Annotated in this window: 46 protein-coding genes, 2 pseudogenes and 1 riboswitch (1 of these 49 running past the window's edge); of the genes and pseudogenes, 31 read left to right on the top strand and 17 right to left on the bottom strand. The window is 63.2% G+C overall.

From position 1 onward, the window contains the following. Positions 1-200: 200 nt before the first annotated feature. Positions 201-695 carry a VOC family protein gene (locus GWE18_RS29990; protein ID WP_275189323.1) on the top strand — a complete coding sequence of 165 codons (495 nt, stop codon included), beginning with the start codon at positions 201-203 and terminating at the stop codon, positions 693-695. Between the two features lie 66 nt (positions 696-761). On the opposite strand, the gene GWE18_RS29985 is transcribed toward GWE18_RS29990, so the two are convergent. From GWE18_RS29985 to GWE18_RS29975, 3 genes are all read right to left on the bottom strand, one after another. Beyond that, the gene (locus GWE18_RS29985; RefSeq protein ID WP_275189322.1) at positions 762-2,000 is read right to left on the bottom strand and encodes an MFS transporter; all 1,239 of its coding nucleotides are present in this window, start codon (positions 1,998-2,000) and stop codon (positions 762-764) included. A 177-nt stretch (positions 2,001-2,177) separates the two neighbouring features. After that, entirely contained in the window at positions 2,178-2,540 is a 363-nt protein-coding gene (locus GWE18_RS29980) for a nuclear transport factor 2 family protein (RefSeq protein ID WP_275189321.1), read from the bottom strand. Positions 2,541-2,566: 26 nt separating this feature from the next. Continuing rightward, entirely contained in the window at positions 2,567-3,811 is a 1,245-nt protein-coding gene (locus GWE18_RS29975) for an MFS transporter (RefSeq protein WP_275189320.1), read from the bottom strand. 216 nt (positions 3,812-4,027) lie between these two features. On the opposite strand from GWE18_RS29975, the gene GWE18_RS29970 reads away from it, so the two are divergent. Next, complete coding sequence (locus GWE18_RS29970; protein ID WP_275189319.1) at positions 4,028-6,097, top strand: prolyl oligopeptidase family serine peptidase; 2,070 nt, start codon at positions 4,028-4,030, stop codon at positions 6,095-6,097. Between the two features lie 41 nt (positions 6,098-6,138). Here GWE18_RS29970 and GWE18_RS29965 read toward each other — a convergent pair whose 3' ends face one another. After that, complete coding sequence (locus tag GWE18_RS29965) at positions 6,139-6,633, bottom strand: type II toxin-antitoxin system HicB family antitoxin (protein ID WP_275189318.1); 495 nt, start codon at positions 6,631-6,633, stop codon at positions 6,139-6,141. A 95-nt stretch (positions 6,634-6,728) separates the two neighbouring features. Between GWE18_RS29965 and GWE18_RS29960 the strand changes: the two genes are divergently transcribed. After that, positions 6,729-7,598, top strand: coding sequence for a methyltransferase domain-containing protein (locus GWE18_RS29960; protein WP_275189317.1), 870 nt, complete (start codon positions 6,729-6,731; stop codon positions 7,596-7,598). 15 nt (positions 7,599-7,613) lie between these two features. On the opposite strand, the gene GWE18_RS29955 is transcribed toward GWE18_RS29960, so the two are convergent. The 3 genes from GWE18_RS29955 to GWE18_RS29945 form a co-directional block, all read right to left on the bottom strand. Further along, a complete protein-coding gene (locus tag GWE18_RS29955) occupies positions 7,614-8,300 on the bottom strand; it encodes a DUF938 domain-containing protein (protein ID WP_275189316.1) in 687 nt (228 codons plus the stop codon). Positions 8,301-8,366: 66 nt separating this feature from the next. Then, a complete protein-coding gene (locus tag GWE18_RS29950; RefSeq protein WP_275189315.1) occupies positions 8,367-8,882 on the bottom strand; it encodes a hypothetical protein in 516 nt (171 codons plus the stop codon). Continuing rightward, positions 8,882-9,247 carry a metalloregulator ArsR/SmtB family transcription factor gene (locus GWE18_RS29945; RefSeq protein ID WP_275189314.1) on the bottom strand — a complete coding sequence of 122 codons (366 nt, stop codon included), beginning with the start codon at positions 9,245-9,247 and terminating at the stop codon, positions 8,882-8,884. The genes GWE18_RS29950 and GWE18_RS29945 overlap by 1 nt, the downstream gene beginning before the upstream one ends. Before the next feature lie 245 nt (positions 9,248-9,492). Between GWE18_RS29945 and soxC the strand changes: the two genes are divergently transcribed. The 10 genes from soxC to GWE18_RS29895 all read left to right on the top strand — a co-directional run bounded on the left by soxC (position 9,493) and on the right by GWE18_RS29895 (position 17,303). Beyond that, positions 9,493-10,701, top strand: a complete 1,209-nt coding sequence (gene soxC, locus GWE18_RS29940; protein ID WP_275189332.1) for a sulfite dehydrogenase — start codon at positions 9,493-9,495, stop codon at positions 10,699-10,701. Beyond that, positions 10,685-11,359: a cytochrome c gene (locus GWE18_RS29935; RefSeq protein ID WP_275189313.1), complete on the top strand. Its 675-nt coding sequence runs from the start codon at positions 10,685-10,687 to the stop codon at positions 11,357-11,359. Before soxC ends, GWE18_RS29935 begins: the two co-directional genes overlap by 17 nt. 46 nt (positions 11,360-11,405) lie before the next feature. Continuing rightward, positions 11,406-11,747, top strand: coding sequence for a sulfur oxidation c-type cytochrome SoxX (gene soxX / locus GWE18_RS29930; protein ID WP_275189331.1), 342 nt, complete (start codon positions 11,406-11,408; stop codon positions 11,745-11,747). Between the two features lie 58 nt (positions 11,748-11,805). Further along, positions 11,806-12,300: a thiosulfate oxidation carrier protein SoxY gene (gene soxY / locus GWE18_RS29925; RefSeq protein ID WP_275189312.1), complete on the top strand. Its 495-nt coding sequence runs from the start codon at positions 11,806-11,808 to the stop codon at positions 12,298-12,300. A 20-nt stretch (positions 12,301-12,320) separates the two neighbouring features. Further along, positions 12,321-12,632 (top strand): thiosulfate oxidation carrier complex protein SoxZ, encoded by a 312-nt coding sequence (gene soxZ / locus GWE18_RS29920; RefSeq protein WP_057841279.1) that lies wholly within the window; start codon positions 12,321-12,323, stop codon positions 12,630-12,632. Next, entirely contained in the window at positions 12,629-13,495 is an 867-nt protein-coding gene (gene soxA / locus GWE18_RS29915; protein WP_275189311.1) for a sulfur oxidation c-type cytochrome SoxA, read from the top strand. Before soxZ ends, soxA begins: the two co-directional genes overlap by 4 nt. Continuing rightward, positions 13,492-13,809, top strand: a complete 318-nt coding sequence (locus tag GWE18_RS29910; protein ID WP_275189310.1) for a hypothetical protein — start codon at positions 13,492-13,494, stop codon at positions 13,807-13,809. Before soxA ends, GWE18_RS29910 begins: the two co-directional genes overlap by 4 nt. Before the next feature lie 27 nt (positions 13,810-13,836). Then, positions 13,837-15,585, top strand: a complete 1,749-nt coding sequence (gene soxB / locus GWE18_RS29905) for a thiosulfohydrolase SoxB (RefSeq protein ID WP_275189309.1) — start codon at positions 13,837-13,839, stop codon at positions 15,583-15,585. Positions 15,586-15,611: 26 nt separating this feature from the next. Further along, positions 15,612-16,043: a hypothetical protein gene (locus GWE18_RS29900; protein WP_275189330.1), complete on the top strand. Its 432-nt coding sequence runs from the start codon at positions 15,612-15,614 to the stop codon at positions 16,041-16,043. 219 nt (positions 16,044-16,262) lie between these two features. After that, positions 16,263-17,303, top strand: a complete 1,041-nt coding sequence (locus tag GWE18_RS29895; protein WP_275189308.1) for an MBL fold metallo-hydrolase — start codon at positions 16,263-16,265, stop codon at positions 17,301-17,303. Positions 17,304-17,446: 143 nt separating this feature from the next. Here GWE18_RS29895 and GWE18_RS29890 read toward each other — a convergent pair whose 3' ends face one another. From GWE18_RS29890 to GWE18_RS29880, 3 genes are read right to left on the bottom strand one after another with little or no spacing between them, the layout of a single operon-like run. Next, the gene (locus GWE18_RS29890) at positions 17,447-18,283 is read right to left on the bottom strand and encodes an ABC transporter substrate-binding protein (protein WP_275189307.1); all 837 of its coding nucleotides are present in this window, start codon (positions 18,281-18,283) and stop codon (positions 17,447-17,449) included. Further along, positions 18,283-19,065 (bottom strand): ABC transporter ATP-binding protein, encoded by a 783-nt coding sequence (locus GWE18_RS29885; RefSeq protein WP_275189306.1) that lies wholly within the window; start codon positions 19,063-19,065, stop codon positions 18,283-18,285. Before GWE18_RS29885 ends, GWE18_RS29890 begins: the two co-directional genes overlap by 1 nt. Continuing rightward, the gene (locus GWE18_RS29880; protein WP_275189305.1) at positions 19,062-20,105 is read right to left on the bottom strand and encodes an iron ABC transporter permease; all 1,044 of its coding nucleotides are present in this window, start codon (positions 20,103-20,105) and stop codon (positions 19,062-19,064) included. Before GWE18_RS29880 ends, GWE18_RS29885 begins: the two co-directional genes overlap by 4 nt. Before the next feature lie 146 nt (positions 20,106-20,251). Continuing rightward, a riboswitch (cobalamin riboswitch) is annotated at positions 20,252-20,450 on the top strand. Positions 20,451-20,561: 111 nt separating this feature from the next. On the opposite strand from GWE18_RS29880, the gene GWE18_RS29875 reads away from it, so the two are divergent. The 4 genes from GWE18_RS29875 to GWE18_RS29860 all read left to right on the top strand — a co-directional run bounded on the left by GWE18_RS29875 (position 20,562) and on the right by GWE18_RS29860 (position 24,602). After that, positions 20,562-22,817: a TonB-dependent receptor gene (locus GWE18_RS29875; protein ID WP_275189304.1), complete on the top strand. Its 2,256-nt coding sequence runs from the start codon at positions 20,562-20,564 to the stop codon at positions 22,815-22,817. A 126-nt stretch (positions 22,818-22,943) separates the two neighbouring features. After that, the gene (locus GWE18_RS29870; RefSeq protein ID WP_275189303.1) at positions 22,944-23,948 is read left to right on the top strand and encodes a hypothetical protein; all 1,005 of its coding nucleotides are present in this window, start codon (positions 22,944-22,946) and stop codon (positions 23,946-23,948) included. A gap of 114 nt (positions 23,949-24,062) precedes the next feature. Continuing rightward, positions 24,063-24,302 (top strand): hypothetical protein, encoded by a 240-nt coding sequence (locus GWE18_RS29865; RefSeq protein WP_063791793.1) that lies wholly within the window; start codon positions 24,063-24,065, stop codon positions 24,300-24,302. 6 nt (positions 24,303-24,308) lie between these two features. Further along, complete coding sequence (locus tag GWE18_RS29860) at positions 24,309-24,602, top strand: hypothetical protein (protein ID WP_275189302.1); 294 nt, start codon at positions 24,309-24,311, stop codon at positions 24,600-24,602. Positions 24,603-24,787: 185 nt separating this feature from the next. Here the strand turns inward: GWE18_RS29860 and GWE18_RS29855 are convergent, their stop codons facing one another. Next, positions 24,788-25,030 carry a hypothetical protein gene (locus GWE18_RS29855; RefSeq protein WP_057853455.1) on the bottom strand — a complete coding sequence of 81 codons (243 nt, stop codon included), beginning with the start codon at positions 25,028-25,030 and terminating at the stop codon, positions 24,788-24,790. 168 nt (positions 25,031-25,198) lie between these two features. On the opposite strand from GWE18_RS29855, the gene GWE18_RS29850 reads away from it, so the two are divergent. After that, positions 25,199-25,354, top strand: a complete 156-nt coding sequence (locus GWE18_RS29850) for a hypothetical protein (RefSeq protein WP_275189301.1) — start codon at positions 25,199-25,201, stop codon at positions 25,352-25,354. A gap of 292 nt (positions 25,355-25,646) precedes the next feature. Here the strand turns inward: GWE18_RS29850 and GWE18_RS29845 are convergent, their stop codons facing one another. Further along, positions 25,647-26,900, bottom strand: coding sequence for an ATP-grasp domain-containing protein (locus GWE18_RS29845; protein ID WP_275189300.1), 1,254 nt, complete (start codon positions 26,898-26,900; stop codon positions 25,647-25,649). A 299-nt stretch (positions 26,901-27,199) separates the two neighbouring features. On the opposite strand from GWE18_RS29845, the gene GWE18_RS29840 reads away from it, so the two are divergent. Both GWE18_RS29840 and GWE18_RS29835 read left to right on the top strand, forming a co-directional pair. Continuing rightward, entirely contained in the window at positions 27,200-28,414 is a 1,215-nt protein-coding gene (locus GWE18_RS29840; RefSeq protein ID WP_275189299.1) for an MFS transporter, read from the top strand. 99 nt (positions 28,415-28,513) lie between these two features. Beyond that, positions 28,514-30,256, top strand: coding sequence for an amidohydrolase family protein (locus GWE18_RS29835; RefSeq protein ID WP_275189298.1), 1,743 nt, complete (start codon positions 28,514-28,516; stop codon positions 30,254-30,256). A 581-nt stretch (positions 30,257-30,837) separates the two neighbouring features. Here the strand turns inward: GWE18_RS29835 and GWE18_RS29830 are convergent. After that, entirely contained in the window at positions 30,838-32,124 is a 1,287-nt protein-coding gene (locus GWE18_RS29830; RefSeq protein WP_275189297.1) for an MFS transporter, read from the bottom strand. 263 nt (positions 32,125-32,387) lie between these two features. Here GWE18_RS29830 and GWE18_RS29825 point away from each other — a divergent pair, with 263 nt between their 5' ends. The 4 genes from GWE18_RS29825 to GWE18_RS29810 are packed head-to-tail and all read left to right on the top strand — an operon-like array spanning position 32,388 to position 37,027. Next, on the top strand, positions 32,388-33,074 hold the full coding sequence (locus GWE18_RS29825) for an ABC transporter ATP-binding protein (RefSeq protein ID WP_275189329.1): 687 nt from the start codon (positions 32,388-32,390) through the stop codon (positions 33,072-33,074). Then, complete coding sequence (locus GWE18_RS29820; protein ID WP_275189296.1) at positions 33,071-35,530, top strand: FtsX-like permease family protein; 2,460 nt, start codon at positions 33,071-33,073, stop codon at positions 35,528-35,530. The genes GWE18_RS29825 and GWE18_RS29820 overlap by 4 nt, the downstream gene beginning before the upstream one ends. After that, positions 35,520-36,605, top strand: a complete 1,086-nt coding sequence (locus GWE18_RS29815; protein ID WP_275189295.1) for a lipocalin-like domain-containing protein — start codon at positions 35,520-35,522, stop codon at positions 36,603-36,605. The genes GWE18_RS29820 and GWE18_RS29815 overlap by 11 nt, the downstream gene beginning before the upstream one ends. 29 nt (positions 36,606-36,634) lie before the next feature. Then, the gene (locus GWE18_RS29810; protein WP_275189294.1) at positions 36,635-37,027 is read left to right on the top strand and encodes an MAPEG family protein; all 393 of its coding nucleotides are present in this window, start codon (positions 36,635-36,637) and stop codon (positions 37,025-37,027) included. A 215-nt stretch (positions 37,028-37,242) separates the two neighbouring features. Here the strand turns inward: GWE18_RS29810 and GWE18_RS29805 are convergent, their stop codons facing one another. The 3 genes from GWE18_RS29805 to GWE18_RS29795 form a co-directional block, all read right to left on the bottom strand. Further along, positions 37,243-38,436: an ABC transporter substrate-binding protein gene (locus GWE18_RS29805; RefSeq protein WP_275189293.1), complete on the bottom strand. Its 1,194-nt coding sequence runs from the start codon at positions 38,434-38,436 to the stop codon at positions 37,243-37,245. Positions 38,437-38,628: 192 nt separating this feature from the next. Further along, entirely contained in the window at positions 38,629-41,781 is a 3,153-nt protein-coding gene (locus GWE18_RS29800; protein ID WP_275189292.1) for a multidrug efflux RND transporter permease subunit, read from the bottom strand. Next, entirely contained in the window at positions 41,778-42,890 is a 1,113-nt protein-coding gene (locus GWE18_RS29795; protein ID WP_275189328.1) for an efflux RND transporter periplasmic adaptor subunit, read from the bottom strand. Before GWE18_RS29795 ends, GWE18_RS29800 begins: the two co-directional genes overlap by 4 nt. Before the next feature lie 817 nt (positions 42,891-43,707). Between GWE18_RS29795 and GWE18_RS42375 the strand changes: the two are divergent. The 7 genes and pseudogenes from GWE18_RS42375 to GWE18_RS29765 all read left to right on the top strand — a co-directional run. Further along, positions 43,708-43,899, top strand: a pseudogene (locus tag GWE18_RS42375) (maleylacetate reductase); the annotation flags it as partial. Positions 43,900-43,915: 16 nt separating this feature from the next. Further along, positions 43,916-45,256: pseudogene (locus tag GWE18_RS29790) on the top strand (AMP-binding protein); the annotation flags it as partial. A gap of 254 nt (positions 45,257-45,510) precedes the next feature. Next, entirely contained in the window at positions 45,511-47,106 is a 1,596-nt protein-coding gene (locus tag GWE18_RS29785; RefSeq protein WP_275189291.1) for an ABC transporter substrate-binding protein, read from the top strand. 139 nt (positions 47,107-47,245) lie between these two features. After that, complete coding sequence (locus GWE18_RS29780; protein ID WP_057853442.1) at positions 47,246-48,193, top strand: ABC transporter permease; 948 nt, start codon at positions 47,246-47,248, stop codon at positions 48,191-48,193. A gap of 4 nt (positions 48,194-48,197) precedes the next feature. Then, positions 48,198-49,091, top strand: coding sequence for an ABC transporter permease (locus tag GWE18_RS29775; protein ID WP_275189290.1), 894 nt, complete (start codon positions 48,198-48,200; stop codon positions 49,089-49,091). Continuing rightward, entirely contained in the window at positions 49,091-50,104 is a 1,014-nt protein-coding gene (locus GWE18_RS29770) for an ABC transporter ATP-binding protein (RefSeq protein WP_275189289.1), read from the top strand. The genes GWE18_RS29775 and GWE18_RS29770 overlap by 1 nt, the downstream gene beginning before the upstream one ends. Beyond that, positions 50,101-51,093, top strand: a complete 993-nt coding sequence (locus tag GWE18_RS29765) for a dipeptide ABC transporter ATP-binding protein (RefSeq protein WP_275189288.1) — start codon at positions 50,101-50,103, stop codon at positions 51,091-51,093. Before GWE18_RS29770 ends, GWE18_RS29765 begins: the two co-directional genes overlap by 4 nt. Positions 51,094-51,189: 96 nt before the next feature. Here the strand turns inward: GWE18_RS29765 and GWE18_RS29760 are convergent, their stop codons facing one another. Beyond that, positions 51,190-52,603: the 3' portion of an acetyl-CoA carboxylase biotin carboxylase subunit gene (locus GWE18_RS29760; RefSeq protein WP_275189287.1), read on the bottom strand. It continues 566 nt past the right edge of the window; only the last 1,414 of its 1,980 coding nucleotides appear in the window; the start codon falls outside the window, past its right edge; the stop codon is at positions 51,190-51,192.

Raw genomic sequence — 52,603 nt, 5'->3', positions numbered from 1 at the left:
AAGGAAAAAATGGTCGTTCGCATCGCGCTCGCCCGAAAACTCCTCGTCCGCCTCAACGCAAAAGCACGCGACGCGCGTGCCCAATACGCCAATGCAACTTGACAAACCAGATAGTCGCTCACCCGGACTTTCCGCTTCGCGTAAAGTCCGACCTCTCCCCGCAAGCGGGGCGAGGTTTAAGAATCGCAAGCGGAGAAACCATGCCCCAGAACCCACCCATCATGGCCGGCACACGCATCGGGCATGTCCATCTCAAGGTCGCCGACATCGAGCGCGCGCTGGGGTTCTACTGCGGCGTGCTCGGTTTTGAAGTGATGCAGCGGATGGGCTCCGGCGCTGCGTTCATTTCGGCGGGCGGCTATCACCATCACATCGGCCTCAATACCTGGGAAAGCAAAGGCGGTCATCCACCGCCGCCGGGCACCACCGGACTGTTTCACACTGCCATTCTCTATCCGACACGTCCGGCGCTGGCGGATGCGCTGTATCGCCTGATCCAGGCCGGCATCGAGCTTGATGGCGCCAGCGACCACGGCGTCAGCGAGGCGCTCTATTTGCGCGATCCCGACCAGAACGGCGTCGAGCTTTATCGCGACCGGCCAAAGGAAGAATGGCCGCGCGCGCCGGACGGATCGCTCGCGATGTTCACGACACGGCTGGATCTCGAGGATCTGCTGCGGCAGCGGGAAGCGTAGCTCTCTCCGTCATTCCGGGGCGATGCGCAGCATCGAACCCGGAATCTCGAGATTCCGGGTCTGGTGCTAACGCACCAGCCCGGAATGACGAGAACGCCCCCGCACCATAATCAGCACCGCCGCTATCAGCTCCACCGCGACGCAGCCGTAAAACGGCAGCGCGTAGCTCCCGGAGAGATCGCGCAACAAGCCGACCACGCCGGGACCGAACGCATAGGTGATCTGGTTGATTGCCGTGATCAGGCTGACCAGCACACCGAATGAACGCGGATCGAATTCACGCTGCACGATCAACGCCGGCAGCGTGATCAGATTGCCGACCGAAAAGCCGAACAGCGCGCAGGCCGCAATCAGTGCGTAATCATGATGCACGTTGATGACGACGAGCAGCGCGACCGCCTGGCTGACAAAGGACAGCGAGGACGCCAGCCGCTGGTTCATCCGGTCGATCACGAAAGAAAACAGCACGCGGCCGACCACCGCCATCGCCGTCAATAGCGCTACCGCGATCGCCGCCTGCTGCCGGCCGATCACCGAATCCAGGAACGAGATCAGGTGCACGATGAAGCCGACCTGCGCGAACAGCACCAGCGCGAACGCTGAAGACACCGAGAGGAAGCCGATATCGCGAAACGCCCGCGCGCGAATTTGGGTCGGCGACGGCGCTTCCGCGGCGTCGACTGCGCCCACGCTCGCAAGGACCGGCGGCTGACCCACGAACAGCAGGATCACCGGAACCATCAGCGCGACCATCACCACGGCCGACGCAATCATCGCGCCGGAAAAGCCGAAATAGCCGATCGCGATGATCAGCAAGGGCACGCCGACGATGCCGCCAAAACTAGCGCCGTTCAGCGCCAGGCTGATCGCCATGCCGCGTTTCTTGTCGAACCAGAGGCCCAGCGTATTGGTGATGATGCCGAGGCTGGTGCCGGCCCAGCCGAACGCCAGCACGGCGTTGGCGAGGTAAAGCTGCCAGGGCTCGCGCACCTGCCCGATCGAGATCGCTGCCGCGGCCATCGCAAACGTGCCGGCGATCAGGCAATTGCGCGGGCCGTACGCCTTGATGGCTTCGCTGACGAACGCGACCAGCGCGGCGCCGAACAGATAGAAGAACGTGGTGCCTGATGAAATCAGCGACGCCGGCCAGCCGTGCAGCCGCTGCAGCTCGGCGACGTAGACGCTCTGGCCATAGAAGCCGAGCCCCCAGCCGAACGTTGCCAGCAGGAAACAGACGACGACGATACGCCAGCCGTCGTAGCGGATCGAGGTTTCGTCGCGAGGGGTATAGTTGAGGGCGTCCAACTTCTTTCTCTATTTTCGCTTCGTCATGGCCGGGCTTGCCCCGGCCATCCACGTCTTGATGTCCATCAGCAAGTAGAGACGTGGATGCCCGGGACAAGCCCGGGCATGACGGCAAACTACTAGCAGACTTACAAAGCTAATTGCTTCGGCGCAGACCGAACTGTCAGTAGATGGCAACTAGGCCGCCGGCTTCGACGGATCGTAGAAGAACCGCTCACGCCAAACCTTATCGCCGCGCCATTCCTGCAGCGCGACTTCGTCGAACCGGCCGGTCTTGCCGGAATGATAGACGAACTCGAATACCCAGTGGATCGCGACGTTGTCGCCCTCGACGATCGAGGTCAGGCAGGTCGACGTCACGCTCTTGACTCGCTCCAGCACTGCGCGCTCATGCGCCACCAGGACGTCGCGGCCGACCCGTGGCGCCGCCGCGTTCTCCTGCATGCTGGCGTCCTCCGTATAGAAACGCTCGATCGCCCCGGCATGGTCGCCGGAGACGACGGCTGCAATGAACTCATCGAGACGGGCGCGCGTCGGCATGGAGCCTCCTGCAATCAAATTGAAGATCAGATACCGGAACCTGGAATCTCATTGACCGCCTGCAGCTTCGCGCGGCGCTTGGCGAATGACGCAAACGACAGCACTGCAAGGCCGAGCAGCACCGGCGGAAACACCACCATGTTTACCATCGACCAGCCGTAATGCGCCAGCAACTGGCCGGATGAGAATGAGCCCAGCGCCATCATCCCGAACACCAGGAAATCGTTGAAGGCCTGCACCTTGTTACGTTCCTGCGGCCGATGCGTCTCCAGCACCAGCGCCGACGCTCCGATAAAGGCAAAGTTCCACCCCACCCCGAGCACGATCAGTGTCGCCCAGAAATGCATCGCGGTGATGCCGGCAAGGCCAATTCCCGCCGCTGCCGCTTCCAGCAGCAGGCCGAGCGCAACGATTGTGGGCGCGCCGAAGCGCGCGATTAGCGTGCCGGTGAAGAAGCTCGGGCCGTACATCGCCACGATGTGCCACTGAATGCCGAAATTGGAATCGCTGACGGTCAGTCCGCACATCTTCATGGCGAGCGGCGCCGAGGTCATGACGAGATTCATCATGGGGTACGCGATCACCCCGCACAGCGCCGCCGCAATGAAGCGCGGCTGCCGTGCGATTTCGAACAGCGGCCGGCCGCCATGCATGTCTGACGGCGCCGGCTTCGGCGCATCGACGCCCCACAGCACCGCCATCGCCACCAGCGCGACGAAGGCCTGCACTACAAAACTGAACGCAAACAGATAAGGCGGCCAGATATCCATGGTCCACTGCACGAGCTGCGGACCGAGCACCCCGGCGAATACGCCGCCCGCCATCACCCACGACACGGCCTTCGGCCGGAGCGCTGTGCTGGCGCCGTCGGCCGCGGCAAAACGATAGGACTGCGCGACCGCGCCGTAGAGACCGCCGAGGAACGTCGCGCCGCAGAACAGCCAGAACGAAGCATACAGCACGGCGACTGCGGCGAGCGCGCCGGTCAACACGCCGCAGAACGTGCCGATGATGAAAGCGGTGCGGCGGCCGTAGGCCCGCGAGATCGCGCCGGTCGGCAGTGTGCCGGCGGCGAGCCCCAGCACATACATCGACAGCGGCACGGTGGCGAGCGAGATGTTCGGCGCCAGCGTCGCGCCGACGATCGAGCCGGTGGCGAAGATGACAGCCGAATTGGCGCCGGTCAGCGCCTGCGCCGCAGCGAGGCGCAACACATTGGCGCGCGCACGCGCGTCATCGGCGATCTCTTCGGTGATAGTCGTATCCAGCATCGGCCTTCCCGCCCGGCATGCCCCAGGCAGGGGAGCCTTATCGATTCATTGTGCGGCACTATGAAGATGCAGAGCGACGCGATCAACTGGCGCAAACGGGCGCTGGCTATGCGAGGCGCGCACATTGGACAGCGCACGAACAACAGCCTACATCGAAGGTCGCCCCGATCATGCCCTATTGCGGTACAAGCGACCGGCACTTCTGGAGTTCAAGCCATGGCAATCGACGACAGGCCGACCATCGCCGCGCCCGACGATGATCCCTACCTCTGGCTCGAGGAAATCGAAGGCGAACGCGCGCTCGACTTCGTCGACCGGCAAAGCCGACGGACGCTGGAAACCTTCGGAGGCCGGCAATTTGAGACGGATCGAGATACGCTTGCGGCGATCTATGACCGAAGCGACAATATTCCCTATGTCACGCGTCACGGCGGGCTCGTCTACAATCTCTGGAAGGATGCCCGGAATCCGCGCGGCGTCTGGCGGCGCACGACGCTTGCAGACTTTCGCAACGCGGAGCCGGGCTGGGAGACGCTGCTGGACATCGACCGCCTCGCCACCGAAGAGGACAAGGATTGGCTGCTGAGTTGGACGCAGCCGCTGCCGGGAGACGATCCGCGCGTGATCGTCGCCCTTTCGCGAGGAGGCAGCGATGCGGTAACGCTGCGGGAATTCAATCTGGATACCAAAGCTTTCGTCGCCGACGGATTTAACTTGCCGGAAGCCAAGAGCGGGGTCGACTGGATCGATGCCGACACGCTGCTGCTTTCGAGCGCCCTGGGCGAGGGCATGGCGACAACTTCCGGCTATGCAAGAACGGTCCGGCTGTGGCGCCGCGGCGAGCCTGTGGAGCGGGCGCCGGTGCTGTTCGAGGTGCCGGCCGACCGGATGGCCGCGTACTGCAGCGTCGATGACACCGGCCCAACACCGCGGATGTGGTTCATCGATCGGATCGATTTCTTCAATCTCAATCTCTGGCTTGGCACAGAAGCCGGTCCACGCACAAAACTCGACTTGCCGACCGACATCTGGCTGGAAGCCCACAACGACTGGCTGGCGGTGAAATTGCGTGGTGCCTGGACGGTCGCGGGCAAGACCTACGCGCCGGACAGCGTGCTCGGTATCTCGCTCTCGGCCTTCCTGGCCGGTGACCGCAACTTCACCACGGTGTTCGAGCCAGGGCCGCGGCGGGCGCTACAGGGCTTTTTCTGGACGGCCGGCAAGCTTGTATTGTCTGTTCTCGACGAGTTGCGTCCGCAGTTCGAAATCTGCACCCCGTCTGCAGGCGGCTGGACGCGCGAGAGACTGCGCGGCCTTCCCGAAATCGGCGTGGTCGATGTCTGGCGTCTCGACCGCCGCGAAGCCGAGAGCAATGGCGACCTGCTCGCCAATGTGCAGGATCCCGTGACGCCGTCTTCGCTGCTGCTGATCGAAGGCGTCGCCAGCCCCGCTATCTTGAAGCAGGCGCCGAAGACCTTTTCCGCCGACGGACTCATCGTCACCCGCCATGAGGCGATTTCGGTAGACGGCGAGCGCATCCCCTATGTGCAGACCGGTCCCGCCGCCGAGACCGGCGATGCACCGGTCTATATGAGCGCTTATGGCGGGTTCGGCCTCGCGGTAAAGCCATTTTACAGCTCCGCACTCGGCAAGCTCTGGCTGGAGCGCGGCGGCACCACGGTGCAGGCGAATATCCGTGGCGGCGGCGAGTTCGGCACGCGTTGGCATGATGCCGGCCGTTACGCCGGCAAACGGCTGGCGCATGATGATTTCGCGGCGGTTGCCGCCGACCTCGTAAAGCGCGGCGTGACGCGCGCCAGCAGAATTGCCGCCGAGGGCGGATCGAACGGCGGCATCCTGATCACCAACATGCTGGTGCGCTACCCCCAGAAATTCGGCGCACTGTTCTGCACGATTCCCTTGATCGACATGCGCCGCTACACAAAACTGCTCGCCGGCGCGAGCTGGATCGCGGAGTATGGCGATCCCGACAAGCCCGCAGAGTGGGAGTGGCTGAAAACCTATTCTGCCTATCACGCCGCAACACCGGGCCAGAACTACCCACCGATCCTGATCGCCACCACGCGCCGCGACGACCGCGTACATCCCGGCCACGCCCGCAAGATGGCGGCCAAGCTGCAAGCGATGGGATACGAAGCCTATTTCTACGAGCCGGCGGCGGGCGGTCACGGCTACGGCAAGGACAACCGCGAGCGCGCCGGGTTCATCGCGCTCGGATACACCTTCCTGAGGAACAAGATCGGCTGGGCAGATAACGCCGCGTAGTGTTTCGCTATCGTCGCCCGGACGCCAAGATCAATGCCCTTTCAAGGCCGCTTCTTGCCCGATCTTCTTTCGGCTCGCACCGCACCGGTCTTGTGGACCTTTGAGCGAGGGCCCGCGAGGCCGGGGCGCGGGAAGCCTGGGCTCCAATCAAGCGCAATCGTGGCGGCGAAGCCGAAGAAGCTGGAGCGGCTCATGCCGAGCTCCGTGGCGCGCTTGTCGATCCGCGTAATCAGGCTCTTCGGCAAATAGACGTTCACCCGCTCGGACGGATCGGGCGGATCGACCCCGACAATGAAATAGGCGACCACGTCGGCGCTCTTGGGCAGCGCGATCTGCTCGATCGGCGTCGGCTCCGGCAGCGGCCTGCCCTGCTCTGCCATTCCGTCCACCGCTCGTGCCAGCGCGCCCTCCGCTTTCTCGATCGCCTCTTCCTGCGAACGCCCGCCGGCCACGCAGCCCGGAAAATCGGGAAACCATGCGCCGAGCGCGCCGCGCGGACCGCGCTCCAGCACCGCTGGATAAAGCCGCTTTTTCAATCTGGCCTCCCCACAACTATTGTGCTATTTAACACACACTTTTGTGTGTTAAATCACACAAGAACGATAGCATGGGCCGGGATGGAGGGCAAAAAATGGACACTCAAGCCGAACTCCGCATCATTCGTGGCGCATACGCCAAGCAGATCCTTGCCGCCGCAAGCGTCGACGATGCGCGCCTCACCAAGGCGTTTGCTGCCATCCCCCGCGAGGATTTTCTTGGCCCGGGCCCGTGGCTGGTGCGGCGCTGGCTACGCGACTATGTGTCGACACCCGACGCTGACCCCGTCTATCTCTATACCGACGATCTGGTCGCGCTCGTGCCCGAGCGTAGCCTCAACAACGGGCAACCGTCGTTGCACGCCCATCTCATTCACCAGGCCTCACCCGCCGCAGGCGAACACGTGGTGCATGTTGGAACGGGCACTGGCTATTACACCGCGATCCTGGCGCATCTCGTCGGGCCGTCGGGACGGGTGACGGGAATCGAATATGACGAGGCTCTCGCCGCGCGAGCCAAAGCCAACCTCGCTCCATACCCAAATGTCGCCGTGATCGAGGGCGACGGCACGCAGGTGCCGTTCGATGCCGCCGACGTCATCTATGTCAATGCCGGCTGTACGCGGCCTGCCACACGCTGGCTCGACGACCTCGCCGATGGCGGCCGCCTGATCATGCCGATGACATCGGATGAGGGATTTGGCGGTATCGCGTCGGACCGCACGGCAAGTGCCGGCGCGGTGTTCCGAATTGAGCGAAGAGGCGCGGACTATCTTGCATACTGGATCTCGCCCGTTGCGATCTTCCCCTGCGCCGGCAGCCGCGACGAGGTGTCCGAGCGAGCGCTTGCCGAAGCCTTTACCCGCGGCGGTTGGCAAGAGGTCACACGACTGTACCGAGACCATGACGTTCCCGACGAGCGCTGCTGGCTTCGCGGATCAGGGTGGTCCCTCGCCTATCATTGAGGTGCGGAAAGGCGTTTACGCCGAAGCGCCCGATCGCCCGAAGACCAAAATCAGGTTATTGGCGGGCATTGGTACGGTTTCGACCAGGGCGAGGCCCACGCCGGCAGCGAGTTTCTCGACATCGGCGATGTCGCGCACGCCCCATTCGGCATCCTGCTGGCGCAGGCTGGTGTCGAACACGGCGTTGCTCATCGCGGTGTGCTTGCCGTCGCGCTTGAACGGGCCATAGAGAAACAAGCGCCCGTCGCTGCGCAGATAGCGGCCTGCCCCAGCGAACAGGCCTTCGGCAACGCGCCAGGGCGCGATGTGGATCACATTGGCGCAGAACACGGCGAGCAATTCGGCCGGTCCGCTGCCGTCATGCATCGGCGGACACCAGGCAGGATCAGTGAGATCGATCCGCAGCGCCGGACGGATGTTCGGTAGCGCAGCGTGCGCGCGCCACGCTTCGATGCTCTTCAGGTGCCGCTCGTTGAGATCGCTCGGCCACCACGTGATGTCGGGCGTGTGTCTGGCGAAATGCACGACATGCTGGCCGGTGCCGCTGCCGACCTCCACGACGTCACCGGATTTGCCGGCTAGGAATCTCTGCAGCACCGCCCAGATCGGCTCATGGTTGCGGTGGAACGCCGCCGCATCGAGCCGGCCGTCCGGTTCGACCGGCCGCCCATCCTTGCCGAATTCCACGACATACTCCGCCATCAGAGCCTCGCCTGAACCGCCCGGATCGTCACTCCTGCCATCACACTCCTCCAGCTTCTATCTCACCTATCGTCGCAGCGCTTCTACGATGGTGCGATCGACAAACTCTACCATTGCATCTACGATGCTAACGTCAGAAACGGCTTCTTGCTGTACAATGACGACTGGCTGAGACTCGCGGTCCTGAAATAGACCATCTGCAGACACCCCGCCGGCTATGATCAAATTCCAGTCGCGCTTATCTATTTTGATCTTTTGCTTCTTGACTGAAAGAATCATCGGCAGCTGACGATCAAATCCCGGTTGATCAGGCTTAATGCAGTTCGGTTCTGCCCGAACAGTCCTGACCGGCTGAAATGCTTCAAGCTTGGCTTGAAGGGCACGACTGACGCGATCAGCGAAATCGTTACGCGTTCGCAGGTTCCAATCCTCGGCCAGTTCGAAAACCCTGATGCATATGGGCCCCTTCCCGCCCAGCCGCAGGCTCGCATTCGCCGAGGTGGCACCGATCGCATTCACCAACAGGGCTGATATGAGAAGCCACGGAATTCCCAATCGCAGGAGTTTTGGTGGTCCCACCATCAGATCAACTCGCCGCAATAAATCTCTTTCAGCACCTGCAGCAGGCGCAATGCGCGCGTGTCGGTAACGCGATAATGCAGCGTCTGCGACGTCCGCCGGAATTCGACCAGGCCGTCGGCGCGCAGTTTCGCCAGATGCTGCGACAATGCGGACTGGCTCAGCTTCACAACGCCGACGAGTTCCCCGACCGTCATCTCGCCACGCACGGCGAGAAAACAAAGGATCAGCAAACGCTTTTCGTTGGCAAGCATTTTCAGGAGTTGCGCGGCATCGCCGGCCTGCTTCGCCAGCTTCTTCAGCGCTGCCGCATCCTCGGCGCCGGGGCCGGACTGTGTCTCTTTGGCTACCGCCGCGACTGCTCTCATAACGTCAAATCCGGGATGGTTTCCGTGCGTGCGAAGCACACATGACATACTAGCCTTTCTTTAGCATTGACTAAATTAGCAAATGTCGATACCGGTTCAAAAAAGCAAGAAATGATGCGGCGATGCGGCCGCGAGGGGAAGAAAACGTGCGGCCTGACCCGTTACGCAGCAAAGCTGTTCTCTCCGATCTCGCCGGCCCGAACGCGCCCGTGGTGCGACGCAGCTTTCTGAGGTTGGGCGCAGCGCTGACCGGCAGCCTCGCCCTTGGCGGGAAAGCCGCCATGGCCGACCCCGCGCAGGGGTCTCCTCCGGCAGACGCCCCCTGGTCGCAATCGATTGGCGCGGGCGTGGTCGACCGGCCCTACGGCCGGCCAGCGGATACCGAGGCCTCCGTCATCCGGCGCAACGTCCCCTGGCTCACCGCCAGCGCGGAATCGTCGGTGAGCTTTTCGCCGCTGCAGGATCTGCACGGCATCATCACCCCGAACGGACTGTTCTTCGAGCGCCACCATGCGGGACGGCCCGATATCGATCCGGCGCAGCACAAGCTCATGATCCATGGGCTGGTCGAGCGGCCGCTGCTGCTCACCATGAAGGACATCCTGCGCTTCCCATCGATATCGCGCATTCATTTCATCGAATGCCCGGCCAATGGCGGCATGAACTGGCGCGCCGCGCAGATGAACTCGCTGCAATTCAGCCACGGCATGGTCAGTTGCGCCGAATGGACCGGCGTGAAGCTATCGACGCTGCTGGAGGAAACCGGCATCAAGAAGGAAGCGAAGTGGGCGATGGTCGAAGGCGCCGACGGCGCGCACATGAACCGCAGCCTGCCGCTCGACAAATGTCTCGACGATTGTCTCGTGGTCTACGCGCAGAACGGCGAGGCGCTGCGGCCCGAACAGGGCTATCCGCTGCGGCTGGTGGTGCCGGGCTGGGAAGGCAACGTCAACATCAAGTGGCTGCGCCGGATCAAGCTCGGCGACAAACCGTGGCATTCGCGCGAGGAAACCTCGAAATACACCGACCTGATGCCGGACGGCACCTCGCGCGGCTTCACCTGGCTGATCGACGCCAAATCCGTCGTCACCTTTCCCTGCCCGGAAAAGCCGCTCGATGGGCCCGGCCTTTATGAGATCAGGGGACTGGCCTGGACCGGCAACGGCAAGGTCAGGCGCGTCGACGTCTCGATGGACGGCGGCGTCAACTGGCAGACCGCGCGGCTGCACGAGCCGGTGCTGTCGAAAGCGCTGACGAAATTCACCCTGCCCTGGCGCTGGGACGGCCGTCCGGCGCTGGTCGCATCCCGCGTCATTGATGAGACCGGTTACGTGCAACCGACGATTGCGGAGCTGCGAAAGCAGCGCGGCTCGAACTCGGTCTATCATAACAATTCGATCCAGACCTGGCAGGTCAAATCAGACGGAAGCGTTTTCAATGTACAGCTCGGGTAAGATTTGCCTGCCGATTGCCGTCGTCCTGCTTGCAGCCGTCGGAGGCCTCGCAGGCGCGACAGAGCCCGGCTCGTTTGGTTACGGCAGCGTGGCCACGCCGGCGCAGATCGCCGGATGGGACATCGACGTGCGCGGCGAGGACGGAACGGGCCTGCCGCCAGGCAAGAGCACGGTCGACCGGGGCGCCGACGTCTATGCCGAGCAATGCGCCGCCTGTCATGGAACCTTCGGCGAAGGCGAAGGCCGCTTCCCGAAGCTGGTGGGCGGCGTCGGGTCGCTCCGGGACGAGCGTCCGGAGCCGACGGTCGGCAGCTACTGGCCGTTTGCCCCGACCCTATGGGACTATATTAACCGCGCCATGCCGATGTCTGCGCCGCACACATTGTCAGCGGACGACGTTTATGCTTTGACCGCCTATATTCTGAGCCTGAACGACCTCGTTCCCCATGATTTCGTTGCCGATCGCAACAGCTTGCCGAAGGTCAAAATGCGCAATCGCGACAATTTCATCTGGACCGACCCGCGACCCGATACGATGGCAAAACCCTGCATGAACGCTTGCGTGGACGCCGCCGATGTCAGGATATCGTCGACGGCCGAAGGCAGGGACCTGACGCCACGCACGACCGGGCCGCTTGATACCATGCAACCGAAATAAAGATACGGAAACGCCTGTGACCGACCATTCACTGACGAAACCCGCAATGCTCCCGGCGTTCGCGCTGGCGCTTGTGATCGGCGCTTTCCTGTCGGCAAGCACGGCACATGCGCAGTCCGCCGCGGCCGAAGGCCAGAAGCTCGCCTTCGATCGCAGCAAGGGCAATTGCCTTACCTGCCATGTCATCAAGGGCGGCAACCTTCCGGGCTCCATCGGACCGGAACTGATCGACATCAACAGCAAGTATCCCAATCGCGCAGATCTCGTCGCGATCGTTCACGATGAAACCGAGCGCAATCCCCTGACGGTGATGCCGCCATTCGGACGAAACCGGATTCTGACTCCAAAGGAAATCGAAGCGGTCGTTGATTTCCTGCAAACGCTGTGAAGCAAGACCAAGAGATTCAGGGCTGTGACGTGCGAGCGCACGCTTTAGGAGAAATTGGATGGATATGACTGACGTCAAGTTTTCGGCCACGCGCCGGCTGATCCTGCAGGGCGCAGGCGCGGTCGCGCTTGTCGGCCTCGGCAATCTTCCCTTTGGCCTGACGCCGGCGCTCGCTGCGGCCAACGACAAATATCCGGAAGAGGCGTTCAAGCAGAAGAGCGACCCCGACGTCATCAAGACGCTCTACGGCAAGACCGCTGAGCCCTCGGACAAGGTGAAGATGGACGCGCCTGAAATCGCCGAGAACGGCGCCGTGGTGCCGATCTCGGTCTCTACAACACTTGCCGACGTAACCTCGGTTGCGTTCCTCGTCAGCGAGAATCCGAACGTGCTGATCGCAAAGTATAACATTCCGGCCGGCACGCTGCCGAGCGTCGCCAACCGCATCAAGATGGCCAAGACCAGCAATGTGACCGTGCTGGTGGAAGCCGGCGGCAAGCTCTACAGCGCCTCTAAGGAAGTCAAAGTCACCGTCGGCGGTTGCGGCGGTTAAGGCATCGAGGGAGAACTCACATGGCATCCACCATTCGCGTGCGCGCTTCTTCGAACGGCGACATCACCGAGGTGCAGGCGCTGATCCAGCATCCGATGGATTCCGGCTTCGTCAAGAACGCCAAGGGCGAGACCATTCCACCGCACTTCATCCAGCAGCTCACCTTCGAGCATGACGGCAAGAACGTGTTCGCCGCCGATTGGGGCGGTGGTATCTCCAAAGACCCCTACGTCAAGTTCGCGTTCAAGGGCGCCAAGAAGGGCGACGAGCTGAAGATCAGTTGGGTCGACAACAAGGGCGCGACCGACACCACCACGGCGAAGATCCAATGAAGCTGCGATCCGCGATCTATCTGGCGTCCGCAGCCCTTGCACTCGCGGCTTTGACGGTTGCGAGCACCCTGCCCTCGGGCGCTGCCGACAAGGTCGATCCCGTCGCCGACGCCAAGGCGTTCAGAAAATTCTTCACCGACAAATTTCCGAAGGTGAAACTCGAGGATTTCGTCAACGGCCCCTATTCGATGAACGAGGACCTGCACCGGCAGTGGCAGGAGAAGGAACAATTCCCGCCCTACGAGTTCTCGCTCGAAATGGGCAAGGAAATGTTTTCCAAGCCGTTCAAGAACGGCAAGAGCTACGAAGATTGCTTTCCCAATAAAGGTATCGGCATACGCCAGAACTACCCTTACTTCGACGAGAAGGAAGGCAAGGTCATCACGCTCGAACTGGCCTTGAACCGCTGTCGCGAGGCCAATGGCGAACAGCCGTATTCCTATGTGAAGGACGAAATGGCGGCACTGACCGCCTATATGGCCTTCACCTCGCGCGGCAAGCCGATGGACATCAAGATCCCGAACGACCCCCGCGCGCTCGAGGCCTACGAGAAGGGCAAGGAATATTTCTACACGCGGCGCGGCCAACTCAATTTCTCCTGCGCCACCTGCCACGTACAAAGCCCGGGTGAGCGCATCCGCGCCGAAGTCCTCGCGCCCGCGCTCGGCATCGTCAATGCGATGCCGATCTATCGCTCGGAGTGGAGCGGCATGGGAACCACCAGCCGGCGCTTCACCACCTGCAACAGCCAGATCCGCGGCGTGCCGCTCAGCCCGCAGGACGATGAATATCGCAACGTCGAATACTACCTGTCCTATGTCAGCAACGGACTGCCGATATCGGGTCCGGGAGCGCGGCCATGAGGAACATGATGCTCAAATCTGCATTAGTTCTGGCGCTGCTCGCCGCGGGCGGGACATCCGCGCTTGCCGCGAGCTCCGAGGACGACTTCAAGGCGGCCTACGCCGCGGCTGAAGCCGCCAACAAGGAGGCCGGCAAGCTTCGCAACCAATGGACCACCACGGCGAACACGCTGGCTGCGGCGAAGAAGGCGGCCGATGCCGGCGAATTCGACAAGGCCACCGCGTCGGCCAAGGAAGCTGAGGCCCTGGCCAAGGCTTCGATCTTCCAGGCCACCAGCGAGAAGACCCGCTGGAAGGATATGGAAATACGCTAAAACCGTTACGACGCGCTGAGACCCCGCATGACCATCCGCCGCCGCGATTTCCTGACGCTAGCGGGCGCAGCCACCCTGTCCGGCAGCCTGCCACGGCTGGCGCGCGGCGCCGATAATGCGGGCGTTTACGACCTCGAGCGCTTCGGCAATGCGCGCATCCTGCACATCACCGATACCCATGCGCAGCTTCGGCCGGTGTTTTTCCGCGAGCCGAGTGTCAATCTCGGCGTTGGGCCGATGCGGGGCAACCCGCCGCATCTGGTCGGACGCGCCTTCCTCGATCGCTTCGGCATCCGGCTCGACAGTGCCGACGCCTACGCTTTCACCTGCATCGAATTCGAGAAAGCCGCCGGAAGATTCGGCAAGCTCGGCGGCTTTGCGCATCTAAAGACATTGATCGACCGGATGCGCAGCGAGGTGGGCAGCGGGCGCTCGCTGCTGCTCGACGGCGGCGACCTCTGGCAGGGCACCGGCCTCGCCAATACCATGCGGGGCGTCGACATGGTCGAGGCCGCCAACCTGCTCGGCATCGAGGCGATGACCGGCCATTGGGAATTCACCTATGGCGAGAAGGCGCTGCGCGCCAACCTCGAACGCTTCAAGGGCGAATTCCTGGCGCAGAACGTTTTTCTCACCGAGGAAGCCGCCTTCAACGACGCCAAGGCGTTCGATCCCGCTTCGGGGCGCGTCTTCAAGCCGTCTGTCATCAAGGAGATCGGCGGGCGTCGTGTCGCCGTGATTGGACAGGCGTTCCCTTACGTGCCGATCGCGCACCCCAAGCGCTTCACGCCGGACTGGAAATTCGGCATCCGCGACGACGAGCTGCAAAAGCTCGTCGACACCCATCGCAACGACGACAAGGTCGATGCCGTCATTCTGCTCTCGCATAACGGCATGGATGTCGACCTCAAGCTCGCAAGCCGCGTTACCGGCATCGACGTCATTCTCGGCGGCCACACCCACGACGCCGTGCCGCAGCCGATTCCCGTGACCAATCCGGCGGGCGTCACGCTCGTCACCAATGCCGGTTCGAACGGCAAGTTTCTGGCGGTGCTCGATCTCGACATCGGCAAGGGCAAGGTCAGCAATGTGCGCTACCGGCTGCTGCCGGTGTTTTCGGAGTTGCTGAAGCCCGATCCGGCAATGCAGGCGCTGATCGACAAGACGCGCGAGCCGCATGCAGTCAGCCTCGACGAGAAGATCGGTGTCGCCGACCGCCTGCTCTATCGCCGCGGCAATTTCAGCGGCAGCATGGACCAGCTCATCTGCGACGCGCTTCTCGGCGAATTGAACGCCGAGATCGCGCTGTCGCCCGGCTTCCGCTGGGGCACCACCGCGCTGGCAGGGCAGCCGCTGACGATGGAGGACGTGCTGGCGCAGACCGCCGTCAGCTATCCGGAGACCTACGTCCAGACCATGACCGGCGGCCAGATCAAGGACGTGCTGGAAGACATCTGCGACAATCTCTTCAACACCGATCCGTATTACCAGCAGGGCGGCGACATGGTCCGCGTCGGCGGTCTCGCCTACACCTGCACGCCGGACGAATCCGTGGGCAGGCGGATTTCCGATGTGAAGCTCGACAACGGCCGCGCGCTGCAAGCCGGCAAGCGTTACAAGGTGGCGGGCTGGGCCTCCGTCAACGAACAGACCGGCGCGCCGATCTGGGATGTGGTCGCCAGGCATCTGCGTTCAGGTAAGCCGCCCAATCGGGCGCCGCCGGGCGTGACGCTGAAAGGCGTTGAAGACAATCCGGGCATTGCGGGACAGGGATGAGCGGTTTTTCGACCATCATTCGCACCATGGCCGCAGCGGCATTGATCGCAGCGGCCGCGCCCGATGCCCGCGCCCAACAGGCGCCGTTGCAGGACAAGCCGTTTGCGGAGCACAAGATCGTGCTCCAGCTCTCCGACAACGACCCGCGCAAGCAGGGGCTCGTGCTCAGTGTCGCCAGCAATCTGATGAAATTCTACGATCCCGACAAGGTCGCGATCGAGGTCGTGGCGTTCGGCCCCGGCATCGACCTGCTGCGCCCGGAAAATCCCAACCGCAAGATGGTCGAGAGCCTGGTGGCGCAAGGCGCGCGCTTCGATATCTGCCTCAACACCGTCGATACGCTCGAACGCGAGGCGGGCAAGCGGCCGGAGTTCATATCAGCGGCAACGCCGGTGCAGGTCGGCGTCGCGCAGATTCTGTTTCTGACGGAGAATGGGTATACGCTGGTGCGGCCGTGAGCGCCTCCGCCGTCATTGCGAGCGAAGCGAAGCAATCCATCTATCCCCATGCGGATGCATGGATTGCTTCGTCGCGGAGTTTATCATCGGGCCGGCCGAAGGCCGGACCCGGTGGCTCCTCGCAATGACGGAGGCGTGGTATATTTAATGGAAATTGCAGGAGCAGGGCTGGAACTACATCCGCCCTGATCCGATCTGAATTAACGCGGACGTGTAGCCATGATCTTTCGCCAACTCTTCGACAGCGTTTCGGGCACCTACAGCTACCTGCTGGCGAGCCGCGCCGGCGGCGAGGCTTTGATCCTCGATCCCGTGCTGGAGAAGGCCGACCGCTACTGCCAGCTCCTGCGCGAGCTCGATCTGCGGCTGGTGAAGGCGGTCGACACCCATCTGCACGCCGACCACGTCACGGGCCTCGGCGAACTGCGCGATCGCACCCAGTGCATCACCATCATGGGCGAGCAGAGCAAGGCCGACGTGGTGTCGATGCGGGTTTCCGACGGCGACAAGGTGATGATCGAGGGGCTGAGCCTCGACGTCATGTACACGCCCGGCCACACCGACGATTCCTACTCTTACCTGATGGGCGATCGCGTCTTCACCGGCGACACGCTCCTGATCCGCGGCACCGGCCGCACCGATTTCCAGAACGGCTCTTCACGCGCGCAATATGAATCGATTTTCAACCGGCTGCTGAAGCTGCCCGACGAAACCATGGTATTCCCCGCCCACGACTACAAGGGCGACACGGTTTCCACCATCGGCGAAGAGCGGCGCTACAATCCGCGGCTGCAGGTGCGCTCGGTCGACGAATATATCGAGCTGATGGCCAATCTGAAGCTGCCAAACCCGAAGATGATGGATGTCGTGGTGCCCGCCAACATGCATGTCGGCCTGCATCAGGAGGAGCTTGCCAAGCAGGGGCTCGCGCTCTCTGCCCGCGACGCGATCAACAGCCTCGGCCGGCCCGATATCCTGCTGGTCGATTTGCGCGAAACCAGCGAGCGCGCCAAGCACGGCACGATCTCGGGCGCGCTGCATGCGCCCTATCCCGGCATTTGCGAGAGCCTCAAGCCCGGCGGCGTGCTGCGCGAAGTCGCCGCCGCGACCGGCCGCCGCGTGGTGTTCTTCTGCGCCTTCGGCGAACGCTCGGCAATGGCAGTTACCGCCGCGAAGAATGCGGGGCTGGCCAACACGGCGCATATCGAAGGCGGCATCGACGCGTGGAAGAAGGTCGGCGGACCGGTGGTTATGGGGTAAGATCGGTGTCGTCCCTGCGAACGCAGGGTACGCCGCGGCCTGGATGATTGAAGGCAGTGGCCGACGTCTTGCTTAAGTTACAACGCCCTGTGGTTATGGGTCCCTGCGTTCGCAGGGACGACGAGATAATTTTGTCGGGGACATCACCGCCCCACCCGCTTTAACTCTGCCGTCAGCGCATCCAGCGCATCCGCCAGCATCACGCCGCCGCACTCGGTCATGCGCTCCGGAATCACGATGCGCCTTTCCGGCGGATAGAAGCGCTCCAGCGCCGGATGCAGCAGGAACGCCTGGCCGTCGTCCCTCGCATAATCGCCGGCCTGCGAAACCACGATGAAGTCGGGCCTCAAGTTCACGATAGCCTCCAGCGAGGCAAATCCGCCGAAGCTGAAACCGAGATCGCCGGCCGCGCTACGCAAGCCAATTTCGCTGAGCAGCGAACCGACGAAACTGTCGCTGCCGGCCACCCAGCCGCGCCGCGACAGCGGCAGCACGCGGTAATGCTGCTCGGAAACTGCGTGGCGGGCGCGCGCCAGCGCGGCATCAAGCCGCGCGATTTCCGCCGCTGCGCGATCGGGATGACCGGTGATGTCGCCGGCCTCACGGATCTGCTGCCGCGCTTCATCGAGGGTTCGCGGCACGGCGAGTTCGGCAAGGCGAAGTCCCTTGGCCTTCAGCAGCTCCCGCGTCGAACGCTTGTCGAACGCGCTGGCGACGACGATGTCGGGTCTGATGAGCAGCACATCCTCAGCGCCGCCGGACAGCACCGGATAGCGGCTGATGTCGCCTGCATGCGATTGCCAGCCGTCCCGCGAAAACCGGCTCAATCCCAGTATCTGTTCGGGGTCGGCAAGCGTCAGCAGCAATTGGTCGGTGCAAACATTCATCGACACTAGGCGCGGCAGATTGGCTGCGAGCGCGGCGCTGCCAGACACCGCCAGCGCGGCGATCGCGATCAGAACTCCGAATAGCCACTGCATCAGATATCGGCCCACGGCACAATCACGGCCTCGCGCTGGAATTCCGCGCGATAGACCGAGATTCGGAACACATCCGCCATCACCTGCTCGGACAGCGCGTCTGCCGGCGCGCCCTGCGACACCAATCGGCCTTCGCGCAGCACCAGCATGTGATCGGCGAAACGCGCGGCGAGGCCCAGGTCGTGCGTCACCACGATGACGAGCACGCCCTTGTCGGCGGTCGCGCGCAGATTTTTCATGACGTCGATCTGGTGCCGCGGATCGAGCGAGGCGGTCGGCTCGTCGGCGAGGATGACCGGTGCCTCTACCGCCAGCGCACGGGCCAGCGCAACGCGGCTGCGCTCGCCGCCGGACAATTCGGTGACGCGGCGATCGCTGAACTCCATCACGTCGACCGCCTGCATCGCGCGCAGCACCGCCTCCGTATCCCCAGGCGACAGGCGCGCCGGATCGGTGGCGCCATGCGGATAGCGGCCAAGCGCCACGATATCGCGCGCCGGCAGCGGCCAGTGCACGACGTGTCCCTGCGGCAAATAGCCGAAGCGTTTTGCGCGCTCGCGCAGCGGCAGCGAAGCCAGCGCATGGCCGCCGATTTCGATCTCGCCTTCGGACGGGATCAATCCCGCCAACGCCCGCAACAGCGTGGTCTTGCCGGCGCCGTTTGGTCCGACCAGCGCCACCAGATGTCCCGGCGAGAGCGCCAGCGAAACGTCTTGCAGCACGACGCGGCCGGCGAGCCGTACGCCGAGTCCCTTTGCGGTCAGCAGCACTGCCTCGCTCATGCGACGCCTCCCCCGAGCGCGCGGCGTTCGCGCATGATCAGATAGAGGAAGAACGGCACGCCAATGATCGAGGTCAGCACGCCGACCTTAATGTCAGATGTCGAGGGGATGATACGCACCGCGATATCGGCCGCCAGCAGCAGCGCCGAACCAGCCAGTGCGCTCGGCACCAATAGCCGCCCCGGATCGTGGCCGATCATGGGACGCATCAGATGTGGCGCAACGAGCCCGATGAAACCGATAGTGCCGGTGACGGCAACCGCGCCGCCGACGCCGAGCGCGACGCCCGAAATCACGAACAGCCGCAAACGCCCGACATCGACGCCGAGGCTTTGCGCGGTTTCTTCGCCGAGACTCAGCGCGCGAAAAGCATGGCGCTGGCTGAACAGCATGATCGCGCCGGCAACGATGAACGGCAGCGCCAACATCACGTGCTGAAAGCTGCGGTCCTCCAGCGAGCCGAGCAGCCAGAATGCGATCTCCAGCACCAGAAAGGGATTGGTGGCAAGGTTCATCACCAGCGCGGTCGCGGCGCCGGCAAAGCTCGAGATCGCAAGGCCCGATAGAATCAGAATCAATAGCCCGGCATTGCGCCCGGCGATTGAAAGCAGCGCGAACACCGAACCAAAGGCTGCGATGATCGCCGCCACTGGCAGCGCGTAAGAGCGCACATCGGCCAGTCCCAGCGCGATCACCAGCACCGCACCGAACGCCGCCGATTGCGGCGCGCCGAACAAATCGGGCGAGGCCAGCGGGTTACGCAACAGGCCCTGCAGCGATGCGCCCGACAGCCCGAGGATGGCGCCGATCGCCAGCGCCAGCAGCGTTCGCGGCAGACGGATTTCGCGCACGATCACCTGCGACACCTCGCTGCCGCCGCCGAACAGCGCTTCCGCCACCGCAAGCGGCGACAGCCGCACCGGCCCGATGCCGAGCGAGATCAGCACCAGCAGCACAACGACGGCGGCAAGCGCCGCCGTCGCGCCGATCCGCCGGCGCGCGGCATCCTCGTTGGTCACGGTTACGGCCTCAACACCCATCGATCGTCCTAAAGCAGTTTTACCCGCCCCGGTACAGGAGCTCAGGCAAAGAGCAGGCAGCGTGCCTCATGCGGCAAAAATAGCGCACTCGTCCAGTGAGGACCGCGAGCGCGCCCAAGGCGGATTGACTCGGACTTTGACAAACTTCTACCATAGTTCCCGACGGTTCCCGTTTGGGGATCAAAAGGGAATGCGGTGCGGGGAAAATCCCCAATTCCGCGGCTGCCCCCGCAACTGTAAGCGGCGAATCCTTCGTCATAAGCCACTGGGAATCTCGGTCCTGGGAAGGCGACGATGGGTAACGACCCGCGAGCCAGGAGACCTGCCGTCAGCCGTGGTCACACGCGAAGATGTCGGTCGGGGAGTACAGGCATTAGCTTCACCTAAGCTGCGTTAGCCCATGGTGAGACTTGGTTCGCTGTGACGTGCCACTGACGTCATACCGAGGTCCGAACCATGTCTTCCACCAGCGCCATGCGGCAGCGCCGCTTCTGGCTTGCGTCCAGTTTCCTGATACCCATCCTATCGCTCGGAATTTCCGGCGCAGGGGCCCAGCAGACGCCGTCCGAGCTATTGCCGCCGATCGAAGTGACCTCGCCGACCGACCCGAACCGGACCCGCGCGAGACCGACCTACAACGAAGGGGCAACGTCGCGCCGCATCGTGCCGGCGGCTGCGCCGTCGACCGGCGGAAGACCTGCAGTGGGGACCGGCTCGGACGCCTCGTCGCAAGGCGCGGGCGGGAGCGGCGGACGGCAATTCTCCGGCATCGTCGGCACATCGGCGACCGTGATCACGGCGGAAGACATAGCGCACTCGCCAGCGCAAACCGTGCAAGAGATCATCGCGCAAACCCCGGGCGTGCAGTTGACCAACCTGTACGGCGGCGTCAACGGCGCCGGGACCACGGTCGACGTGCGCGGGTTCGGCGCGTTTGCCACCAACAATACGCTTGTTCTCATCAACGGCCGGCGGCTAAACGACATCGACAAGGCCGGCGTCGACCTTTCGACCATCCCGCTCAATTCGATTGAACGCATCGAGATCACCCGGGGCAACAGCGGCGCGGTTCTTTACGGCGACAACGCGGTGGGCGGCGTCGTCAACATCGTGACCAAGAACGGCGTCGGCGGTCCACCGGTCGCCATACGGGCCGAGGCCGGTGCCGGCTCCTTCAACCAGCGCATGGCCTCGGTCTCGACTGCGTTGAATTCGGGACCGTGGTCGGCATCGTTTTACGGCAACGGCATCAAGTCCGACGGCTATCGTGTCAACAACGCGCTCGACCAGCGCAACGGGGTCGGCAACATCAACTACACCACGCCCGATCTTACCGCGTTCCTTACATTGTCGGGCGACGATCAAAAGCTGGGCCTCCCCGGCGGCCGTTTCGTTCAGCCTTCCATCGGACTGGACGAACTGGCTACTGATCGCAGAGGCACCGGAACGCCCTTCGACTATGCCAATAAGCAGGGCGCCAACGCTACAGCCGGATTTACCAAATCGCTGTGGAATGGCGCTGAGCTTATCGTCGATGGCGGCGTGAGAGACAAAAAGCAACAGTTAGGATTCTTCGGTACAAATCCGGGCTCCAGTTTCGCGTCTACTTACGTCGATGCGAGTTTGCTGACCTGGTCAATTACGCCGCGGCTGAGCGTCAAGAATACAATTTTTGGAATTCCGTCGTCGATTCTGACCGGGATCGACTATTATGATGCGACTTACCATCAAGACCGCGGCGCGTTCAAAGGCCTCACGCCGTTTCACCGGTACGATCTGGCGCAGCAGACGCTGGCCGGCTACTGGCAACAATCGATCGGGCTATTGCCGACGACCGATTTTTCTTATGGCGTTCGGGTCCAAAACACCAACCTGACCGCGCGCGACCGCTTCGATGCGATGGCCCCATTCGCTTTCGGCGCGCAGGCGCTTCCGCTCGACAGCAATGAGACGCAATATGCGCTGCATGTCGGCCTGGAGCATCGCCTCAACAATGTCTTCTCTGTATTCGGTCGGGCAGCGCGCGCATTCCGCACCCCCGATGTCGACGAACGGGTTGCCTCCGGCCCGTCCTTCGATGCCTTTTTCAATCCGATCCCCGGCGACTTCAAACTGAAGACCCAGACTTCGTATGACATCGAGGGCGGATTCCGCATCAAGAGCGGTGGCTTCCAGATGCAATCGAGCATCTACAACATGGACCTCGAGAACGAGATCCATTTCAATCCGGCGCAGTTCTTCAACATCAATCTCGATCCGACCCGCCGCTATGGCTCGGAGACCAGTGCGTCGCTGCGTGTCAGCGACAGCCTGTTGCTGAGGGCAGGTGCGGCCTATACGCGCGCCGTGTTTCGCGAGGGGACGTTCGCCGGCAACGATGTGCCGCTGGTTTCCCGCTATACAGCTATGGGCGGCGTGACCTGGAACATCTGGCAGAACTATCTTGTGTTCGATGCCACGCTCCGCGCCTGGAGCGAACGCGCGATGGACAACGACCAAGCCAACACCCAGCGCCGTATCCCGGCCGACGCCACCGTCGACCTCAAACTGAGCGGCGCTTATGAACACTTCTTCTGGTCGCTGAGCGTGAACAACCTGTTCGACGCGCTGTACTACGACTACGCCATCGCCAGCTCGTTCACGCCGGGCCGCTTCTCGGCCTATCCGCTGCCCGGCCGGACCTACATGGTGAAGGTGGGCGCGACGTTCTGACCGGAATAGCCGGTTCGGCCTCCTGCCGGATCGGCTTGTCCTGGCCTGACGAGACGGTATTCTCCTTTGGCATTGCCTGGGAGAATGCTCTTTCATGCCTGAACTGATTTCGTTCCGCAGGCGGCGATGAGCGCCGCAACTATCGATCTTTTGCAGCGGGAAATATCCAACCCCGACACGCAATGGAGCCTTGGCACCTTCGGCGCTATCGCCGAATTTTCGCGCGACCGTGGCGAACCGGTCCGCCTCGTCCAGTCGGCTGAAGCCGTTTCGGCCCTAACGTCGCGTGGCGGCATTGCCCTCAAACCTGATGCTGCTATCCGTCCCTTCGCATCGGAAGGCATCACCAAGACCGGGTGGAATCAAAGGATCGCGCTTTGCCTGCCGCAAGATGATTGCGCCATGAACCAGCGCATCGCGTTGACGGAGATCGGCCCCGATCATCAGGCGCCGCGTGAGGAAGATCGGGATTCGATATTGTTCGATCTCGGTTTCGGCGCCCTGCAGGCGGATTTCTGTGTGCGTATCGGCGATCGCAATCTCGCCAGGCGTCTGCGCGACCATATCGGCCGCGCGGTGTTTGATCACGGCGACCCTGCCATGGGCATGATCCTCGAGGCCAATCCGCATCGCGTCTTCATCAGCCGGCTCGGCCGCATCGAGGTCTATCAGCCGATCCCGCCGCCCACCGGCGAGAGCCCGGAGGGGCCGCACACCCATGTGCTGCCGAGGCTGCTGCAAAGCCGGCGAACCCATCCCGCCACCGAACCGGTGCCTGAAGGGATGGTTCCCTGCGCGCATCTCTATCCGCCGCATCCGGCACGGGACGGGCTGGGCGAGGCCCGGCCGTTCGACGCCGCGCGTTATCGTGCGTTTCAGCAGTTGATGGCCGCGTGCGGCGATCCTGAAACGTCGGCGATCAAACAGCGCGTGGTCGAGGCGGTGCTTGCCGGCGAGCCGCCCTCGGAGATCGTCTGTGGCCGTAACGGCCGAACCAGCATCCGGGTCGCCTTGCGGCAGATGAAGGCGGGAGGGCTTGCGTCATCGGCGCTGGGCGCCTGGCTTGCCAGTTTCGATTCTGCGAGTTCCGACGAAAGCGACGATGAGGCGGCCCTTCATCACAATGGCTGATTTGGCAAGAAACCGGGCCTTTTTCGATCGAAAATAACCTCGTCTGCGCCCCGATCCGTGGTAAACCGCCCCGAGACCGCTCGACGATATCTGTCGTGATTTCAGAGGTATGACATGGACGATGAGCCGAAGAGCGCCGCCGAACTGAAAGAGATCAGGCTAAATCGCAAGCGCGCCCAGGAAGTCGAAGGCATAAAGGCGATGGCCGAGATTGCCGCCGCCGACGTCGCCATTCGAAAGCGAACCGAGAAGCTGCGTGCGCTTCGTCTGGCGAAGGAAGCCGCCGACCGCGAAAACCCGCCGGAACCGACGGTCAAAAGCAAGGCCAAGACCAGGACCGCGAAAAGAGGCTGACTTGAAATGACGAAAGAGGATCGTGATCGCGCCCAGGCACGCGCCGACAAGATGGCAAGGGCCGCCGAGGACGCAAGATCCGGCAAGGCCGAACGCGACGCGTCCGCCAAGGCGGTGCTCGACAATATGGCGAAGCTGAAGGCGTTGCGGCTTGCGCGCGAAGCAGCCGAGCCGCAACGCGCTCCCGCCGCCCGAGCGGCCGCAAAGAAGCCTCGCGCCGGCACCAAGCGGCAAGACGAGAAGCCGGTGGCCCTGTCCGAGTGGCTGGCGAGCCAGCAAAACGGCGGACGGCGAACCTGAGGTCGGACGCTTGCGGGCGTCTCGTTATGCCCGGCCAAACGCGCGAAGCGCGTCTTCGCGCATCCCCGGGGCATCGCTGGATGTCCCGTGGGCATCCACGTCCTTGGCTGCAATGTCCGGGAAAGACGTGGATGGCCGGGACGAAGCCCGGCCATGACGAGGAGTAAAGTCGGATGTCCGCCGCGTTACGCCGGCCCCGGCCAATCGATCATCGATCGCGTCTTGTTCTCGGCGTCGTAGACCTGCACCTGAAGCATCTGAAACCGGTTCTTCAAGGCCATGCCCGCCTCTTCGGCAGCCTCCACCGTGTCGTGATGTGATTTGAAATGACCGTCCACCACCAGCGAGTATCCGGTGGTCGGCGCCTTGTCGGCGCGAATGGTCTTGCGCGGCTGCGGTTCGTCCGCCGCAGGGCGGGGCTTCTTCATGCTGGCTCCGTATGTGAGCGCCCTTTCGACTGAACGCCGCAAAAAGGGCAGGAAAACTTGCGTGGCCGGCGCTAAAATGCCGTCCGAACGCGATCAGATCGAGGTCATGCCGATACTCCGAATCGGCATGCAGAGCAACGCCGATTGATCCGGCGAAAAAGGAATCACATGGGCGGAACTGGCAGGAAGAGCGAGCCTCCGAAAAAGGGCGACGACAAACCGAAGAAGCCGGAGCACGTTCCAGTCGAGGACGACGAGTACGAGGACGGCGACATCGCCACGCCGAAGCGCGACCGCACGGACAATGAGAATGAGCCGTTGTAGCGTCTGGTACTTCGTAGGGTGGGCAAAGCCACCGGGTCACGCGAAATGCGCGCCCGATGACAGGCTTCGCGTGCCCACCATTCAGGATTGCGGTCGAGGATAAATGGTGGGCACGGCGCAACGGCGCCTTTGCCCACAGCACTGCCAGACCTCATCCTGAGGAGCGCGTCTTCGCGCGTCTCGAAGGATGAAGGCCCGGATGGGGCCGCATGGTTCTCCCGGCGATGCGAAGCATCGTCCGGAGACGGCGCTAACGCGCCTCCTCACCATGAGGGTCTAATGGTTGCTACGACTATGTTTGGCCAAAATCTTCACCCTCAATCATCCGAATACTCTTTAGGTCGAGCAGATGCGCGCCAAACCCGCCGCGCGCGAGTTTGAGTGCTGACTCCGGCGAGGCCAGCAGTACTGCGGCCGTTACCGCAAGCGGCACGACGCTGATCCAGTCCGCTTCCACCGGCGTGAGTTCTTCGGTGCTGCCGGCATAAGGCCCGCTGACTGCTGCGAGGCATCGGCATTCCCTGAGAATGTCGAACCGCGTACCGCCACGCGCCGCGCACCCGAGCAGTGCCTGCATCGCCAGATGCGTGAGCACGCCCTCGCGTCCCTCGGGCAACGCCGCCGGCGTCTCGCCCAGCGAGAGCAAAAGCAAGAGCCCGACCAGATCGACACCGGCGCGATACGCGTTCATCGGCTCGACCAGACGCGGATTGCAGTCGATCAGCAACGGCGCGTCACCATCATAGGGCATGATGTAGTCGATCGACAGCGCACCGTGCCAATCGAGCGATTGTCCGACCTTCTCGAGATGAGCCTGAACGACGGACCGCCTCACGCTCTGCTTGATCGCCTCGCCGCCGCCCACGCCGGCCATCACCTGCCGATAGGCATGAAAGCCGATCATTTGTCCGCGGCAAAATACCGACTGAGCCTTCTCAGTCGTGCCCGCGACAAGGTCTTGCACCAGAATCTCGTCAGCAAATGCATCGCCGGCGCCGAGATCATGCACTGCGCTGTCGAGATCGTCGGCATTGCGTATGAACCAGATGCCGCGGCTCGCCGTGCCGACCGAAGTTTTAACGACGGCAGGAAGTCGGACCACTTCACGCAATTGCTGCGCCGACGTCACGATTTGCGTCGGCGGCTGCGGCAGTCCCACCCGATCGAGCAGCCGGCTGAAGCCGGCCTTGCTGTGCGCCGTGCGGTAGCTCTCGAAGCCCGGCAGCGCCAGACCGGCACGGCCTTCGATACGCTGCTTGGCCCGGGCAAACAAAAACCCCTGCTCATGCGTCGGCAGCAGAACATCGAATTTCCCGTCGGCTAGTCGCTGCTCGATGAACGCCAGATAACCGGCGGGATCGTCCCGCAATCCGGGGCAACGGTGAAACTTCCGGACGAAGCCCGAGAACCGTGAAAGGCACCACGGCGAGGGATCGCAGACCTCGATGTGATGGCCAGCGAGACCCAGAATCGTGATCGCCTCTCGCGCCGAGGTAGAGGAACCTTCGGAGACGAGCACCCGGAGCGATCTGGCGGCATCAGGCATGCCGGATCATTGCCGCGCCGGCCGCCTTTGTCTCCCGATTTAATGATGCAATTGGCGTGTCCCTGCCCTCCGCCGGGGCAGCCATGCAGCGGTATTCATGGACAAATAACGGCTGGACTATATTTTCGCCGCTGCCTGGAGCCTTTTCAGTTCCGATGGAATCGGAACGGGGCTCTAGATTTTTGATTTGACGCGTTTTCTTGACGCGAACCGGTCCCGACCCCGGATCAAGTCCGGGAGCATGCTTCGCTGGAAAACGCTCCAGTCGGGCCGTAAGTGACACGGGAATTTGAGCTGACATGGTCGACATTCTGGCCGCACCGCAACAAGCCAAGTCGGATACTTCGCTGCGCACGCTGGCCGCGATTTCGGTCGCGCATTGGGTCAGCCATTTCCATCTCTTCGTGCTGCCGATGCTGTTTCCGTTCCTGAAGGTGCAGCTTGGCGTCGGCTATATCGAACTCGGTTTTGCGCTGACTGTGTTCGGCGTCGTCTCCGGCCTGACGCAGGCTCCGATCGGCTATCTCGCCGACCATATCGGCGCGCGCAAAGTCCTGCTGATCGGCCTCACCGTCGGCGGCCTGGCGCTGATCATGCTGGGCCTGCATCTGAGCTACGTTTCGCTGATCGTCTGCGCCGCCCTGCTCGGGCTTGCCAACAGCGTCTATCACCCGTGCGACTATGCGATCCTGTCAACGCATATGGACGAAGCGCGGATGGGCCGCGCGTTTTCGGTCCACACCTTTGCAGGCTTCCTCGGCGGCGCGGTGGCGCCTGCGATCATGGCCGCGCTGGTGGCTGTTGTCGGCGGGCTCGGCGCGCTGATCGTGGCCGGCGCTGTCGGCCCTGTTGTGGCGCTGCTATTGATCGCCGTCCGCATTCCCGATGCGAGTTCGGCCGATCGCAAGACCTATGGCGCGCCGGCGCTGCAGCAGAGCATCGTGACGCCGGCCATCATCATGCTGACGATCTTCTTCATGCTGCTTGGCCTGTCCAATGCCGGCATCAGCAATTTCGGCGTCGTCGCGCTGATGAGCGGCTATGGCGTGACTTTCTCGACTGCCAATATCGCGCTGACCGCCTTTCTCGGCGCCAGCGCGGCCGGCGTGCTGGCCGGCGGTTACCTCGCCGACCGCACCAAGCGCCACGGCAATGTCGCCGCCGTGTGCTTTGCAATCAACGCCGTTATCATATCAATCATTGCGACGATCAACCTGCCGTCGGTCGTTCTGACTTTCGCCATGGGGCTGGCCGGATTCCTCGGCGGCGTCATCGCGCCCTCGCGCGACATGCTGGTCCGTAGCGCCGCACCGGCAGGCGCGGCCGGCCGCGCGTTCGGCATCGTCTCGACCGGCTTCAATTTCAGCGGCATCCTCAGCCCGCTATTGTTCGGCTGGATCATGGACCAGGGCCTGCCGCATTGGGTGTTCGGCGCGTCCGTCGCCTTCATGGTGCTGACGGTCCTGCTGGCGCTGGCGACCGACCGCAAGCCGGCGGAACCCGGCAAAACGTAACTACCTGCCGATGCATTCCTGAGCCTCATCCCCGGCGGTTGACTGTGCGGGGGGACGTCGGATGATGCGCCAACAAAAACCAGAACCGGGATGGAAGCCATGACCTCGACCCCCGACCTCGTGATCCGCGGCGGCACCGTTGCCGATGGCAAGGGCGGCGAATTGTTCGAAGCTGATGTGGCTATCACCGGCGGCCGCATCACCGAAGTCGGCAAGGTGGCAGCGAAGGGCAAGGAAGAGATCGACGCCAAAGGCAAACTGGTCGCGCCCGGCTTTGTCGACGTCCACACCCATTATGACGGCCAGGTCACCTGGAGCCAGGACATCACGCCTTCCTCGCAGAACGGCGTCACGACGGCAATCATGGGCAATTGCGGCGTCGGTTTCGCACCGTGCCGCCCGGCCGACCACACCAGGCTGATCCAGTTGATGGAAGGCGTCGAGGACATCCCGGAGCCGGTGCTGAGCGCCGGCATTCCCTGGGCCTGGGAAAGTTTTCCGGATTACATGGAGTGGCTGTCGAAGCGGAGCTTTGACATGGATATCGGCGCACAACTGCCCCATGCTGCACTGCGCGTTTACGTGATGGGCGAGCGCGGTGCGCGGCGCGATCCGTCGACGCCCGAGGACAACAAGGCGATGGCGGCCTTGGCTGCTGATGCGGTGCGATCCGGCGCGCTCGGCTTCTCGACCTCGCGCACGCTCAACCACCGCACCTCGACCGGCGACTTCACGCCGACGCTAAAGGCCGGCGAGGACGAACTGACCGCGATTGCCGCCGCGATGCACGCGCAAGGCCGTAGCGTCTTTCAGTTCGTGCTCGATCTCTCCGGAATCGACGAAGACCTGCCGATGATGCTGCGGGTGGCGGAGAACACGAAGATCCCGGTATCGTTCTCGATCACGCAGAACGACAGAGCGCCGCAGCGCTGGCGGCAGACGCTCGACACCATAAGAGAGGCTTCGGCGCGCGGGCTTTCGATTACGGCACAGATCGCGGCCCGCCCGGTCGGATTGATGCTCGGCCTCGAATTGTCGCGCAACCCGTTCCAGACCCATCCGAGCTACCAGGCGATTGCGCATTTGCCGCTCACCGAGCGGCTCGCGCGCCTGCGCCAGGCTGATGTACGCAAGGCGATCCTGAGCGAGCACGCCACCGCGACCGACGATCCGCTGTTCTTCCGGCCGAACTACGACAAGATGTACCTGCTCGGAAACCCGCCGGATTACGAACAGCCGCCGGAAAACACCTTGGGCGCGCAGGCCCGCCGCCAGGGCAAGCAGCCGGAAGAACTCGCCTATGACGCGATGCTGACGGACGAAGGCCGCGGCATGCTCTATGTGCCGTTTCTCAATTACGCCGACGGTAATCTCAACGCGACGCGTGAGATGCTGCGCGATCCCAACGCGGTGCCGGGGCTCTCGGACGGCGGCGCGCATTGTGGCATCATCTGCGACGCCAGCTTTCCGACCTATCTCCTGACGCACTGGACCCGCGACCGCAGCCGCGGCGAAAAACTCTCGATTCCGTTTGTGGTGGCGGCGCAGTCGCGCAAGACCGCGCTCTCGGTCGGCCTCTACGACCGCGGCGTGCTCGCGCCAGGCTTCAAGGCCGACGTCAACGTGATCGACTACGATCTCCTGCACCTGCATCCGCCAAAAGTGCATTACGACCTGCCGGTCGGCGGACGCCGCCTGATGCAGCAGATCGACGGCTACGACGCCACCATCGTCTCCGGCGTGGTGACGCAGCGCGGCGGCAAGGCCACCGGCGCGCACCCGGGCAAGCTGGTGCGCGGCGCGCAGGGCGGTAAGCCGCAGCTGGATGCGGCGGCGAGCTAGGCTCACTGCCGCTTCAACATATGCGATGTCGTCCCTGCGAAAGCAGGGACCCATACGCCGCGGCCCATCGTTCATGGCGATGTGGCAGACACCTCGCTTAAGCAATTAACATCGGTGGTTATGGGTCCCTGTGCGCGCAGGGACGACGGATAGATTTGCTATTGTCTCACGCAAATTTCGGCCGCGCCGCCGCTTCATCATGTGCGATGTCGTCCCTGCGAAAGCAGGGACCCATACGCCGCGGCCCATCGTTCATGGCGATGTGGCAGACACCTCACTTAAGCAATTAGCATCGGTGGTTATGGGTCCCTGCGTGCGCAGGGACGACGGATAGATTTGCTATTGTCTCACGCAAATTTCGGCTGCACCGCCGCTTCATCACATGCGATGTCGTCCCTGCGAAAGCAGGGACCCATACCGCGGGATGATCCATCGATGGAGCGCGGTGGCCGAACGCTCTGCATTGGCCAATTACCGCTGTTGCTGCTGAAGTAACGCTCGCGCTTCCTGCCCTTCACACCGGCCGCGGCGTATGGGTCCCTGCGTGCGTAGGGACGACGAAAGGGTTGTTGCTCCACCCCTCACGCAAATTTCGGCTGCGCGGCCACTTGGGCCACCAACCTTTTGCGCTCGGAATTCGGCCAGAGCAGCAGCAGCCCGAGCAGGCCCGACGCCGCCATGATCACGGCGTTGATGGTGAAGCCGGTCATGTAACCGTCGAGCGGCACCGCCGCACTGTGGATCACGATGCCCATCACCGAGGGGGCAATGATCCCCGCCAGCGTATAGATCGCGCCATAGATCGCGAGCACGGCGCCGCGCTGCTGCACCGGGGTGAATTCGCCGAGCATCGGCGGGCAGACGACATAGATCGAGCCGCAGAGCCCGGAGCCGACCACGAGGAATGCGATCTGCCATCCCGCGCCGTTGACGTACGGCAGTACCGCGAGGATCAGCCCGCCGACGATCAAGGGCACCGACCCGAGCACGCCGCGCGCGCCGCGCGTGGTGTATCCACGCGTCAGCATCACTTGCGAAATCCAACCCGTCAGCAGCACGATCGTGGCGCCGAACACCCAGGGCAGCACCGAAACCCAGCCCGCATCCTTTTGCGAGAAGCCGAGCCCCTTGACGATGAAGGGCGTGAACCAGGTCAACCCGAGCGACAGCGCCCAATAGGCGCCGAAGGTCGCCGCGCAGCAGCCGATGAAGGTTCGCGAGGTAAGAAGTTGGAAATAGGGAACGCTAGGATCCGTCGCCGCCGTTGCGACCGTCTGCACCAGCGGTCCTTCTTTGCCCATCACCAGCCACGCCGCCGCCCACATCAGGCCGACGATGCCGAGCGCACCGAAGGCATAGTGCCAGCTATGATTGACGATGATCCAGTTCAGCGCCGGCACGGCGAGGATCACGCCGAAAGCCGAGCCCTGCGAGAGAATGGCAGTCGGCAGCGTTCGCTTCTCATCAGGAAACCATTTGTAGACGGCATGCGCTGCCACCGCGAAGGCCGGCCCCTCGCCGGCGCCAAGGATGATGCGGCAGATCACGAGCGTCGTGAAACCAACAGTTCCGACCATCGGAAACTGCGCCACCGACCAGATCACCGCCATCGCCGGCAGCACCCAGCGGGTGTCGATGCGATTGACGATGAAGCCGACGACGATGGCCGAGATCGAAAACAGGAAGAAGAACGAGGAGCCGAGCAAGCCGAACTGCTCCGGTGAAAGTTTCAACTCGTCCATGATCGGAGCGCCGGCGAGACCGACCACGATCTTGTCGGCAAAGTTCACCAGCATGAACAGAAACAGCAGGAAGGTGATTTTCCAGGCGCCCTTGGGCGTCCCCTTGGGCGTCGGTTGCGCGGTCATGGCTGCTTCCCCGTTTGTCTTTGCTGGCTCTGTAGGATCGGCCGGTTCCAATGGTACAAGGGGGCTTACAGGCAAGGCAACCGGGATTTTTCCGCAATGGCATCCGCTCCGCAACTGCCGGCTGCTGCGACAGGCGCACGCCACAACCGGATCACGATCACGTCGCGGCGCGAATTGAGGCCGTGATCCGCGGCGCCCGCCCTGATATGTTGCATGCCATCACGTCAGGGGATTTTCATGGTCAGATCGGTCCATCGTCGCGCATGACCAACGGCAGTCCCAGTGTGACCGGACAGGTGCTTCACGTGACCGGGCTGACCAAGAGCTACCGCACAGCCGGTGAAGAGGTCGCGGTGCTGCGCGGGGTGAACCTGACGGTCGCCGCGGGCGAGAGCGTCGCGCTGACGGGTGAATCCGGCAGCGGCAAAAGCACGCTTTTGCACCTGATCGCAGGCCTCGACGCAGCCGATGGCGGCGAGATCAGGCTGGCCGACGCACAGGTCTGCGAACTTAACGATGCTGCCCGGGCGGAATTGCGCCGCGACCGGCTCGGCCTGGTGTTTCAGCAATTCAACCTGATCCCGAGCCTCACGGTGGAGGACAACCTGGTCTTCCAGTCGCGCATCGCCGGCCGTCACGATCCGGCCTGGCACCACGAGCTGGTAGAGCGGCTCGGGCTCGGCAGTTTGCTGAAACGCTATCCCGAACAATTATCCGGCGGCCAGCAGCAGCGCGTTGCGATCGGCCGGGCGTTGGCGGTAAAGCCGCTGCTGCTGCTCGCAGACGAGCCGACCGGCAATCTCGACGAGGACACCGCCGACGAGGTGCTGGCGCTGGCGCGCGATCTGGTGACGCGCAGCGGCTGCGGGTTTCTGCTGGTGACCCACAGCGCAAGGCTGGCCGTAACGCTCGACCGGCAGGTCAACCTCCATGCCGGGGTGATCGCGTGAAACGCGCGCTGTGGACGCTGGCCGTGCTGCTGAGCCATTGGCGGCGGCATCCGATGCAGCTTGCGACCTTGCTGATCGGATTGATCTCGGCGACCGCGCTGTGGAGCGGCGTGCAGGCGCTCAATCAGCAGGCGCGCAACTCCTATGATCGCGCCGCCGCCACCTTTGGCGGCACGCGCACCGCCATGCTGGTCGCCAATAGCGGCGTAAGCTTTCCACAACAACTCTTTGTCGACTTGCGCCGTGCCGGCTGGCCGGTTTCACCGGTGATTGAGGGCCGCATCCAGATCGAAGGGCGATCGTTCCGCCTATTGGGGATCGAGCCGGTGACGCTGCCCGCGGAAGTCGGCAACGCGCCCACGATCGGCAAGGCCGATCTGCAATCCTTCATGACGCCGCCGGGCGAAATGCTGGTGGCACCGGAAACGCTTTCCGATCTCAAGCTCGCGGAGGGCGCGCGCCCGCAGGCCAATAACGCATTGCTGCCGCCGCTTCGCGTGCAGCCGAACCTGGTGCCTGGCGTGCTGGTCGTCGACATCGGCATCGCGCAAAATCTCCTGAAAATGCCGGATCAGCTCTCGCGCCTCCTGATCGGTAAGACGACGAGCAAGCGCGCATCGCTCGAAAGCATTGCTGGCGACAAGCTTCGCCTGATCGAACCCGATGCGGAGACCGACCTCGAACGCCTGACCGACAGTTTTCACCTGAACCTGACCGCGTTCGGGCTGTTGTCGTTCGTTGTCGGCCTGTTCATTGTCAACTCGGCGATCGGGCTTGCATTCGAGCAACGCCTGCCGGTATTGCGCACGCTCCGCGCCTGCGGCGTCTCGGCGCGGATGTTGAACGTCGTACTGGTGGCCGAACTGGTGTCGCTGGCGCTGGTCGCCGGGTTGCTTGGACTGGCGTGTGGCTATTTCATCGCCGCGGCATTGTTGCCGGATGTCGCAGCCTCCCTGCGCGGGCTCTATGGCGCGCAGATTCCGGGACACCTGACGCTGAAGCCGCAATGGTGGTTCGCGGGTATCGCCATCAGTATTCTCGGCGCGCTCGCGGCAGCGGCAGCCAGCCTGGCCAAGGCGCTGCGACTGCCGCTGCTTGCCGCCGCCCAGCCCTATGCCTGGCAACAGGCGCAGCGGCGCTGGCTGACCTATCAGAGCGCGCTGGCGCTCGCGGCATTTGCGGCGGCTGGCGGCTTCCTATGGTTTGGCGATTCCCTGATTTCGGGTTTTGCCGTGCTTGCGGCGCTGATGCTTGGCGCGGCGCTAATCCTGCCGACGTTTCTGGAATTCATGCTGTCGCTTGGTCAGCGCTATGCAAGACAGCCGGTCGGCATCTGGTTCTGGGCCGACAGCCGCCAGCAATTATCGGGATTGTCGCTCGCGCTGATGGCGCTACTGCTTGCGCTTGCCGTGAATGTCGGCGTCTCCACCATGGTCGAGAGTTTCAGCCGCACGTTCCTGGTCTGGCTCGACGGTCGGCTGGCTGCGGACGTCTATGTCAACGCCGCCAACGACGCACAGGCGACCGAGATCAAGGCATGGCTGCGCGAGCGCCCCGAGGTCGAGGCGATCCTGCCCGGCGGCCGTGCCGATACGCAATTGGCGGGCGCGCCGATCGAGGTACTGGGCCTACCCGATCATGCCACCTATCGCGACAACTGGCCGCTGCTGCAATCGACTGAGGATGCCTGGAACAGGCTTCGTCCCGGTGATGCGGCGCTTGTCAGCGAACAACTGGCGCGGCGCCTGCACCTCTCGGTCGGCGACCGCATCGAGGTGCCGGCGTCGGGCGGAAACTGGACGCTCAACGTGGTCGGCATCTACGCCGATTACGGCAATCCCAAGGGCCAGATCGCGGTGAACTTCGCCGCGCTGACCCGGCGCTATCCGGAAATCCCGCTGACGCGCATGGGATTGCGGGTCGCTTCAGAAAAGATCCCGACGCTGATCTCGGCGCTGCAGGAAAAGTTCGCTCTCGATGATCGCAATGTCGCCGATCAGGCGACGATGAAGGCGGAATCGACGCGGATCTTCAACCGCACCTTTGCAGTGACCGCCGCGCTGAACGCCTTCACGCTTGGCGTTGCCGGTATCGCGCTGTTGACCAGCCTGCTGACGCTTGCCAATTCCCGCCTGCCGCAACTGGCGCCGCTATGGGCGCTCGGCATCACGCGGCGGCGGCTGGCGGTCATCGAACTTCTCAAGACGATGTCGGTGGCGTTGATCACCACTATCTTCGCGCTTCCGCTGGGTCTGCTTGTCGCGTGGTGTCTGCTCGCGGTCGTCAACGTCAAGGCGTTCGGCTGGCGGCTGCCGTTTCACGTCTTCCCGACGCAATTGCTGTGGCTCGCAGGCGTCGCGATGGCGGCTGCACTTGCGGCGGCCGCGCTCCCCGTCATCAGGCTGGCGCGCATGCAGCCGGCCAGCCTGATCAGGATCTTTGCCAATGAACGGTAGCGGCCCGATCACCCGGCGCGGCTTTGTCGGCGGCGCGCTGCTCGCCGGATTCGGCGGCAAGGCGCTCGCGCAGGGCTTCGCCGGGCTCGGCGAAAGCGCGGATGGATTTGCGCCCGTCGTGCCGGGCAGGACTTTCGCATTTCCCGCCGACCACGGGCCACACCCGGAATTCCGCATCGAGTGGTGGTATGTGACGGCCAATCTCGCCGATGCCAACGGTGTTGCCTACGGCGCCCAATGGACCCTGTTTCGCCAGGCGATCGCGGCGGGCGGGCCTCAGGAAGGCTGGGCCAACCAGCAAATCTGGATGGGCCACGCCGCCGTCACCCGCGCCGATGCCCATCGCTTCAGCCAGACGTTCGCGCGCGGCGGTGTCGGCCAGGCCGGCGTGGAGGCGGAGCCGTTTCACGCCTGGATCGATGCCTGGGAGATGCGCCGGCTCGTACCGGTGAATGGCGAGAATATTGCGCCACTGGAGCTGAAAGCATCGGGCGCCGATTTCAGCTACGCGCTGCGCCTCGATGCGGATCGCCCGCTGGTGCTGCAGGGCGACGGCGGCTACAGCCGCAAATCGCTGCGCGAGCAGGCCTCCTACTACTACAGCCAGCCGCATTATACGGCGAAGGGCATCCTCACCATTGACGACAGGCCCGTCGACGTCACCGGGATGGCCTGGCTCGATCGCGAGTGGAGCAGCCAGCCGTTGGCTTCGGATCAAAGCGGATGGGACTGGCTCTCGCTGCATTTCAACGCCGGCGACAAATTGATGCTGTACCGGATGCGCCAGGCTGACGGCCAGCATTACGGCTCGGGCAAGTGGATCGCGCCCGATGGCAAGACCGACCTGCTCGCATCAGCCGACATCATGATGACGCCACTGACCTTCACCGAGATCGAGAAGCGAAAGATACCGACGACATGGCGTATCGCCATTCCGAGGATGGCGCTGTCGATCGAATGCACGCCGCTGAACGCCAGAAGCTGGATGGGCACGAGCTTTCCCTATTGGGAAGGCCCGATCCGCTTTGCAGGCAGCCATACAGGGGTGGGCTATCTGGAAATGACGGGCTATTAAGCCCTCGCACGAAACAAGGAATCCCAGCGATGTATCACTTCACCGCACTCGTCACCTTGCTGGCGATCATGGTCTACTTTTACTCGTCCATTCTGGTGTCGCGGGCGCGCGGCAAGTTCGGCGTCAAACTGCCGGCGATATCAGGCAATCCGGATTTCGAGCGCGTGTATCGCGCGCAGATGAACACGCTGGAATGGCTGCCGATCTTCCTGCCGTCGCTGTGGCTGTTCGCGATCTACATCAGCGACGGCATCGCCGCCGCGATCGGGCTGGTCTGGGTGATCGGCCGCATTCTCTATATATTCGGCTACGCGAAGTCGGTCCCACAACGCAGCCCCGGCTTTGCGACTCAGGCGCTGGCGACGATTGCGTTGTGGGTGGGAGCGTTCGGCGCCATCGTGTGGCGGCTGGTGCAGGCGTAAGCGGAACGCCGCGAACTCTATCCCCACGTCGTCCCTGCGAACGCAGGGACCCATACGCCGCGGCCGGCGTAATGGGCACATTGGAAGACGGCTTCGCTTCAGCAACTCGCTGCGGCAATTGGCCAACGCAAAGCATCAGCTACCGCGCGTCATCGATAGATCACGCGGTATGGGTCCCTGCTTTCGCAGGGACGACTCGTTGTTAAACAGGGCGCTCACTTCACCAGCGGACAGCCCGAATCCTTCGCCGCCGGGAACGCCTTGTCGCCGGGCACGACGGCGAGCTGCTTGTAGTAATCCCACGGCTTCTTCGATTCCGCGGGCTTCTTGACCTCGAACAAATATAGGTCGTGCACCATGCGGCCGTTCTCCAGCACCTTGCCGCCTTGCGCGAAATCGTCGTCGACCGGAAGCTCCTTCAGCTTCTTGGCGACCGCCTCGGTGTCCTTGGTGCCGGCAGCCTTGACCGCTTTCAGATACTGCAGCGTCGCCGAATAGGTGCCGGCCTGGATCATGTTCGGCATGCGTCCGGTACGCTTGAAGAAGCGTTCGGCGAGGTTGCGGCTCTTGGCGTCGCGGTCCCAGTAATAGCCTTCCGTCAGCACCAGGCCCTGGGCCGCGTCCAGGCCGAGGCCGTGCACTTCGGCCAGCGTCAGCAGCAGGCCGGCGAGCTTCTGGCCGCTCTTGACGATGCCGAACTCAGCCGCCTGCTTGATCGAGTTGGTGGTGTCGAGACCGGCATTGGCGAGACCGATGATCTTGGCTTTCGAACTTTGCGCCTGCAGCAGGAAGGACGAGAAGTCCGACGAGTTCAGGGGAATGCGGACCGCACCCAGCACCTTGCCGCCCTTGGCCTTGACGAAATCGCCGGTGTCCTTTTCCAGCGCATGGCCGAAGGCGTAGTCGGCGGTCATGAAAAACCAGCTATCGCCGCCGGATTCCACCAGTGCGCCGCCGGTCCCGTAGGCGAGCGCATGGGTATCATAGGCCCAGTGAAATCCGTAGGGCTGACAGGCGTCGCCTGTGAGGCGCGAGGTTGCGGCGCCCACGACAATATCGATCTTCTTCATCTGCCTGGAGAGGTCGTGGATCGCGAGCGCTACCGAAGATGTCGTCAGTTCGGTGATCATGTCGACGCCTTCGACCTCATACCAGCGCCGCGCAATGGCGGTGCCGAGATCCGGCTTGTTCTGGTGATCGGCGGAGACGACTTCGATCTTGTGGCCCAGCACTTCGCCGCCGAAATCCTCAACCGCCATCTTCGCGGCCTCGAAAGACCACTTGCCGCCGTAATCGGCATAGACCCCGGATTGATCGTTCAAAATGCCGATCTTGACGCCCTGCGCCGTCGCCGGCCCCGCGAGCACAATTCCGCTGACCGCGACGAACGCCAACCATGCCGACTTCATTCTTTTCTCCTGGAATTTTTTTGTCAGTGGAACCTGGCAACACTATTCAATAACCCCGCACCTGCCCATCCATTTCGGATCAGCCAAAAGTATCGGGGAACTTGCGAAACAGGGCGCTCCAACACCTTCTCCGTCATTCCGGGTTCGCGCTTCGCGCGCCCCGGAATGACGATCGTGGTGAATGGAACGCGCTCACACCGCGACCGGTTTCTTGCCCTTCCCGTCCGCCAGATTCCGCACGATGACATAGAAGATCGGCGTGAAGATCAGGCCGAACAGCGTCACCCCAAGCATGCCGAAGAACACGGCTACTCCCACGGCCTGCCGCATCTCCGATCCCGAGCCCGTCGAGATCACCAGCGGCAACACACCGAGGATGAAGGCGAACGACGTCATCAGGATCGGTCGCAGCCGCAGCCGGCAGGCTTCGATCACGGCCTCCAGCCGCGCCTTTCCTTCGAGTTCGATATCGCGCGCGAACTCGACGATCAGAATGGCGTTCTTGGCCGCAAGCCCCACCAGCACCACGAACCCGATCTGGGTCAGGATGTTGACGTCCTGTCCCATGATTCGCACGCCGACCGTGGCGGCGAGCAGGCACATCGGCACGATCAGGATGACCGCGAACGGCAGGCTCCAGCTGCCATACTGCGCTGCCAGCACCAGATACACGAACAGCACGCAGATCGGGAACACGTAGAGGCCAGTGTTGCCGCCGGTGACCTGCTGATAGGACAGGTCGGTCCATTCGAACGAGAAGCCGCTCGGCAGCGTCTCCTCGGTCAACTTCTTCATGATGTCGATCGCGGTCGCCGAACTCGTGCCTGGCAGCGTCTCGCCCTGCAGCTCGGACGCGGGGTAGAGATTGTAGCGCGCGACGCGGTCGGGGCCCGAGATGTCGCTGAAATTCACCACGCTGCCGAGCATCACCATGTCGCCGGCGGCGTTGCGGGTGCGCAGGCGTGAGAGATCGGACGTCTCCTTCCGGAACGGCAGATCGGCCTGCGCCGTGACGCGGTAGGTGCGGCCGAACAGGTTGAAGTCGTTGACATAGGACGAGCCGAAATAGGTCTGGATCGTGTCGTTGATGTTCGCAATCGGCACGCCGAGCTTCTGAGCCTTCACGCGGTCGATGTCGACGAACAGTTGCGGCGTGTTGGCCGCAAACGGCGAGAACACCTGGGTCAGGCCCGGCGCCTTGCTCGCCGCACCGACCAGTTCACCCGTCGCCGCGGCAAGCATCTCGGAGCCGCGGCCCTGGCGGTCCTGAATCCGCATGGTGAAGCCGCCGCCGGTGCCGATGCCGGGTACCGCGGGCGGCGGGATGACGATGATGAAGGCACCCTGGATGCTCGCCAGCCGACCGCGCAGATTGTTGGCGATCGCCCCTGCGGACAACCCCTTCTTGTGGCGCTCTTCCGGGTCCTCAAACACGGGAAACAATGCGGCGGCATTGCTCGCCTGCGTCCGCGTCGCGCCTGAAAAGCCGGCAAACGCCGCCACGCGAATGATGCCCGGCGTATCCAGCGCAATCCGCTCGATCTCACGCACGACCTCGGTGGTGCGCGCCAGCGACGCCGCGCCCGGCAACTGCACCGAGACAATGACGTAACCGCGGTCCTGCGCCGGGATAAAACCTTGCGGCGTTGTCATCAACAGCCATCCGGCGCCGCCGATCAGCCCGACGTAGATCAACAGCATGACAACCGAATGCCGGATCACGAAATCGGCGGCGCTGGCATAGCCATGCGCCAGACGGTCGAAGCCGCGATTGAACATGCCGGTAAAGGCACCCCAGCCGCGGGCGATGAAATTCCAGCGTGCCGGCGGCCGCTTGTCCGCATGCGGCTGCAGAATCTGCGAGGCCAGCGCCGGCGACAGCGTCAGCGAGCAGAAGCATGAGATCGCGGTGGCGACCGCAATGGTAACGGCGAACTGCTGGAAGAATTGCCCGGAGATGCCGCCAAGGAACGCCGTCGGGACGAACACTGCACACAGCACCAGCGCAATCGAGACCAGCGCGCTGCCGACCTCTTGCATGGTGCGAAGCGCAGCGTCACGCCGGTTCATGCCGTGCTCTAGATGGCGCTCGACGTTTTCGACCACCACGATCGCATCGTCGACCACGATGCCGACCGCAAGCACGAGGCCGAACAAAGTGAGATTGTTGATCGAGAATCCGAGTGCCGCCATCACCGCAAAGGTACCGACCAGCGACACCGGGATCGCGATGATCGGAATGATGGCCGGGCGCCAGCCCTGCAAAAACACCAGCACCACGATCACGACCAGCGCCATCGCCTCGTAGATCGTCTTGATCAGCTCGCTGACGGATTGCGCGATGAATTCGGTCGGGTTGTAGCCGATATTGTAGTCGAGCCCTTTGGGGAAACTCGTCTTCAGCCGCTCCATCGTGTTCGAAATGCTCTTGGCGGTCGCGAGCGCATTGGAGCCGGGCCGCTGGGTCACCAGCATGGCGACGGCGGATTTGCGCAGCAGGAAGCTGTTGGTCGAATAGGCCAGCGCGCCTAACTCGATCCGCGCGACGTCGCGCAGCTTGACGGTGCGCCCGTCGGCGCCGGCCTTGACCACGATCTCCTCGAACTGTTTCGGGTCCTTCAGGCGGCCGGTGAAGGTCAGATTGGGTGAGAAGGCGCGGTCGGCAATCGGTGGTTCCGCGATCTGGCCGCCCGCGATCTGTACGTTCTGCGAGCGGATCGCCGCCACCACTTCGCCGGCGGTCAGGCCCAGCGTGGAGATCTTGTCGGGATCGAGCCACAGACGCATCGAATAGTCGCGCGCGCCGAAAATCTGGATGTCGCCGACACCATCGAGCCGGAGCAACTGGTCGCGGACCTGCAACAGCGCGTAGTTTGAGATGTAGAGCTGGTCGAACGTGTCGTCCGGCGACAGCATGAACACGACCATCAGGATGTCGGGGCTGTTCTTGCGGGTGACGACGCCGTTGCGTTGCACCTCTTCGGGCAGCCGCGGCTGCGCGATCGCGACGCGGTTCTGGACCAGCACCTGTGCCTTGTCGAGATCGGTGCCGAGCTTGAAGGTGACCGTGATCGTCAACTGCCCATTCGAGGTCGCCTGGCTGTAGAGATACAGCATGTCCTCGACGCCGTTGATCTCCTGCTCGATCGGAGCCGCAACCGTATCGGAGACGGTTTGCGCCGAGGCACCGGGATATTGCGTGGTGACCGTCACCGTCGGCGGCACCACTTGCGGATATTCCGAGACCGGCAGCGTCGTATAGGCGATCGCGCCGACAATCAGCAGCACGATCGACAGCACCATCGCCAAAATGGGCTGGTTGATGGAGAGCCGGCCGAGATTCATGTCTTGGCACCGGCCGGCTTGATCTCGCCCGTCTGCGGGGTGACTTTCGCACCCACGCGCGCCCGCTGCAGGCCGTCGATGATCACCCGGTCTTCAGGCTTCAGGCCCTCACGGACTACGCGCAGGCCTTCATCGAGCGGCCCAAGCGTCACCGGCTTCGCCTCGACCGTGTTGTCGTCCTTGACGACGAAAACGATCTTGCGCGACTGGTCGGTCGCGACAGCCGTATCAGGCAGCAGCAACGCCTCATAGGGCGCACTGCCGATGATCCGGACGCGGCCGAACTGGCCGGGGAGGATCGAAAGGTCCTTGTTCGGGATCACGGCGCGGCTGCGCAGCGTCCCGGTCGAGACATCCAGGCGGTTGTCGAGGAAGTCCATCTTGCCCTCATGCGAGGGCTTGGTCTCGCCGGTCAGCGTCACCTGCACCGGGTTCGGCGTATCGCGCGAACTCGGGCGCTTGCCTTCGAACCACAGCCGGCTGTTGCGCTGGTAGGTCGCCTCGTCGACGTCGAAATAGATGAAGATCGGATCGAGCGAGACGATCGAGGTGAGCAGCGTCGCGCCGCCCTCGCTGCCCTGCACGAGGTTGCCGGGCGTGACCAGATGGCGACTGACGCGGCCGGTGATCGGCGCCATCACATGGGTGAACTCGATATTGAGCTTGGCGGCTTTGAGCGCGCCTTCGGCCTGCATTTCCGCGGCGCGCGCCGCCTGCAAGGTCTGGCGGCGCTGGTCGACGATGGAATCGGACACGGCCTGGGTCTGATTTAGCGTCAGCGCGCGGTCGAGTTCGCGCCTGGCGAGTTCTGCCCTCGCGCGTGCGTCCGACAACTGGCCATCGGCCTGTTCGGCGACCGCCTCGAACGGACGGGCGTCAATCACGTAAAGCAGATCGCCCGTGCGTACGATCGCGCCGTCGCGGAATTCGACGCTCTTCACGAAACCGCCGACCCGGGCGCGAACCTGCACTTCCTGAATTGCCTCGAACCGCCCGGTGAACTCATCCCAGTCGGTAACGGTGCGCTTCACCGGCTGCGCGACTGTGACTGATGGCGCTGCGGGAGCCGCCTGCTGCGGCGGTTTGTTGTCGCAAGCCGACAGCGCCAGCGCGAGCAGCGGGGTCAACCATTTGAGGCCACGAGGTGAGCGAACGTCGACCCCCGCCGGCAAAGCCGGACGTTTCAATTGCTCAGTTGCAGTCAAACCCCATCTCCCCTCTCGACATCGCTGATGGATGAAAGCCGCCGTGGAACTTGATAGCGGAGGCCACAGATGTGATCGGTTCCCAGTCTCGTCAAGAAGTCGCAGTTATCAAGCACAATCGTTATGCATCCGCGTAGTCAACGCGCTGTGCCACGGAAACATCGCGTTTTCCGCAGTGCGATGAGACCGGAACCATTGCAACGAACGCTCAGCTAATCGCCCCCTGATGACGAAAACGTGACGTGGCAGGCGGCGTTGCATCCAAGGCCCCTAGGATGGCGTCGCCAGGCACGACAAAACCGCGAGACCGCGAAGTCGTTCGAGGTCATATCTGCTTGCAGCGTGCCGCGCACATCGTCGCCGCACGAAAGGTCTGTTCCCTCCCCCCTTGCGGGGAGGGATAGGGAGAGGGGTGGCTGCGACGGCGGTGGCTTACCCCTCTCCCCAGCCCTCCCCCGCAAGGGGGGAGGGAGCCGACCGCCCGGGCGTCAAGACTGTTCGCTCGCAACGACGATAGACAGCTACGTGCCACTGTCTTGCGCGGTCGTCATCGTCGGTGCGAGCTTTGTAAGCTAGCCGACGACAACTCTTCGCGGCCTTCCCCCAACACCATCTTCATGCATGACGCGCCGGATTTCATCCGCTAACCTTGGTGCCAAGGCCCGCAACAGGGCCAAAAAATGTCCGGGGAGGACAGCCGTGCATACCGGGGAGGACAGCCGTGCATAAAGGTCGTGTCGTATTCGGCGCGAGGGATGAGGTCGTGTTCGGACGGCCGGCATCCGAGTCGATCGTCGAGCAGTTGAACCGGCTCGGCACGAGACGCGCCTTTCTGATGGTCAGCGGCACGCTCAACCGCGAAATCGATACAATCGAAAACATCCGCCGCGCGCTAGGCTCGCGATGCCTCGGCACGTCCGACGTGATGACGGAGCGGACTTTACTATACCTGCGTGAACTCCTACCTGACCGCCAGCGAACTTGGCTACATCCTCACCAACAGCCAGTCGCGCATTCTCATCACCTCAAAAGCAAAGCTCGACGTTGCCCGTGAGGCGCTGAAGGAATGCCCGAAGGTCGAGCTTTGCATTGTCGCTGACGGCGAAGGCGAGAGTGATCGCATCGTCGGGCTGCAACAGGCGACCTCCAGTCTGCCAAAGACCCCGATCGCCGACGAGAGCGTCGGCACCGCGATGCTTTATTCGTCCGGCACCACCGGCCGGCCCAAAGGCATCCTGCGCCCGCTGCCGGAACAGCCGCCGGTACAGAACTTGCCGATCTTCGATTTCCTGCACAAGCTATGGCACTACCGCGAAGGCATGATCTACCTCTCGCCTGCCCCGCTCTATCATTCGGCGCCGCAGGCCGCCGTGAACCTGACGATCCGCGCCGGCGGCACCGTCATCATCATGGAAAGTTTCGATCCGGAAAAGTATCTGGAACTGGTTCCAAAATGGGGCGTCACGCACACCCAGCTCGTGCCGACAATGTTTTCGCGCATGCTGAAACTGCCGGAGGATGTGCGCAAGCGCTACAATCTTTCGACGCTCCAGATCGCGATCCACGCTGCCGCGCCTTGTCCCGCCGCCGTGAAGGACGACATCATCAAATGGTGGGGGCCGATCATCCATGAATATTACGGCGCCACCGAAGGGCTCGGCTTCACCGCCTGCAACAGCGAGGAATGGCTCGCGCATCGCGGCACCGTCGGCAAGGTCCTGCTCGGCGACCTGCACATTCTCGACGAGAATATGCAGCCCTGCCCGGTCGGCACGGCGGGCACGGTTTGGTTCAAGACGGCCACGCCGTTCGAATATTTCAACGACCCCGCCAAAACCCAGGAGGCCCGTTCGGCCGACGGCAGCATGAGCACGGTCGGCGACGTCGGCTATGTCGACGATGACGGCTATCTCTACCTGACCGATCGTGCGACCTTCATGATCATCTCCGGCGGCGTGAACATCTATCCGCAGGAATGCGAGAACCTGCTGATCACCCATCCCAAGATCGCGGACGCGGCAGTATTCGGCGTGCCCAATCCCGACCTCGGCGAGGAAGTAAAGGCGGTGGTGCAGCCGATGCCGGGCGTTTCGCCGGGGCAAGAGCTGGCCGACGAACTGATCGCCTTCTGTGCCCAGTCGCTGTCGCGGCAGAAAGTGCCGCGCTCGATCGATTTCGAGACGGAATTGCCGCGGCTTCCGACCGGCAAGCTCTACAAGCGCCTGTTGCGCGATCGCTATTGGGGCAACAAGACCTCGCGGATCGTCTAGGCTTCCCCGATGGCGATGCTTCTTAGGCCCGGCACTTTGGCGCGAGTTGCAGTGCAACAGCCGCGCCGCAACGAAACATCTCACGCGTCTCCAGCAGATGCAAAGACAGGTTCAGTTCCGCCATGCGGATTTTGGTTACGCCGAATTGCCAATCTTGCCAATCTTAATGTCACGCTCGCGGGTTGCCCGGACGCTCCGTCATGCTATCGTTCGCTCAATCGGCCAGTTGAGACCGAAAAATGTGGGAGGGGATCATGCGGAGCGTGCAAGCGCTTGCCGTCGCGGCCTTATTGGTACTGCCGGCCTACGATGGCGCATCGGCGGGCGAGCCGAAACATGGCGGGATCCTCAGGGTCTATCACCGTGACAGCCCCGGCAGCGCCTCGATCCATGAGGGCGCGACATTCTCGATCAATGTTCCCTTCATGCCGGTCTTCAATAACCTGGTCATGTACAAGCAGGACGTTCCGCAAAACAGCGTGGAGTCGATCGTTCCGGATCTGGCTGAGAGTTGGGGCTGGAGCGACGACGGCAAGAAGCTCACTTTCAAATTGAAGCAGGGCGTCAAGTGGCATGACGGCAAGCCGTTCACGTCTGCCGACGTCAAATGCACGTTCGATATGCTGATGGGCAAGTCGCAGCAAAAATTCCGGCAGAATCCGCGAAAATCCTGGTACGACCAGGTGAGCGAGGTGACTGTTAACGGCGATTTCGAGGCATCGTTCAGCCTGAAACGGCCACAGCCGGCGTTGTTGTCGCTGCTCGCCTCCGGCTACACGCCCGTTTACCCCTGCCACGTCTCCCCGGCCGACATGCGTACCAAGCCGGTCGGCACCGGCCCGTTCAAATTCGTCGAGTTCAAGGCCAACGAATCGATCAAGCTCACCAAAAATCCCGATTACTTCAAGAAAGGCCTGCCGCACCTCGACGGCATCGAATTCACCATCATCACCAACCGTTCGACGGCCATTCTCGGATTTGTCTCCGGGAAATTCGACATGACCTTCCCGACCGAAGTGTCGATCCCGCTGCTCAAGGAAGTCAAGTCGCAGGCACCGAACGCAGTGTGCGTGGTCGAGCCGGTCAACGTCTCGACCAACATCATCGTCAACTCGTCCGCCCCGCCGTTCGACAATATCGACATTCGCCGCGCGCTGGCGCTGGTGCTCGACCGCAAGGCCTTCGTCTCGATACTGTACGAGGGACAGGCCGACATCGGCGGCACCATGCTTCCCGCACCGGGCGGCTTGTGGGCGATGCCGAAGGAAATGCTGGAATCGATTCCGGGTTACGGTCCCGACGTCAACGCCAATCGGGAAGAGGCGCGCAAGCTGATGCAGAAGGCGGGCTATGGACCGGACAAGCGCCTCGCCGTCAAGGTCGCCACGCGCAACATCCCGATCTACCGCGATCCCGCCGTCATCCTGATCGACCAGATGAAGAGCATCTATATCGACGGCGATCTCGACGTCGTTGATACCGCACAATGGTTCCCGAAGGTCGCCCGCAAGGATTACTCGCTCGGCCTGAACCTCACCGGCAATGCGGTCGACGATCCCGACCAGTCATTCTACGAAAACTATTCCTGCGGCTCGGAGCGCAACTATACCAACTACTGCAACAGGGAAATCGAGAAGCTGTTCGACGAGCAGTCGATGGAGAAGGATGTCGCCAAGCGCAAGAAGTTGGTCTGGGAGATCGACAAGAAGCTGCAGGAAGACGTGGCGCGGCCGATCATCTTGCACGCCCGCCAGGGCTCGTGCTGGCAGCCTTATGTCAAGGGCGTCACCATCATGGTGAACAGCTCCTACAACGGCTACCGTTACGAAGACGTCTGGATGGACAAGTAACGTCCGGCCGCGATAGCGTTTCGAGCGAAGTGGATCCCGGTTCGCGTGAAGAAAACGCGTCAAAACAAAAACCGAGAGCTCGGTTCTGATTCATCAGAACCGAATGGGCTCTAGCCGATGGGTCAGGGAGAGTAGCCGGGTGTTTGCTTATATCGTGCGTCGCCTCGTCTTGATGCTCGTGACCCTGATCGGGATATCGATCATCATCTTCGTGTTGCTGCGGGTCGTCCCCGGTAACATCGTCGACATCCTGTTCGACGCCGCCGGCTTCGTCGATCCCACCGACAAGGCCAACCTGGAAAAGGAACTCGGTCTCAACCTGCCGATCTACCAGCAATATCTGAACTGGATCGGCGGGCTGCTGCACGGCGATCTCGGCTATTCCTACGTCTCGGAAAAGCCGGCGTTGCAGGAGATCCTGCCGCGCATTCCGATCACCGCCCGGCTGGCGGCGCTAGCGCTGTTGTTCTCGGCCTCGATCGGCATTCCCCTGGGCGTTCTCAGCGCAGTCCACCAAGGCTCGCGTCTGGATTACACCCTCCGTGTCGTCAGCCTGAGCGGCCTGTCGCTGCCTTCCTTCTGGCTCGGGCTGCTTATCCTGATGGCCTCGGTTTCGCTGTTCGGCCACATGCCGATCTACAATCCGAACCCGGCAACCTGGACGGAGGCGTTCGCGATCTATGCCGTGCCGGCGATGGCGGTCGGCTTTCGCAGCGCGGCGCTGACCATGCGCATCACGCGCTCTTCGATGCTGGAAATCCTGCGACAGGATTACATCCGTACCGCGCGCGCCAAAGGCGCCTCCGAGGCATCGGTCAATTATCGTCACGCGCTGAAGAACGCCATTCTTCCGGTCATTACCGTGATCGGCATCGAGGCGGCCTTCCTGATCGGAGGACTGATCGTCACCGAAACCGTGTTCAATATTCCCGGCGTCGCCCGCTTCCTGGTCGAGGCGCTGCGCTGGCGCGACTACCCGATCGTCCAGAACCTCGTGATGCTGATTGCCGTGGTCGTGGTGGTCGCAAACTTCACCGTCGACATGCTTTACGCCGCGATCGATCCGCGCATTCGCTATGGGGACTAGCCGCTTGACCACGATCAACTTCGATAGCGAGTTAAGACGAGCCGGTGCCCATTCGACGCATGGCTGGCGCCGCCTGCTGTTTCTCGCACAGCGTTATCTGCTCGGTACGGTCGGCCTCGTCATCATGGTGCTGTTCGTCTGGATGGCGATCTCGGCCGACCTGATCTGCCGCTACGATCCGCTCAGCGTCGATTCCGCGCAACGGCTGGCCGCACCGAGCGCGGCGCACTGGATGGGGACCGATTCATTCGGCCGCGACGTCTGGAGCCGGATCGTGCACGGCGCGCGCGTATCGCTCGCCGTCGGCATCGGCGCCACCGCGCTGGGATCTTCGATCGGCGTCATTGTCGGCCTCGCATCGGGCTATCTGTCCGGCTGGGTCGACCTCCTGTTCCAGCGCGTCACCGACATTCTGCAGGCCCTGCCCTTGCTGGTGCTGGCGCTGGTGATGACGGCAGCGCTTGGCCCCTCGCTGCCGAACGTGATCATCGCCATTGCGATCCCGCTGATCCCGACGGTTGCCCGCGTCATCCGCGCCAATACGCTGGCGCTGCGCGAACTGCCGTTCGTCGAAGCCGCCAAATCGATCGGCATGAGCGAAATGCGCATCGCGCTCCGCCACGTGCTGCCCAACACGCTGGCGCCCCTGATCGTGCTGGCAACCGCGCAGCTCGGCTCCACCATCCTCACCGAAGCCTCGCTGTCGTTTCTCGGCCTCGGCATTCCCGAGCCCTATCCGTCCTGGGGGCGCATGCTCTCGGAATCGGCGGCGGAGTATGTTCGCACCGCGCCGTGGCTGGTGATCTTCCCCGGCGTCGCCATCAGCCTTGCGGTATTCGGCACCAATCTGTTCGGCGATGCGCTCCGTGACATCCTCGACCCGAGGCAGCGCGGCTGATGACCGAGGCACGAGCGGAAGACACGGTTCTCGAGGTAAAGAACCTGCAGACGGTGTTCTTCACCAATTCCGGACTGTTCCGGGCGGTCGACGACCTGTCGTTCAGCGTCCGCCGCGGCGAGACGCTGGCGATCGTCGGCGAATCCGGCTGCGGCAAGAGCGTGACCGCGCTGTCGGTGATGCGGCTGGTGCCGGACCCGCCAGGCCGGGTGGTCGGCGGCTCGGTGACGCTGGAAGGGACCGATCTGCTCGGCCTCGACGAGGCCGAGATGCGCAACATCCGCGGCAACCGGATCTCGATGATTTTTCAGGAGCCGATGACCTCGCTCAATCCCGTAATGCGGATCGGCGACCAGATCACCGAAGTGCTCCGCCTGCACCGGGAAATGACGTCCAAAGAGACGTGGGCGAAGGCGGTCGAGATGCTGCGTCTCGTGCGCATCCCCGAGCCGGAACGTCGCGCGCTGGAATATCCGCATCAGCTCTCCGGCGGGATGCGGCAGCGTGCGATGATCGCGATGGCCTTGGCGTGCCGTCCGGCGCTGTTGATCGCGGACGAGCCGACCACCGCGCTCGACGTGACGATCCAGGCGCAGATCCTGGCGCTGATCGTCGACCTGCAGAAGACGCTCGGCACCGGCCTGATTCTGATTACGCATGATCTCGGCGTCGTGGCGCAGACCGCCCAGCGCGTCATTGTCATGTATGCCGGCAAGAAGGTCGAGGAAGCGACTGTCGAGGACCTGTTCGAGAATCCGAGGCATCCCTATACGCGTGGGCTGATGGCCTCGATGCCGGCGGTGATTTCGTTCGGCGCGAAGACCGATGCGCGGCTGACCGAAATTCCCGGCATGGTGCCGTCCCTGACGAACCTGCCGCCGGGCTGCGCCTTTGCGCCGCGCTGCAGCCTTGCCGTGGACCGCTGCCGCGCCGAATACCCGCCGCTGCAGGAGACAGGCAGCGATCACTTTGCGGCGTGCTGGCGCGCGACGGAAATGGTAGGCGCGCCATGACCGATCAACGCCCCCTGCTGGAGGTCACCGATCTCGTCAAGCATTACGCCGTGCGCGGCGGCATTTTGCGCCGTCGCGTCGGCACGGTGCATGCCGTCGACGGCGTCAGCTTCTCCGTTGGCAAGGGCGAGACGCTCGGGCTGGTCGGCGAATCCGGCTGCGGCAAATCAACGGTCGCGCGCAGCGTGCTGCGGCTGGTGGAGCCGTCCAGTGGCGCCATCAAGCTCAACGGCACTGACATTACCGGCCTCAGCAAAGCCGAGATGCGGCCACATCGGCGCTCGATGCAGATCGTGTTTCAGGATCCGTTCGCCTCGCTCAACCCGCGCATGACTGCCGGCGACATCGTCGGCGAACCGCTCGGCGTACATGGACTGGCCACCGGGCGTGCGCAACAGGAGCGGGTCGCCGAACTGTTCGCGCAAGTCGGATTGCGGGCCGACCAGATGAAGAATTATCCGCATCAATTTTCGGGCGGGCAGCGGCAGCGCATCTGCATTGCGCGCGCGCTGTCGCTCGGGCCCAGCCTGATCGTGTGCGACGAGCCGGTCTCCGCGCTCGACGTCTCGATCCAGGCGCAGGTGATCAACCTCTTGATCGACCTGCAGCGCAAGAACGATTTTTCGTATTTGTTCATCGCCCACGATCTCGCTGTGGTCGCTCATATCAGCCACCGCGTCGCCGTGATGTATCTCGGGCGCATTGTCGAGATCGCCGACAAGACGGAATTGTTTGCGAACCCGCGTCATCCCTACACGCAGGCGCTGTTGGCCTCAGTCCCGATCGCCGATCCCAAGGCAAAGCGCCTTGCGCCCATGGTCGACGGCGACGTCCCAAGTCCGATCAACCCGCCGTCCGGCTGCGCCTTCCACACCCGCTGCCGCTACGCGATGGACCGCTGCAAGCTGGAGCGGCCGGCGCTGGTGGAAGCCGGCGAAGGACATCAGGTGGCGTGCTGGCTGAATGACGGGACGGGACGGGCGGAGTAAGATTTGTAGGGTGGGCAAAGCGAAGCGTGCCCACCATTTCACGCACAGCAAAAAATGGTGGGCACGTCGCTACGCTCCTTTGCCCACCCTACAAACCTAAGCGCCGGCCGCAATCTCCACCACGATCCTGCCTGTCGTCACCTGCTCACCCTCGGCGACATCGATGGCCGACACCGTGCCGGCGACACCTGCCGTATGCACGTGCTCCATCTTCATCGCTTCCAGCGTCATCACCGGCTGACCGGGCGCAACCTGCTCACCCGGCTTGACCAACACCGCCACCACCCGGCCGTTCATTGCCGCGCGCACCTTGCCGTCGCCGCCAGCCGCCGCGGCTGAAACCGGTGCTGCCAGCGTCAGGTCGCGGACGGCAATCGTGGCGCCGCGATGCAGGATATACAGCCGGTCGCCATCGCGCAGGAATTTTGCCGAAGCCATCACGCCGTCGGTGCGGAAGCGGATCGTATCACGGCCAAGCTCATCGATGCCGAAACGATGCTCGCCACCCTCGAGGCTCGCGACATAGCCACCGTCGCGTTCACGCAGGATATCCACCTCATGAACACCGTGACCGAGATCGATCCGCGTCGTCAGCGGAAACGTCGCTGCCAGACTGCGTCCGCCGCGCCACGGCGGCGCATGTGGATTGGTGACGTACAGAAGTAGCGCCGCCAGCGCAGCTTTCGCCTTGCCGTCCGCGCGGGGCGCCAGCAATTCGTCGCGATGATTGCCGATAAAGGCCGTGGTCGCCTCGCCCTTGGCAAAGCCGGGATGGCGCAGGCAGGAGATCAGAAATCCCTGATTGGTGGTGACACCGAACGCAGCCACCTGCTCCAGCCCACAGATCAGCCGGCCCCGCGCCTCGTTGCGGTCGGCGCCATGGCTGATGATCTTGGCGATCATCGAATCGTAGAATGGCGGAATCTCGGAACCGGACTGCAGCGCGTGCTCGACGCGGACGCCGTCCGGCATCTGCCACAGCGCCATCCGACCCGACTGCGGCATGAAATCATGGTCGGCATCCTCGGAACACAGCCGCACCTCGATGGCGTGGCCGGAGAATTTGACGTCGTCCTGTCTTAATCCAAGCGGCTCACCCGCCGCGATGCGCAACTGCAGTTCGACCAGGTCCAGCCCAGTGATCGCCTCGGTGACGGGATGCTCGACCTGCAGCCGCGTGTTCATTTCCATGAAATAGAACTCGCCGCCCTCGTCGAGCAAAAACTCCAGCGTGCCGGCGCCCTCATAGCCGATCGACTTGACCGCAGCGACCGCGACCGCGCCCATCCGCGCCCGCAACTCCGGCGTCACCTTCGGCGAAGGCGCTTCCTCGATCAGCTTCTGGTGCCGGCGCTGCACGGAGCAATCGCGCTCGCCGAGATGAATGGCGTTGCCGTAGCGATCGCCGAACACCTGGATTTCGATGTGGCGGGGATCGACGATCGCGCGTTCGAGGATCACGGTAGGATCGCCGAACGCGCCCTGCGCCTCGGACCTTGCGCTGCGCAGC

The sequence above is a fragment of the Bradyrhizobium sp. CSA112 genome (assembly GCF_029051645.1).
GTDB lineage: Bacteria > Pseudomonadota > Alphaproteobacteria > Rhizobiales > Xanthobacteraceae > Bradyrhizobium.
Note: the sequence above shows the minus strand (reverse complement) of the source record. Positions and strands in the feature narration are given on the sequence as shown.

Excerpts from the sequence above, each read along its gene's own strand:
- soxZ (WP_057841279.1), top strand. The coding sequence starts at position 12,321 with ATGGCATCCACCATTCGCGTGCGCGCTTCTTCGAACGGCGACATCACC.
- GWE18_RS29830 (WP_275189297.1), bottom strand. The coding sequence starts at position 32,124 with ATGACCGCGCAACCGACGCCCAAGGGGACGCCCAAGGGCGCCTGGAAA.
- GWE18_RS29765 (WP_275189288.1), top strand. The coding sequence starts at position 50,101 with ATGACCGATCAACGCCCCCTGCTGGAGGTCACCGATCTCGTCAAGCAT.
- GWE18_RS29800 (WP_275189292.1), bottom strand. The coding sequence starts at position 41,781 with ATGAATCTCGGCCGGCTCTCCATCAACCAGCCCATTTTGGCGATGGTG.
- GWE18_RS29845 (WP_275189300.1), bottom strand. The coding sequence starts at position 26,900 with ATGCCTGATGCCGCCAGATCGCTCCGGGTGCTCGTCTCCGAAGGTTCC.
- GWE18_RS29810 (WP_275189294.1), top strand. The coding sequence starts at position 36,635 with ATGTATCACTTCACCGCACTCGTCACCTTGCTGGCGATCATGGTCTAC.
- GWE18_RS29815 (WP_275189295.1), top strand. The coding sequence starts at position 35,520 with ATGAACGGTAGCGGCCCGATCACCCGGCGCGGCTTTGTCGGCGGCGCG.
- GWE18_RS29970 (WP_275189319.1), top strand. The coding sequence starts at position 4,028 with ATGGCAATCGACGACAGGCCGACCATCGCCGCGCCCGACGATGATCCC.
- GWE18_RS29945 (WP_275189314.1), bottom strand. The coding sequence starts at position 9,247 with ATGAGAGCAGTCGCGGCGGTAGCCAAAGAGACACAGTCCGGCCCCGGC.
- GWE18_RS29980 (WP_275189321.1), bottom strand. The coding sequence starts at position 2,540 with ATGCCGACGCGCGCCCGTCTCGATGAGTTCATTGCAGCCGTCGTCTCC.
- GWE18_RS29825 (WP_275189329.1), top strand. The coding sequence starts at position 32,388 with ATGACCAACGGCAGTCCCAGTGTGACCGGACAGGTGCTTCACGTGACC.
- GWE18_RS29770 (WP_275189289.1), top strand. The coding sequence starts at position 49,091 with ATGACCGAGGCACGAGCGGAAGACACGGTTCTCGAGGTAAAGAACCTG.
- GWE18_RS29960 (WP_275189317.1), top strand. The coding sequence starts at position 6,729 with ATGGACACTCAAGCCGAACTCCGCATCATTCGTGGCGCATACGCCAAG.
- soxY (WP_275189312.1), top strand. The coding sequence starts at position 11,806 with ATGGATATGACTGACGTCAAGTTTTCGGCCACGCGCCGGCTGATCCTG.
- GWE18_RS29840 (WP_275189299.1), top strand. The coding sequence starts at position 27,200 with ATGGTCGACATTCTGGCCGCACCGCAACAAGCCAAGTCGGATACTTCG.
- soxX (WP_275189331.1), top strand. The coding sequence starts at position 11,406 with ATGCTCCCGGCGTTCGCGCTGGCGCTTGTGATCGGCGCTTTCCTGTCG.
- soxA (WP_275189311.1), top strand. The coding sequence starts at position 12,629 with ATGAAGCTGCGATCCGCGATCTATCTGGCGTCCGCAGCCCTTGCACTC.
- GWE18_RS29990 (WP_275189323.1), top strand. The coding sequence starts at position 201 with ATGCCCCAGAACCCACCCATCATGGCCGGCACACGCATCGGGCATGTC.
- GWE18_RS29785 (WP_275189291.1), top strand. The coding sequence starts at position 45,511 with ATGCGGAGCGTGCAAGCGCTTGCCGTCGCGGCCTTATTGGTACTGCCG.
- GWE18_RS29935 (WP_275189313.1), top strand. The coding sequence starts at position 10,685 with ATGTACAGCTCGGGTAAGATTTGCCTGCCGATTGCCGTCGTCCTGCTT.
- GWE18_RS29890 (WP_275189307.1), bottom strand. The coding sequence starts at position 18,283 with ATGCAGTGGCTATTCGGAGTTCTGATCGCGATCGCCGCGCTGGCGGTG.
- GWE18_RS29975 (WP_275189320.1), bottom strand. The coding sequence starts at position 3,811 with ATGCTGGATACGACTATCACCGAAGAGATCGCCGATGACGCGCGTGCG.
- GWE18_RS29885 (WP_275189306.1), bottom strand. The coding sequence starts at position 19,065 with ATGAGCGAGGCAGTGCTGCTGACCGCAAAGGGACTCGGCGTACGGCTC.
- GWE18_RS29865 (WP_063791793.1), top strand. The coding sequence starts at position 24,063 with ATGGACGATGAGCCGAAGAGCGCCGCCGAACTGAAAGAGATCAGGCTA.
- soxB (WP_275189309.1), top strand. The coding sequence starts at position 13,837 with ATGACCATCCGCCGCCGCGATTTCCTGACGCTAGCGGGCGCAGCCACC.
- GWE18_RS29860 (WP_275189302.1), top strand. The coding sequence starts at position 24,309 with ATGACGAAAGAGGATCGTGATCGCGCCCAGGCACGCGCCGACAAGATG.
- GWE18_RS29855 (WP_057853455.1), bottom strand. The coding sequence starts at position 25,030 with ATGAAGAAGCCCCGCCCTGCGGCGGACGAACCGCAGCCGCGCAAGACC.
- GWE18_RS29875 (WP_275189304.1), top strand. The coding sequence starts at position 20,562 with ATGTCTTCCACCAGCGCCATGCGGCAGCGCCGCTTCTGGCTTGCGTCC.
- GWE18_RS29900 (WP_275189330.1), top strand. The coding sequence starts at position 15,612 with ATGGCCGCAGCGGCATTGATCGCAGCGGCCGCGCCCGATGCCCGCGCC.
- GWE18_RS29835 (WP_275189298.1), top strand. The coding sequence starts at position 28,514 with ATGACCTCGACCCCCGACCTCGTGATCCGCGGCGGCACCGTTGCCGAT.
- GWE18_RS29805 (WP_275189293.1), bottom strand. The coding sequence starts at position 38,436 with ATGAAGTCGGCATGGTTGGCGTTCGTCGCGGTCAGCGGAATTGTGCTC.
- GWE18_RS29850 (WP_275189301.1), top strand. The coding sequence starts at position 25,199 with ATGGGCGGAACTGGCAGGAAGAGCGAGCCTCCGAAAAAGGGCGACGAC.
- GWE18_RS29955 (WP_275189316.1), bottom strand. The coding sequence starts at position 8,300 with ATGGCGGAGTATGTCGTGGAATTCGGCAAGGATGGGCGGCCGGTCGAA.
- GWE18_RS29870 (WP_275189303.1), top strand. The coding sequence starts at position 22,944 with ATGAGCGCCGCAACTATCGATCTTTTGCAGCGGGAAATATCCAACCCC.
- GWE18_RS29950 (WP_275189315.1), bottom strand. The coding sequence starts at position 8,882 with ATGGTGGGACCACCAAAACTCCTGCGATTGGGAATTCCGTGGCTTCTC.
- GWE18_RS29895 (WP_275189308.1), top strand. The coding sequence starts at position 16,263 with ATGATCTTTCGCCAACTCTTCGACAGCGTTTCGGGCACCTACAGCTAC.
- GWE18_RS29910 (WP_275189310.1), top strand. The coding sequence starts at position 13,492 with ATGAGGAACATGATGCTCAAATCTGCATTAGTTCTGGCGCTGCTCGCC.
- GWE18_RS29880 (WP_275189305.1), bottom strand. The coding sequence starts at position 20,105 with ATGGGTGTTGAGGCCGTAACCGTGACCAACGAGGATGCCGCGCGCCGG.